The organism is Acidaminococcus intestini DSM 21505, assembly GCF_000425045.1.
Classification (GTDB): Bacteria; Bacillota; Negativicutes; order Acidaminococcales; family Acidaminococcaceae; genus Acidaminococcus; species Acidaminococcus intestini.
In genome coordinates this window covers 1-48819 of sequence record NZ_AULA01000016.1, presented here as the reverse complement: position 1 = coordinate 48819, position 48819 = coordinate 1, and the positions used below count along the sequence as shown (strand labels likewise).

The 48819-nt window shown below is 50.3% G+C and carries 39 protein-coding genes and 1 tRNA gene; 33 read left to right on the top strand and 7 right to left on the bottom strand.

The window, feature by feature from the left end:
- Window positions 1–240 precede the first annotated feature (240 nt).
- The 3 genes from H503_RS0106475 to H503_RS0106465 form a co-directional block, all read right to left on the bottom strand.
- Entirely contained in the window at window positions 241–1023 is a 783-nt protein-coding gene (locus tag H503_RS0106475; protein ID WP_009016021.1) for a ZIP family metal transporter, read from the bottom strand.
- Between the two features lie 3 nt (window positions 1024–1026).
- Window positions 1027–1287: a heavy-metal-associated domain-containing protein gene (locus H503_RS0106470; protein ID WP_009016022.1), complete on the bottom strand. Its 261-nt coding sequence runs from the start codon at window positions 1285–1287 to the stop codon at window positions 1027–1029.
- A 147-nt stretch (window positions 1288–1434) separates the two neighbouring features.
- Window positions 1435–1511, bottom strand: a tRNA-Arg gene (locus tag H503_RS0106465).
- A gap of 271 nt (window positions 1512–1782) precedes the next feature.
- Between H503_RS0106465 and obgE the strand changes: the two genes are divergently transcribed.
- The 11 genes from obgE (at window position 1783) to H503_RS0106405 (ending at window position 14104) form a co-directional block, all read left to right on the top strand.
- Complete coding sequence (gene obgE / locus H503_RS0106460; RefSeq protein WP_026385583.1) at window positions 1783–3063, top strand: GTPase ObgE; 1281 nt, start codon at window positions 1783–1785, stop codon at window positions 3061–3063.
- A 50-nt stretch (window positions 3064–3113) separates the two neighbouring features.
- The gene (gene proB / locus H503_RS0106455) at window positions 3114–4238 is read left to right on the top strand and encodes a glutamate 5-kinase (protein ID WP_009016024.1); all 1125 of its coding nucleotides are present in this window, start codon (window positions 3114–3116) and stop codon (window positions 4236–4238) included.
- 12 nt (window positions 4239–4250) lie between these two features.
- A complete protein-coding gene (locus H503_RS0106450) occupies window positions 4251–5507 on the top strand; it encodes a glutamate-5-semialdehyde dehydrogenase (RefSeq protein ID WP_009016025.1) in 1257 nt (418 codons plus the stop codon).
- Between the two features lie 150 nt (window positions 5508–5657).
- Window positions 5658–6722 (top strand): efflux RND transporter periplasmic adaptor subunit, encoded by a 1065-nt coding sequence (locus H503_RS0106445; protein ID WP_248604843.1) that lies wholly within the window; start codon window positions 5658–5660, stop codon window positions 6720–6722.
- A 21-nt stretch (window positions 6723–6743) separates the two neighbouring features.
- Window positions 6744–7427, top strand: coding sequence for an ABC transporter ATP-binding protein (locus H503_RS0106440; RefSeq protein ID WP_009016027.1), 684 nt, complete (start codon window positions 6744–6746; stop codon window positions 7425–7427).
- A gap of 1 nt (window position 7428) precedes the next feature.
- A complete protein-coding gene (locus H503_RS0106435) occupies window positions 7429–8643 on the top strand; it encodes an ABC transporter permease (RefSeq protein WP_014128076.1) in 1215 nt (404 codons plus the stop codon).
- Between the two features lie 460 nt (window positions 8644–9103).
- Window positions 9104–9871, top strand: a complete 768-nt coding sequence (locus H503_RS0106425) for a LamB/YcsF family protein (RefSeq protein WP_009016029.1) — start codon at window positions 9104–9106, stop codon at window positions 9869–9871.
- Between the two features lie 69 nt (window positions 9872–9940).
- Window positions 9941–11128 (top strand): NRAMP family divalent metal transporter, encoded by a 1188-nt coding sequence (locus H503_RS0106420; RefSeq protein ID WP_009016030.1) that lies wholly within the window; start codon window positions 9941–9943, stop codon window positions 11126–11128.
- 12 nt (window positions 11129–11140) lie between these two features.
- Window positions 11141–11914 (top strand): 5-oxoprolinase subunit PxpB, encoded by a 774-nt coding sequence (gene pxpB / locus H503_RS0106415; RefSeq protein ID WP_014128078.1) that lies wholly within the window; start codon window positions 11141–11143, stop codon window positions 11912–11914.
- Window positions 11911–12918, top strand: a complete 1008-nt coding sequence (locus H503_RS0106410; protein WP_009016031.1) for a 5-oxoprolinase subunit C family protein — start codon at window positions 11911–11913, stop codon at window positions 12916–12918. Before pxpB ends, H503_RS0106410 begins: the two co-directional genes overlap by 4 nt.
- Before the next feature lie 76 nt (window positions 12919–12994).
- Entirely contained in the window at window positions 12995–14104 is a 1110-nt protein-coding gene (locus H503_RS0106405; RefSeq protein ID WP_009016032.1) for a M20 family metallopeptidase, read from the top strand.
- 447 nt (window positions 14105–14551) lie between these two features.
- Here H503_RS0106405 and H503_RS0106400 read toward each other — a convergent pair whose 3' ends face one another.
- Window positions 14552–16102 (bottom strand): AbgT family transporter, encoded by a 1551-nt coding sequence (locus H503_RS0106400; protein WP_009016033.1) that lies wholly within the window; start codon window positions 16100–16102, stop codon window positions 14552–14554.
- 373 nt (window positions 16103–16475) lie between these two features.
- On the opposite strand from H503_RS0106400, the gene H503_RS0106395 reads away from it, so the two are divergent.
- The 4 genes from H503_RS0106395 to H503_RS0106380 all read left to right on the top strand — a co-directional run bounded on the left by H503_RS0106395 (window position 16476) and on the right by H503_RS0106380 (window position 21720).
- Complete coding sequence (locus tag H503_RS0106395; RefSeq protein ID WP_016459971.1) at window positions 16476–16961, top strand: 8-oxo-dGTP diphosphatase; 486 nt, start codon at window positions 16476–16478, stop codon at window positions 16959–16961.
- Window positions 16945–18003 carry an A/G-specific adenine glycosylase gene (mutY, locus tag H503_RS0106390; protein ID WP_014128080.1) on the top strand — a complete coding sequence of 353 codons (1059 nt, stop codon included), beginning with the start codon at window positions 16945–16947 and terminating at the stop codon, window positions 18001–18003. Before H503_RS0106395 ends, mutY begins: the two co-directional genes overlap by 17 nt.
- Window positions 18004–18102: 99 nt before the next feature.
- Window positions 18103–19980 (top strand): ATP-dependent zinc metalloprotease FtsH, encoded by a 1878-nt coding sequence (gene ftsH / locus H503_RS0106385; RefSeq protein WP_009016036.1) that lies wholly within the window; start codon window positions 18103–18105, stop codon window positions 19978–19980.
- A gap of 144 nt (window positions 19981–20124) precedes the next feature.
- On the top strand, window positions 20125–21720 hold the full coding sequence (locus H503_RS0106380; protein WP_026385580.1) for a hypothetical protein: 1596 nt from the start codon (window positions 20125–20127) through the stop codon (window positions 21718–21720).
- Window positions 21721–21761: 41 nt separating this feature from the next.
- Here H503_RS0106380 and H503_RS0106375 read toward each other — a convergent pair whose 3' ends face one another.
- Window positions 21762–22391, bottom strand: a complete 630-nt coding sequence (locus H503_RS0106375; RefSeq protein WP_009016038.1) for a formate/nitrite transporter family protein — start codon at window positions 22389–22391, stop codon at window positions 21762–21764.
- A gap of 10 nt (window positions 22392–22401) precedes the next feature.
- Window positions 22402–22971: a HutD family protein gene (locus tag H503_RS0106370; protein ID WP_016459973.1), complete on the bottom strand. Its 570-nt coding sequence runs from the start codon at window positions 22969–22971 to the stop codon at window positions 22402–22404.
- 231 nt (window positions 22972–23202) lie between these two features.
- Here H503_RS0106370 and ftcD point away from each other — a divergent pair, with 231 nt between their 5' ends.
- The 18 genes from ftcD to gcdB all read left to right on the top strand — a co-directional run bounded on the left by ftcD (window position 23203) and on the right by gcdB (window position 48445).
- Window positions 23203–24108 carry a glutamate formimidoyltransferase gene (gene ftcD, locus H503_RS0106365; protein ID WP_009016040.1) on the top strand — a complete coding sequence of 302 codons (906 nt, stop codon included), beginning with the start codon at window positions 23203–23205 and terminating at the stop codon, window positions 24106–24108.
- A gap of 30 nt (window positions 24109–24138) precedes the next feature.
- On the top strand, window positions 24139–25809 hold the full coding sequence (locus tag H503_RS0106360; RefSeq protein ID WP_009016041.1) for a formate--tetrahydrofolate ligase: 1671 nt from the start codon (window positions 24139–24141) through the stop codon (window positions 25807–25809).
- Window positions 25810–25838: 29 nt separating this feature from the next.
- A complete protein-coding gene (locus tag H503_RS0106355) occupies window positions 25839–26459 on the top strand; it encodes a cyclodeaminase/cyclohydrolase family protein (RefSeq protein WP_009016042.1) in 621 nt (206 codons plus the stop codon).
- A 132-nt stretch (window positions 26460–26591) separates the two neighbouring features.
- A complete protein-coding gene (locus H503_RS0106350; RefSeq protein ID WP_016459974.1) occupies window positions 26592–28277 on the top strand; it encodes a sigma-54 interaction domain-containing protein in 1686 nt (561 codons plus the stop codon).
- A 297-nt stretch (window positions 28278–28574) separates the two neighbouring features.
- A complete protein-coding gene (locus tag H503_RS0106345) occupies window positions 28575–30164 on the top strand; it encodes a BCCT family transporter (RefSeq protein WP_009016140.1) in 1590 nt (529 codons plus the stop codon).
- Between the two features lie 4 nt (window positions 30165–30168).
- Window positions 30169–31695 carry an HAL/PAL/TAL family ammonia-lyase gene (locus H503_RS0106340; protein ID WP_009016139.1) on the top strand — a complete coding sequence of 509 codons (1527 nt, stop codon included), beginning with the start codon at window positions 30169–30171 and terminating at the stop codon, window positions 31693–31695.
- A 658-nt stretch (window positions 31696–32353) separates the two neighbouring features.
- Complete coding sequence (locus H503_RS0106330) at window positions 32354–33664, top strand: Na+/H+ antiporter family protein (protein WP_016459975.1); 1311 nt, start codon at window positions 32354–32356, stop codon at window positions 33662–33664.
- A 130-nt stretch (window positions 33665–33794) separates the two neighbouring features.
- Window positions 33795–35357 carry a histidine ammonia-lyase gene (gene hutH / locus H503_RS0106325; RefSeq protein WP_014128085.1) on the top strand — a complete coding sequence of 521 codons (1563 nt, stop codon included), beginning with the start codon at window positions 33795–33797 and terminating at the stop codon, window positions 35355–35357.
- A gap of 279 nt (window positions 35358–35636) precedes the next feature.
- Complete coding sequence (locus H503_RS0106320) at window positions 35637–37685, top strand: urocanate hydratase (protein WP_009016136.1); 2049 nt, start codon at window positions 35637–35639, stop codon at window positions 37683–37685.
- Between the two features lie 121 nt (window positions 37686–37806).
- Entirely contained in the window at window positions 37807–39057 is a 1251-nt protein-coding gene (gene hutI / locus H503_RS0106315) for an imidazolonepropionase (RefSeq protein ID WP_009016135.1), read from the top strand.
- Between the two features lie 260 nt (window positions 39058–39317).
- Window positions 39318–42368 (top strand): tetratricopeptide repeat protein, encoded by a 3051-nt coding sequence (locus H503_RS0106310; RefSeq protein ID WP_051201299.1) that lies wholly within the window; start codon window positions 39318–39320, stop codon window positions 42366–42368.
- Between the two features lie 35 nt (window positions 42369–42403).
- The gene (locus tag H503_RS0106305) at window positions 42404–42772 is read left to right on the top strand and encodes a DRTGG domain-containing protein (RefSeq protein WP_014128087.1); all 369 of its coding nucleotides are present in this window, start codon (window positions 42404–42406) and stop codon (window positions 42770–42772) included.
- Window positions 42756–43187, top strand: coding sequence for an ATP-binding protein (locus tag H503_RS0106300; RefSeq protein WP_009016132.1), 432 nt, complete (start codon window positions 42756–42758; stop codon window positions 43185–43187). The genes H503_RS0106305 and H503_RS0106300 overlap by 17 nt, the downstream gene beginning before the upstream one ends.
- A gap of 21 nt (window positions 43188–43208) precedes the next feature.
- Window positions 43209–44498, top strand: coding sequence for a [Fe-Fe] hydrogenase large subunit C-terminal domain-containing protein (locus H503_RS0106295; protein ID WP_009016131.1), 1290 nt, complete (start codon window positions 43209–43211; stop codon window positions 44496–44498).
- A gap of 389 nt (window positions 44499–44887) precedes the next feature.
- The gene (mmdA, locus tag H503_RS0106285) at window positions 44888–46387 is read left to right on the top strand and encodes a methylmalonyl-CoA decarboxylase subunit alpha (protein WP_035196092.1); all 1500 of its coding nucleotides are present in this window, start codon (window positions 44888–44890) and stop codon (window positions 46385–46387) included.
- Window positions 46388–46434: 47 nt separating this feature from the next.
- Window positions 46435–46761, top strand: a complete 327-nt coding sequence (gcdD, locus tag H503_RS0106280) for a sodium ion-translocating glutaconyl-CoA decarboxylase subunit delta (RefSeq protein ID WP_009016129.1) — start codon at window positions 46435–46437, stop codon at window positions 46759–46761.
- A 78-nt stretch (window positions 46762–46839) separates the two neighbouring features.
- Complete coding sequence (gene gcdC / locus H503_RS12840) at window positions 46840–47277, top strand: sodium ion-translocating glutaconyl-CoA decarboxylase subunit gamma (protein WP_009016128.1); 438 nt, start codon at window positions 46840–46842, stop codon at window positions 47275–47277.
- Between the two features lie 37 nt (window positions 47278–47314).
- Entirely contained in the window at window positions 47315–48445 is a 1131-nt protein-coding gene (gcdB, locus tag H503_RS0106270) for a sodium ion-translocating glutaconyl-CoA decarboxylase subunit beta (RefSeq protein WP_009016127.1), read from the top strand.
- A gap of 117 nt (window positions 48446–48562) precedes the next feature.
- Here gcdB and H503_RS0106265 read toward each other — a convergent pair.
- On the bottom strand, window positions 48563–48819 hold a 257-nt coding region (locus H503_RS0106265), incomplete at its 5' end, for a transposase (protein WP_162141335.1).

Here is a 48819-nt window from a genome sequence, read left to right as displayed (position 1 = left end):
ATTTCAACAAGGAAAGGATTCAGAAAAAAACAAAATGGATGCCTCCCGAAATATATCGGGAAACATCCACTAATGCCATTTAACTAATTTATATGCGTCCAGTTTTTGGGGTACACATCAATGAACGGTGCACTTTTTACAGCCTCTTTTTTTACGGCATTGTTTCCATTCTTAAGCAGTGGGGGCACGTAATGGCAGCGAATCGGATTGATTTTTGCTCCGAGTAAGAAAAGAGGATTATCAGGACAAGGCGACGTCAAGGACCATCATGACGGAAAATCCTAAGGAAAAGCATAGGACACCAATGTCAGAGTGGTGGCCTTGGCTCATTTCCGGAATGAGCTCTTCGACGACGACATAGAGCATGGCACCGGCGGCAAAGCTCAAGAAATAAGGCATGAGAGGAATGATCTGCGTGGCAAAGTAAATGGTTAGAACCGCGCCGATGGGTTCAACAATGCCCGAGAGGATACCGTAGAAAGCCGCTTTTTTAAGGCTCCAGCCTCGTTCGTAAAGGGGCATGGAAATGATGGCCCCTTCCGGTACGTTCTGGATGGCAATCCCGAGGGAAAGGGCGAGGGCCGCGGACAGGGAAATGAGGGAATTGCCGCTTGCATAACCGGCGTAGACGACACCAACCGCCATTCCTTCCGGAATGTTGTGAATCGTGACGGCAAGGAGCATGAGGAGAGTCTTATCGAGTTTTGTCACAGGGCCTTCCGGTTCCGTACTCATCTGGTGCAGATGGGGGATGGCATGATCTAGGATAAGAAGAAAGAAGACCCCAATCCAAAAGCCAATGAAGCTTGGCAGAAAGGCCCAGCGGCCGAGGGCTTGTGAAAATTCCAGAGCCGGTGCGAGAAGGCTCCAGAAAGAAGCCGCCGTCATGACCCCGGCCGCAAATCCCGTGAGCGCCCGGTTTACTTTTTCGCTGAGTCCTTTTTTCAGGAAAAAAACGAAGCAGGCGCCGAGGCTTGTTCCCATAAAGGGGATGATGACGCCCCAGAAAACAGAACCATTCATGGCTTAGCCAAAAAGGCGGGAGAAGAAGCCTTTCTTTTCATAAGGCTCGGTCTTCATGCCTTTATAGGTGTAGCCTGTCTCATCAATGGCCTTTTTGATCACGGCTTCCTCGACAGGGGTTTCTGTCACAAAAGTGGCTTCTTTCTTGGAACGGGAAGCTGATACGTGGGCGGCATGGGGGAAAGCGTGCCGAATCGTATCGGCAATATGGGCTTCGCACATCCCACAGGACATGCCTTCAATATGGATGATGTTTTTTACCATAAGGGTCACTCCTTCTTTAGATTGCAAGAAAAGTTAGTTATACCTAACAAGAGTATAGTATAGCCAGCCTGCCCCTTTTGTCAATTGGGAACCTTCGAAAAGGACAATAAAAAACCGTGGAACGTCTGTTCCACGGCTGAATTCAATTGGTGGCCCCGGAGTGATTCGAACACTCGACCTTTTGGTTCGTAGCCAAACGCTCTATCCAGCTGAGCTACGGAGTCATAACCGAACAGTCATTATTGTACTCGATGGTCTTATTTTTGTCAACGCTTTTTTTAAAATATTTTCCTGGGTCAGTATTCCCTTGCAAAGGGTTCCCTGTTTTTTATCGGCAAGCCGTTTTCTTGGCCTTTTGTTTCTTTTGTTACTTGCTATGCGCCTAGGCCCGTATTTCATAGGGAAAAGGGGCTCCTCGTGGTAATTTTACTGGCTTTATTGTATAATAAAACCCTACATTTCCATTATTTTTATGTTTTTAGGAAGGATACAATCATGTTATTTACGGATAAAGCTAGGATCTATGTAGAAGCAGGAAGCGGCGGCGACGGAGCTTCCAGTTTTCGGCGTGAGAAATTTGTCGCTCACGGCGGTCCTGACGGCGGTAACGGCGGACGCGGTGGGAGTGTTTATCTGGTAGCCTATAAGGATCTCAATACCCTTGTTGATTTTCGCTATAAACGAAAATTTGTTGCTTCCCGCGGCGGCAATGGTTCGGCCAAAAACTGCACAGGTCCCAAGGCTCCCGATGTGGAAGTCAAGGTACCGATGGGCACTGTTGTCATTGATGATGCAACGGGGGTCGTCTTGGCGGACCTTTCCCACGAAGGGGACCGTTTCCTTGCTGCTAAGGGCGGACGCGGCGGTAAAGGCAATGCCTGCTATGTGACAAGTACCAAACAGGGCGTGACCTTCGCGGAAAAAGGTGAGCCGGGGACTAAAGGTTGGCTGCGCCTAGAGCTGAAACTATTGGCCGATGTCGGTATGGTGGGCTATCCCAGTGTGGGCAAATCAAGCATTGTTGCCCGTGTTTCAGCGGCACGACCAGAGGTTGCGGCCTATCATTTTACGACGCTGACTCCTGTCCTTGGCGTGGTGCGCCTTGATGAGGAAAACTCATTTGTCCTTGCCGATCTGCCTGGACTTATTGATGGGGCCAGCAAAGGGGTCGGTCTGGGGCATGACTTCCTGCGTCATATAGAACGGACGCGGGTCATCCTTCATATTGTCGATACAAGCGGCAGTGAAGGACGTGACCCTGTGGAAGATTTCAAGAAAATTAATGAGGAATTGGCCCTTTACAGTGACAAACTGGTCAAACGGCCCCAACTTGTCGTTGCCAATAAGATGGATTTGCCTGGAGCAGAAGAAAATTATCCTGCCTTGGAAAAATATGTTACGGAAAAGGGCTATCCCATCATGAAAGCATTAGCTGCAACGGGTGATGGATTGCGTACCGTCATGTATAAGGCTTTTGAAATGCTTCAAAAGGCCCCGCGGGACGAGGAGATGCTGGAAGTGGGGCACCTCAAGGAAGTGGATCCCGATTCATTTGAGATCCTTACGGATGCAGAGGACGCTGATTTTGAAGTCAAGGGCAAGAACATTGAGCGCCTTGTGGCCATGACCAATTTTGATAACGAAGAAGCGGTGTACCGGTTCCAGCTCATCTGGCGCCGTCTCGGCATTGAAAAGGCCCTGAAGGAAAAGGGCATTGAAGAAGGACAGTCAGTCAAGATCGGTGACATGATCTTTGAGTTTGAGGATCGTTACTGAGGGTCCCCAACGCAGGTATCCCAAACGAGTAGGAATAGGAAGGTGAGCAGATGGAAAGGGAAAAACTGGCAAAGGCAAAACGGATTGTCATCAAGGTAGGTTCGAGTACCATTACCTACCCCAATGGCAAGGTCAATTACGAAAAGATTGAAAAGCTGGCAAGGATTATGGCGGATCTGCAGAACAGCGGCCATGAAATGATCCTTGTTTCCAGCGGTGCCGGTGCTGTTGGCGTTGGCCGCCTAAAATTTGAGGGAAAGCCCAAGGACATGCCAGGTAAACAGGCCTGCGCCGCCGTGGGACAGGGTATTTTGATGCATATTTATGAGCGGCTTTTTGCCGAGTATGGCCAGACCGTGGCCCAGGTCCTCCTGACCCGTGCGGACACGCTTGACCGCCATCATTATGCCAATTCCCGCAATACCTTCCAAAAACTGCTTGAATGGGGCGTCATTCCGGTTGTCAATGAAAACGACGTTGTCGCTATTGATGAGTTCAAGATTGGTGACAATGACAATCTTTCCGCCTTGGTAGCCGGAATCGTCGACGCTGATGTCGATATCCTTCTTTCTGATGTGGACGGTCTTTATACTGCCAATCCTCAGAGCCATCCTGATGCCCGCCTCATTTCGGAGGTGCCCGAAATCACTCCGGAACTGGAAGCCATGGCCGGCGGTGCTGGTTCCAAGAATGGGACTGGCGGGATGATTACGAAAATTCAAGCGGCAAAGGTCGCTAATTCTTCGGGGATTGCCCTTGTCATTGCTTCCGGGGAAGACCCGGAGGTGCTGCGCCAGATCCTTCGGGGAGATGCCGTGGGGACCCTTTTTGTTCCCCATATTTCTCATCTCCAGGCCCGGAAACAGTGGCTGGCTTTTGGCGCTAAGGTGGAGGGTGCGCTCATTGTCGATGCTGGCCTTGAAAAGGCCCTCAAGCAAAAAGGCAGCTGCAGCATTCTTCCGGTCGGCATCAAGGCTGTCAGAGGGGACTTTGAAAGCGGCGTGACTGTTAGCGTGGCTGATGAAAAGGGACATGAACTGGCTCGGGGACTTGTAAACTACGATGCCCAGGAGATCCGTAAGATCCTTGGGAAAAAGACGGGCGATGTGGAATCAGTTCTGGGCTATATCCATACGGATGAAGTCATCCACCGAGATAATCTCGTCATCATGTAAGGAGGCGTGACCGTGTACGAACAGGGAATGGTCCGGATGCAGGCTGAAGGAGCAAAAGAGGCTTCTGTTACTCTTGGCCTTTTGTGTGCGGATGTAAAAAATAAGATCCTTCTTGCCATGGCTGAAGGACTCATGGCAGAAGAAAGGGCAATCCTTGCTGCCAATGCCACTGATATGGAAAATGGACGTCAAGGCGGGCTTAAGGATTCCTTCCTGGATCGGCTGCTGCTCACGCATGAGCGGCTGGCCCAGATGGCCGAAGGCATTCGGCAGGTTGCAGACCTTGAGGACCCCGTGGGAAAAGTCCTGAGCGGACGGACGCTTTCCAATGGCCTTACAATCACAAAGGTTACCGTCCCTCTGGGACTGATTGGCATCATTTATGAAGCTCGCCCCAATGTGACGGCCGATGCCATCGCACTCTGCGTGAAAAGCGGTAATGCCGTGATCTTGAAGGGGGGCCGGGAAGCCCTCCATTCCAATAAGGCTGTAAGCGATGCCCTCATTGCAGCAGGCCGCAAGGCCGGTCTTCCCGAAGGCGCCGTCCAGTTTATCAATATTCCAGAGCGGGAAGCGGTCACGGAACTGATCCATCTCGACGGTCTTGTCGATGTGGTCATTCCCCGCGGCGGTGCAGGACTTATCCGCACGGTTGTAAGCGGCGCCTCGGTGCCTGTTATCGAAACCGGATCCGGTGTCTGCCATACTTATGTGGATAAAAAGGCCGATGTGGCTATGGCCGTTTCCATTGCCCTCAATGCCAAGGTCAATCGGCCCAGTACATGCAATTCCATGGAAACGCTTCTTGTCCATAAGGAAATTGCGGATGCCTTTATGCCGGCTATGGTGAAAGCTTATCAAAAGGCTCATGTGACGATGATTGGTGATGATCGGGCCTTGGCTTATGAAAAAGGCATGATTCCTGCTACCGATGAAGATTGGGCCACGGAATACAATGACCTTCGCCTGAGCATCCGTATCGTTGATTCCATGGAAGAAGCGGTTGCCCATATTCGCCGCTATGGAACGGGGCACTCTGAAGCCATTGTGACAGACGATTACGAAACAGCCCGCCGCTTCCAGCAAGTGGTTGATGCGGCCTGCGTCTACGTGAATGCATCGACACGGTTTACGGACGGGTTCCAATTCGGGTTTGGCGCGGAAATCGGCATCAGTACGCAGAAACTCCATGCCCGCGGCCCTATGGCCCTGCCGGAGCTGACGACAACCAAATACCTGATTTGTGGAAATGGACAGATCCGTTCGTAACGGAATCTTTTACAATCCTTCATGATTTCTTCATGAAGGATTGTTATCATAAACCCAGTATGTGGAGTGGGGAGCAGGACCTTTTTCCTGCCGGGAGGAGCCTTGGTCCAAGGGTTCCTTCCGCTTACAGTAAATGAGGTGGGGAATAACGTGGATTTTTTGAAGAAACATCGTATCCTTGTCGGCTGTTTGGCCGTTCTTTTGGCAGCCGCGGCAGCTGGCGGCCTCTGGTACAAGGACAAGAAAGCCAAAGAGGCTTTGGCACAGATCCGTACGGACACGGTGAGCCGGGAAACAGTACGCCAGACTGTTTCGGCTACAGGCGCACTGAGTGCCCAAGACAATGTTGAAATCAACTCGAAGATTACGGGTCGTATCGTTGCGGTCTATGTCAAGGAAAATCAGCATGTTACGGCAGGACAGCCGCTCTTGAAACTTGATGATACGTCCCTGATGAAGACCCAGGTGATGAAAGAAGCTACTCTGTCAGACCGGGAAGCCACTTATCGGCGGGATGCGCAGCTTCTCGAGGAAGGCGCCATTTCCCAGAGCGTCTTTGATACGGCCAAGGCCAATTATGATTATGCCAAGGCAGACTATGAACAGGCTGTTTCAAATACCAACGATACGATCATTACGTCCCCGATTGACGGGTATGTCATTGGCAAACCGACTCCTGTAGGACAGACGGTATCGCCCGGTGTTTCGACGCCGCAGGTCATCATGAATGTAGCGACCTTGGATAAGATGCAGATTGAGCTCATGGTCGATGAATCCGATATTGGCCAGATCAAGGACGGCCAGACAGTTGAGTTTACCGTTGATGCCTATCCTGATGAAACGTTTAAGGGAATCATTTCCCTCATCAGCCGAAGTGCGACGACAACTAACAATGTCAATTACTATACTTGCTATGTCGATGTTGACAATGTGGACAACAAGCTCCTTCCGACCATGACGGCACGGGCCAATGTCATCATCGGGGAAGTGGATGATGCCCTTTCCATTTCTTCCAAATGCCTCTTTACCAGCGGGGACAGAAAGTATGTGAAGGTCCTTGATCGGGCGTCGGGCACAGCACGGGAAGTGGACGTCAAGGTCCTTATGCAGGGTGAAGACCGGATTGCGGTGAGCGGTGACCTTGAGGAGGGCGATGAACTTGAAGTCAAGACTGTGATCGTTAAGACGCAGCAGCGCGGAGGTCCTCCCATTTGATGAAGGGAGGAAAGCGAATCCATGAACGTCATTGAACTAAAGGATATTGTAAAAAGTTATGCGATGGGGGATACGACGGTTTATGCCCTGAACCATCTTACTGTCAGTTTCGAAAAGGGTAAATTTACTTCCATCGTAGGGCCTTCAGGAAGCGGGAAGTCGACGTTGATGAATGTCTTGGGCTGTCTTGACCGCCCGACATCGGGGGAGTATATCCTCGAAGGTAAGAATATTGCCCGTTATACAGATGATGAACTGGCCCATACGCGCAATGCCCGCATTGGCTTTGTGTTCCAGAGCTTCAATCTCCTGTCCCGCCTGTCGGCTGTAGACAATGTGGCTCTTCCCCTGATCTACGCTGGGGTCGATCTCAAGGAGAGGACCGAGCGGGCCGAGAAGGCCCTTACTGAAGTGGGGCTCGGCGCGCGGCTTTACCATAAACCCAATGAGATGAGCGGTGGGCAGCGTCAGCGTGTCGCCATTGCGCGGGCGCTCATCAATGACCCGGCTATCATCATGGCCGATGAACCGACAGGAAACCTTGATACCAAATCAACCTTGGAAATCATAGATATCTTTGAAAAATTGAACCATATGGGCAAGACCGTCATCATGGTTACTCATGAACCGGAACTGGCTGATATGACGCAGCGCATCCTGACCATCCGGGATGGGAAGCTCATCAAGGATGAACGGAGGGAATGATATGCTGAAGGAATGCATCAAGATGGCCTTCGAAGGCATGCTTTCCAATAAGCTCCGGACTTTTCTTACCATGCTGGGCATCATCATCGGTGTCGGTGCTGTCATTGCCATGGTTTCCTTGGGCCTTGGGATGCAGGAAAAAGTCAAGGAAAACATCTCCAGTATGGGAAGTAACCTGCTCATTGTCATGAGCGGCGGACGTACCGCCAATGGACAGCGGATTGCCAGCGGCAGCGGGGCACATTTGACGTATGATGATGCTAAGGCCATTGAAAAGAATGTCGATGGCATCAAATACGTGGCGCCTGGCGTACAAAGCAGCTACCAGCTTGTTGCGGGAAACCAAAACTGGAATACGCAGGTCCAGGGCATGACGCCTAATATCATTGACATCCGGAACTATACCATCAAGACAGGCCGTATGTATACGGAAAAAGAACTGACGAGCCGTGACAGGGTTTGTGTTATAGGACAGACGGTTGCAGACAATCTATTCCCCGAAGGAGATCCTGTAGGGAAAACTGTCCGTATCAATAAAGCCCCTTTTAGGGTTGTTGGTGTCCTAAACAGCAAAGGACAATCCTCTATGGGGCAGGATCAGGATGATGTGGTCTTTGTTCCCCTTACTACGGCTATGCAGCGGCTGATGGGCATTACTTATATCCGAAATATCACGATCCAGTGCGAGAATGAAAATACGATTGAACAGGTCCAATCCGATGTAGTCACGCTGCTGCGGCAACGCCACAAGATCCGTACGGGCGAAGACGATGACTTTAGTGTTCGGAATCTGGCAGAAATCATCAAGACCGCTCAGGAAACGACGGGGTCCATCACCTTGCTTTTGGCTATCATTGCGGCCATCAGTCTTCTTGTCGGCGGCATCGGTATTATGAACATCATGCTTGTTTCCGTAACGGAACGGACGCGGGAAATCGGTATCCGCAAGGCCCTTGGGGCGACCTACCATGATATCTTGCTGCAGTTCCTCGTTGAATCCATGGTCATTGGTGTCACGGGCGGAACGACGGGCATGATCCTAGGCACAATTGTTTCTGTCATTGCCGCGCGGATCATTGGCTGGCCGATTGTCATTTCGGTCCTTGCAACCATTATTTCAGTCGTCTTTTCTGTTGGAATTGGTCTTTTCTTTGGGCTTTATCCTGCCAAGAAAGCGGCTCTTCTTGATCCGATTGACGCGCTTCGTTATGAATAAGAGAGAATCAATCCTTATGGAAAAAGCCCGCGGTTTCTGGGCTTTTCTCCACACACCAAAGACCCGTTTTGATTTAAAGGATCGCGGCAAAGCTTTTTGTTATTTTGTGATCCTTGCAGTCATTTATTATTTTATTGTCCGTTTATTGGGATACTGAATCCGCTCTTGCAAGCGCGGGTAGATAAAACCCTTTTCGCGTTGCCTGTGGGAAAGGTGAAAAAACCCCCGATGAATTGTATAAAAATTGACAGTTTTATGAATCCATTCCTTTCGGGGAATGGATTTTTTTGAATTAGTAGGCAAAAGAATCGGCGATACCGTATAATAAAGAAGTCGATTTAGAACAGTTCCGTATTAGTGTGGTAAAACAAATGGTGCGAAAAAAATTTCGCAGGGAGAGGACCACTTTTAAAGGGACTGTCCGAGCGGTTAGGTTGTTATTTTTGGGAGGTGCAGTTACATGAAGGTTGATTTGAACTCTGATCTTGGTGAAAGTTTTGGCGCGTATACGATTGGTATGGATAAAGAGGTCATCCCCCTGGTCACAAGTGCCAATATTGCTTGTGGTTTTCATGCCGGCGATCCGGCGGTCATGCAGAAAACCATTGCCCTTGCCCACGAAAACCGGATTGGATTAGGGGCTCATCCCGGTTATCCCGACCTTGTCGGCTTCGGCCGTAGGACCATGGCCGTCAGTCCTAAGGACGTTTATGCCATGGTGGTCTATCAAGTGGGTGCCCTGGCTGCTTTTGCCAAGGCGGCTGGTGGACGGCTGCAGCATGTCAAACCCCATGGAGCCATGTACAATATGGCGGCCAAGGATGCTGCCCTAGCAGAAGCCATTGCCCAGGCTGTCTATGATGTCGATAAGGACCTGATCCTTTTTGCCCAGCCAGGAACGGAAAGTATCAAGGCGGCAGAAAAGATTGGCCTTCTTACGGCTGCGGAAGTCTTTGCTGACCGAAGCTACCAGGAAGACGGCACACTGACGCCTCGGTCCAAACCCGGTGCAATGATTACCGATGAAGACGCGTCCATCGCCCAGGTGCTTTCCATGGTCCTTGACCACAAGGTGACCTGCCTGTCCGGTAAGGTCATTCCCATCAAGGCTGACTCTATCTGCGTACATGGTGATGGCCCGAAGGCTCTTCTCTTTGTGCAGAAGATTCGTAAGGCCCTTGCGGAAAAAGGTGTGGAGATTGCCCCCGCTGGTTCGTTTTTGCGGTAAGGTTGGGGCCATGGGTCCTTCCTGATTCGATCCTTGCTTTTGAATATTAGCTGAAAAGGAGCAACCAATATGAAAGAATCCAACCTCAGCGTCCTTTTGGGCGCCGCCTTTCTCATGGCAACCAGTGCTATTGGACCGGGGTTTCTCACGCAGACAACGGTCTTTACAAGCCAGCTCAAAGGGAGCTTTGGCTTTGTCATCCTCGTCACTATCATCATCCATGCGATTACCCAGCTCAATGTGTGGCGCATCATCGCCGTTTCCAAAAAACCAGGTCAGGATATTGCCAACGCAGTCCTGCCGGGTCTTGGCTACTTCGTTTCGGCCCTTGTCGTTGCCGGCGGACTTGCCTTCAACATCGGCAATATTGGCGGTGCCGGTCTCGGTATGAATGTTCTTTTTGGGATTTCCCCTGTTGCTGGTGCTCTCATCAGTACGGTTATTGCCGTTTTTATTTTCCTTAACAAGGAAGCGGGGCGCCTTATGGACCGCTTTGCCCAGATTGTCGGAGGCTTGATGGTGCTCCTTACGATCTATGTGGCGTTTACGAGCCACCCGCCCATTGGGCTTGCCCTTTCCAATACCTTCATGCCGGAAAAAATTGACGTCATGAGTATTATAACCCTTGTTGGCGGCAGTGTTGGCGGCTATATCACCTTTGCCGGCGGTCACCGTCTTCTTGACGCGGGGATTTCCGGTGAAGAAAACTTGGACCAGGTCAACCGCAGCTCCCTCATGGGCATTGGAATCACGAGCCTTATGCGTATCCTGCTCTTTTTAGCTGCTTTGGGCGTCATTGCCCAAGGACTGACTCTTGATCCAAAGAACCCACCTGCTTCTGTATTCCAGCTGGCAGTGGGAGATGTGGGCTACAAGATCTTTGGGATTGTCATGTGGTCAGCGGCCATTACGTCCGTTGTAGGCTGCGCCTATACGTCTGTGTCCTTTATTCGGACCTTCAGCCCTGTCCTTGAAAAATACCATCGTTATCTCATCATTGCTTTTATCATTTTTTCGTCCTTCATCTTCTCGTTTATTGGTCGCCCGGTCACGGTCCTTGTTGTGGTTGGCGCACTCAATGGACTGATCCTTCCAATTGTGCTGGGCGCCCTGCTCCTTGCGGCCCGAAAAAAATCCATTGTGGGAAGCTACCAGCATTCTTCATTCCTGTTCTATGCTGGTTGGGGCGTTTTCCTGGTCATGCTCTACATGGCAGGACAGACCGTCATGAAGATGCTGCCAAAATTGTTGGGCTAAGGAGGAAACTTCATGGAATACGATGCGAAAGAACTTGTTTGTCATCCCCGTTTCCAACCTATTGGGGAGGCCGCGTTCATGGTCAGTTTTGGCGATGCCATCCATCCTGAGATCCTGCGCTGCGCCAGTGCCCTTGTAGAGGCCTTAAAGGATCATCCCTTTCCGGGACTTCGGGAAGTGGAAGCATCCTATACGGGAGTCACGGTCTTTTATGATCCCTTGATTCTATCGCGCACAAGTCATCTTGCCGAAGACAGCCGCCTTTCCAAGGGTTACCGCGAAGCCAAGGCTTGTGTGGAGGCGCTTTTGAAGGATCTGCGCTTTGGCGAAGCATCGGTGCGGGAAAAGGTCCGCGTTCCTGTCTGCTACGGTGGTGAATATGGGCCTGACCTGGAATATGTAGCCGAGTACCATAAGATGACGCCGGAAGAAGTGGTTTCCATCCACACCAGTGGGGATTACCTCGTCTATATGATTGGCTTTGCTCCGGGCTTTCCTTATGTAGGCGGCTTGCCCCCAGAAATTGCAACACCACGGCGGGATACACCGCGTCTTGTCATCCCTGCTGGCTCCGTAGGGATTGCGGGCTCCCAGACGGGGGCGTATCCCTTTGAAACGCCGGGCGGTTGGCAGCTCATTGGTCGTACCCCGTTGGATCTCTTCCGTCCCTACGACTTGGCTCATCCGAGCATGCTTGAAGCGGGGGACCGCATTGAGTTTTATTCCATTACGCCGGAAGAATATAAGGAACTTAAGGAGAAAGAGGAAGGAGGCCGGCCACAATGAGAATCCTCGTTAAAAAAGGCGGACCCCTGACGACCCTCCAGGACCTGGGACGCTACGGCTATCAAAAATTTGGTGTTCTTGTCAGTGGGGCCATGGATGATGTATCCTTGCGCCTTTCCAATCTGCTCGTCCAGAACGATCCTGGTGAAGGGGCTTTGGAAATGACCATGAGCGGGCCTGTTCTGGTACTGCCGGCAGGGCTGGTTTTTGCCCTGACCGGTGCCGATATGAAAGCGACCTTGGGCGGTAAGCCTGTGCCCCGTTATCGTCCTATCTATGTCCGTAAGGAGGCCATCCTGACCTTTGGCTTTGCCCAGACCGGCAGCCGGGCCTACCTCTCCGTTGCAGGCGGGTTTGACGTGCCTCAGGTCATGGAAAGCAAGAGTACCTATCTGCGGGCTAAAATCGGCGGAGTCAAGGGCCGTCCCATCGATAAAGGGGATGAACTTCCTATCGGAACCATTGGTCCTCATCAAGCAGCGTTTGTGGGAAGAATGGAACGCAGCGCCAAGGAAGGAGATTCCTTTGTCACGGTTCCCTGGTCCATTGATGGCAGCTTTGTCTTTGCTAAAGGCCCCATCCGCATCATGGAAGGGCTCCAATACGATTGGTTCACAGAGGAAAGCCAGCGCACCTTTGTGACGGAACCCTATACCATTACGATGCAGGCAGACCGCATGGGATATCGCCTCGAAGGTGTGAAGCTCACCTTTAGGGAAAAACGGGACCTTATTTCTGAACCGGTCACCTTTGGTGCCATTCAGGTTCCGGCTGACGGCAATCCCATCATCCTTATGGCGGATCGGCAGACGACAGGCGGCTATGCCAAGATTGGTCAGGTGGCCTTGGTGGATTTGCCGCGTCTTGCTCAGATGAGGCCGGGTGATAAGATCTGCTTTGCATGGACCACCCTGACCGAGGCAGAAAAAAGCTATGCCAAGCAGGAAACTTATCTGGCGGCACTTAAGGACTCCCTTGCGGCAACCTTGCAGAAAAAAAATTAACTTGAAGGGGAACCCCGCTGCGGCTGGGCTCCCTTTTCAAGTCTTTGTCTTTTTAATTTCCACAGGAGGGTAGCTCATGAATGAAACTATCTTTTTAGAAGAACTCAAGGAACTTGTAGCCTTGGAATCGTTCAGTCGGGATGCGGTTGGTACGGGTAAGGTAGCGGCGTGGATCAAAAAACGTCTGGATGCGGCAGCTTGGCGGACCAAACTGATTTCTGTCGGTAAGGAAGTGGGGCCTATCTTGCGTGCGGAATGGGGCAAAGGCAAGACCTATGATGTGCTCTTATTAGGTCATATGGACACGGTCTTTCCGGCGGGCACTGCCGTGGAGCGGCCTTTTTCCACGGAGGGGGATGATTTTAAAGGACCTGGTGCTTCGGACATGAAATGCGGCGACCTCTTCATGGTCCATTTGGCAGAAGACCTGGCCCGAGAGAAAAGCTCCGGCCATGTCCTCCTTCTTTTCACGCCGGATGAAGAAATCAGCTCTGTTTATTCCCGTCCTGTCATTGAAGGGGAAGCCAGAAAGGCGAAGGCCGTTCTCATCATGGAGTCAGCGCGCCCCAATGGGGATCTTGTCAAGGAACGGAAGGGCATCAGCAAGTACCGACTTATCTTTGAGGGGATTGCAGCCCATGCCGGCGTCAATCCCGATCAAGGGGCCAGCGCTGTTCATGAATGTATGCGCTGGGGCCAGCAGATTGTTGGCCTTGCCAATCCCCAAAAAGGAACAACCGTCAATATTGGCACCATTATGGGAGGAACCGCTGCTAACGTGGTCGCGGACCACTGCGAATGCGTCATTGACGCACGCGTCAAGGATGAGGCAGAAGGGCATCGCATCGATGAAGCGCTTCGTGCCTGGGCCAAGACGCCTTTTGATGACCGCGTCAAAGTTATGGTCGAGGGGGGAATGAAACGACCGCCCATGAACCCTTCGGAAAAAACAGAGGCCCTCTGCCGGAAAGCGGAAGAAGCCGCAAAAAAGGTAGGCCTCTCTTTTGGTTGGACCAAATCCGGCGGAGGCAGTGACGGCAACCTTACCGCTGCCCTTGGAATTTCCACGATCGACGGATTGGGACCCATTGGCGGCAAGGCGCATTCCGTGGATGAATATGGAAAGATCAGCAGCATCATGCCGCGTTATGCTTTTGTTAAAGCGCTCATTGACAGCCTTCTTTGAGAAAAGACGGTCGTAATCTGTATGGGTCTGAGAAAAGGCCCTTGTTTTCGCCTTTTGTTCTCATAGGTCCTAGATGAAGGGGCCCTGTCCGGCCCCTTGTTCTTGATTTCCTGTTGATTATGCCTTGAAAATGGAATGTGATGGCCTTCGGTCTGCCCCTTTGCCCATTAAATGGGGACGGTGGATCAACTGGCGACAAGGAATATACAGCGCCGATAAAACAAAGTGAGGGTAAAGGCTGGGGGAATATCCATGCATCTGTTTTTCTTTGGCTGTTTAGAAGACGCGCTGATTGTCTTTTGGAAAAATACGAAAAACCGCTGCAGCATAAGCCACAGCGGTTTTTTGCGTTTCTTTCGTCCCTTTTCTCCCAGCAGAGGCAGGGACCCTATCGGGTATTCGATGGTTTTGAAACAAGATGAGACAGGATCAGGGAATAAACCGTGCTTAGAGGAACAGACCGGCCCCCGGCCCAACTGGCAGGCCTGCCATCATCCAAAGAGCCATCATGATGGTCCAGAAGCAGAGAAAGCTCATGGAATAAGGCAGCATCATGGAAGTGAGGGTCCCAAGTCCGGCATCTTCTTCATATTTATTCATGAAGACGACAATCATGGCAAAATAGGACATGAGGGGAGTAATGATATTGGTGGAAGAGTCCCCAATGCGGTAGGCAACCTGTGTCAGGGCAGGGGAAAGACCGAGCCGATACATCATGGGAACGAAGATGGGGGCCATGATGGCCCATTTTGCCGATGCAGACCCCATAAAGAGGTTAAGGAAGGCGGACAGGAAAATGAAGAGAATAATGAGTGGGAGCCCTGTAAGGCCTGCTGCTTCAAGCGCATCGGCACCTTTGAAGGAAACAATGAGGCCCAGGTTGGTTTTCCCGAAGTAGGCAATGAACTGGGAGGCGAAGAAAGCAAGAACCATGTATCCGCCCATGGATTTCATGGCTTCCGTCATAGCGGCAACAAGGTCATGTGAGGTGCGGAGTTTGCCCGTCGTCCAGCCGTAGGCAGCGCCCGGGATGAGGAAGAGAAGCAGGATGGCTGGAATGAGTCCGTCATGAAGGAAGGCTTTGAGGGTCAGGACCCCATCTGGTTCAGGACTGCGGAAAAGGGCATTGGCTGGGAACATCAGGAGTCCCATAATCAGGACGTAAATGATAAGAGCGATGGTGGCATTGCGGAGAGCTTTGTTTTCAAGGTCTGTGACAGGGGCGTTGTCCGGTCTGTATTTACCGGTGTAGGTGCCCAGGTTCGGTTCGACAATCTTATCCGTCACGATGGTTCCTATAAGGGTCAGGACGAAAGTCGAAGCAGCCAGAAAGTACCAGTTGCAGGTTGGGTCAAGGGTCATATCAATTCCCGCTGCCTTGAGGGCTTGGTTGGTAATGCCGGTCAGGAGGGGATCCGTCGTGCCGATGAGAAGGTTTGCAGAAAAGCCGCCCGATACGCCGGCAAAAGCGGCTGCCATCCCTGCCAGCGGATGCCGTCCGGCCATGGCAAAGATCAAGGCGCCAATGGGAATAACGATGATATAACCTGCATCAGAGGCAATGTTGGACATGATCCCGGCAAAAAGCACAATGGGGGTGAGGAACTTCGGGTTAGCGTTCATGAGAAGCTTTTTCAGGGATGTATTGAAGAGTCCCGTCCATTCAGCAACACCGACACCGAGCATGGCTACAAGGACTGTTCCCAAAGGGGCAAATCCGGTAAAGTTCTTGGTTGCAGAGTTGAACATGTAGCGCAGGCCATCCGGGGTGAGCAGGGACACGGCTTTTTTGGTGACTTCGGCCTTGGCACGGGCGTCAAAATAGGTGACGGAGACGCCTTGGGCAGCAACAAAATGGGATATGATGACGACGATGACCGCTAAAAGCAGAAAGAGCATGGCAGGATGGGGCAATTTATTGCCGATGATTTCAACTCCTTTTAAAAAGCCGCTGATCTCTTTCTTGTTCTGTGTGTTCATTTTTTCTTTTTCAGACATTTTTTCTCTCCTTGGGTACATGTGGAACAAGGGTCCATAAGAGGATTTCCTTGTTCTGAAATGTGAATCTGGATGATGATATGAGCATGATAGGCACGTTGTTCCAAGTGATGAGACAATTCCCCTCTGTCTCAAGAACCTCCTTTCCGTAAGTTTTGTATCAGTTCCAACCTTATTTTACCAAAAACTTAATAATATGAATAGTACAAAAATAAAAAACCTAAAAATAATAAGGTAATGAGGTTTTATACTGGGAAAAATTTTACGTAAAATGAAGGCGGAACCGGCAAAGGCACCTAAACTGTGGTATGATAGAAGAAAGCGAAAAATCATTCCATTCGATAATTATTCAAAGGTGAAGGGGGCAGCAAATATGCGTGATACTTCCTTGGTTTTCCCCCTGGATGGACAGGGCAGGATCCTCTTGGGCCGCAAGAAACGGGGTATGGGCTATGGTAAATGGAACGGCTTTGGCGGCAAGATGGAAATCGGCGAATCCATGCGGGAATGTGCCCTGCGGGAACTATTTGAGGAATGCGGTCTTTTTGCCGAGGAAAAGGACCTGATCCTCGTGGCAGACCTATATTTTGATCAGCCGTCTGATGGGAATTGGTCCCATGGGGGCATGGTCTATGTACTCAAGAAATTTACCGGTACTATTGAAGCCAGCGACGAAATGGAACCTCGCTGGTTTTCCTTGGAAGACCTGCCTTATGAGGACATGTGGGAAGCGGATAAAACGTGGATTCCCTTGATTCTTCAGAATAAACAGGTTCGGGGCACCATTGCTTTTGCTGAAGATGGCAGCACGGTCCTTGATGCCGTTTTCCGGGAGGTTCATCTTGACAGTCGAAAATGAGTGGGTTCCCGCCCTTTTGCATTGGTTCGATGAGACCAAACGAGACCTTCCTTGGCGAGCCAATCATCCTCGTGATCCCTACCATGTGTGGGTCTCGGAAATCATGCTCCAACAGACGCGGACGGAAACCGTAAAGGATTATTATGTTCGCTGGATGGCCGCTTTTCCTACCGTAAGCGCTTTGGCGCAGGCGTCTGAAGAGGAGGTCCTCAAATTATGGCAGGGCCTGGGCTATTATTCTAGGGCTAGAAACCTCCATAAAGCGGCAAGGGAAATCGTCCTCCAATATCATGGAATTTTTCCCGATACGCTGGAGGCGGTGCGTGCCCTGCCCGGCATCGGTGACTATACGGCAGGTGCCATTTTATCCATGGCCTTTGGACACGCTGTCCCCGCCGTGGATGGCAACCTGTTGCGGGTAATGGCCCGTCTTTTTGGGATCTCGGATGATATCCTTTCCCTTAAGGGCAAACGAATCATAGGACGAATCGCTCAAACCGTCATTCCTCAAGACCGGCCGGGAGACTTCAATGAAGCATTGATGGACCTTGGTGCCACGATTTGTATTCCCCACGTCCCGCGCTGCGGATCTTGTCCTCTTAAAGATTTCTGTACCGCATTCCTGGAAAATCGGACCAGCGAGCTGCCAGTCCGCAAAAAGAAAAAGGCACCGACCATTTATGAAGTGACAAGTCTTTTCATCCGTAAGCAAGGAGCCCTGCTTCTTCATAAAAGACCGGAAACAGGTCTCCTTGCTTCCTTATGGGAGCTTCCGACCTTCCTCGGCAAGACGGAAAAGGAAAGCCGAAAGGAAGCGGAACGGATGCTTGGAACAGTTGAAGGAAAGATCATCTGGACCCATCGTCATGTCTTTACCCATCAAATTTGGCAGATGACGGTCTACTTAGGAACGATTCCCTGCAGCTTGCCCGATCCCTCTTATGTGTGGGTCGATGAAGGGACCCTCGGGACCTTGCCCCTTTGTGGACCCGCAGAAAAATGTCTTGCTGCTTGCCTTCCAGGAGTCATACTTACGCGGTGAACTGCAAAGTACCCTTATGGGGTATACAAGTGCGGATTCATATGATATAATACGTCTTAATCCATGATATTATTTTTTTAGAATAAGAAGGTGATCACTATGAATGATTCTCCTCATCAAGATCATTCCAAACGTGTCTTTTATTATTACCTTGCGGCCATCCTCATCATTCTCGTCATCAATACGATCATTACGCCCATGTTCTTTAAACCTCGCGTCCAGGAAGTTACTTATACCAACTTCCTGAAGATGGTTGATGAAGGCAAGGCTTCCAAAGTAGAAATCAATCAGAACCGCATCGCCCTTCTGTGCAACAAGGATGGTAAAGATGAAATCTTTGTCACGGGCCGCGTTGAGGATCCAGAACTTGTCAATCGTTTGGTCAAGGCTAATGTGGAGTTTTCCCAGGTTATCCCTCGGGAGGATTCGCCGTTGACCAAATTTTTCAACAACTGGATTTTCCCCTTCCTGCTCTTTATGGTCATTGGTCAGCTGATCATGCGGTTTTTGGGCCCTAAACTGGGCGGCGGCAATATGATGAGCTTTGGTAAGAGCAATGCCAAGGTCTATATTGAAGCCCAGACGGGAAAGACGTTCAAGGATGTAGCGGGTCAAGACGAGGCGAAGGAAGCCCTTCAGGAAATCGTGTCCTTCCTGCATGACCCATCCCGCTACCAGGCCATTGGGGCAACCATGCCGAAGGGCGTGCTTCTTGTAGGCCCTCCCGGTACGGGTAAGACTCTTCTTGCCAAGGCTGTTGCCGGCGAGGCCAAGGTTCCCTTCTTCTCTATTTCCGGTTCAGAATTCATTGAGATGTTCGTTGGTATGGGGGCAGCTCGTGTCCGCGACCTCTTTAAACAAGCTCAGGAAAAGGCTCCGTGCATTGTCTTTATCGATGAAATCGATGCCATTGGCAAAAAGCGTGATAATGGCGCCTTTGGCAGCAACGACGAACGGGAACAGACCCTGAACCAGCTCCTTTCTGAAATGGACGGTTTTGACGGCAGCAAGGGCGTCATTATCCTTGCCGCGACCAACCGTCCGGAAGTCCTTGATAAGGCCCTCCTGCGGCCGGGCCGTTTTGACCGCCGTGTGCCCGTGGAACTGCCGGACCTTAAGGGAAGGGAAGCCATTTTGAAGGTTCATTCCCATGATGTGCGGATTTCCCCTAATGTGGATTATCATACGGTTGCCCTTGCTACAAGCGGTGCTTCCGGTGCGGAACTTGCCAATATCGTCAACGAAGCTGCCCTTCGCGCCGTTCGTATGGGCCGTACGGAAGTCATCCAAGAGGATCTTGAAGAATCTGTGGAAGTGGTCATTGCCGGGGCCCAGAGAAAGGGTGCCGTGATTTCAGAGAAGGAAAAGCAGCTCATTGCCTATCATGAAATTGGCCATGCCCTTGTGGCTGCAAGTCAGACCGCATCGGCACCGGTCCATAAGATCACCATTATTCCCCGGACGAGCGGTGCCTTGGGGTATACTATGCAGGTTGACACAGAGGAAAAGGTCCTTATGACGAAAGAGGAACTCTTCAACAAGATTGTTACCTTGACAGGGGGACGATCTGCTGAAGAAGTTGTCTTCAACAAGGTCACGAGCGGTGCGTCCAATGATATTGAACAGGCAACAAAACTTGCTCGGGCCATGATTACCCGGTTTGGCATGACCAGCGACTTTGATATGGTCGCCCTTGAAACCGTGAATAATGCCTACCTGAGTGGTGATACCTCCCTTGCCTGCGCGCCGGAAACGGCCGCCCGCATTGATGAAGCTGTCTTTTCAGTTGTCAAGGAGGCCCACCAGAAGGCCCGGACTATCCTTGAGACCCATAGACAGAAGCTGGATGAACTTGCCCAGTATCTTTTGAAGAAGGAAACCATTACGGGCGATGAATTCATGGCCATCCTGAAAGGAACGGACCCAGCCTCTGCTGCAGCCGAACAAGTTCCCAACAGCCCCCAAGAAGGGGCGTGAAAAAATAAGCTGGCCCTGCCCTGCAAGGGACGGGGCTTTTTTTCTGAAACGACGCCTTCTGACAAACGGGGACAAGTGTGATATAATAAGCGAACTACCCTACGGAAAGCCGAGGGAATCCTCCGATTAAAAGAAGGGAACACTATGGAATTTTGGAAGGAAGAGAGCAGTCTCTACCAAATCATAAAAGATCACCTTGATCAGGAAGGGTATTTTGATCCCGACCTCATTGAAGATCAAAATTTTGTCGACACGTATGCGGTCCTGTTTCGGGAACCGGGAACAAGCGACTCTTACATGGCCAGCATGCCCGACCGACCTCAGGAAGAGGTGGGCTCTGTTATCGCCGGAGCCCTTGCGGCGTATGCGAAAAATCCCGACTCCAAGGCTGAAAAGGAGCTCTATGCTTCCATCTCGAGCGTTCCATTTATTATCTATAATGATTACCTTGTCGACCTGTTGTCCACGCAGGAAATCCCTGACGCCCTTTGGAACCTTTGCCATCGCTGGCTCTATCATGCCTTTGCCCCGGAGGTCCTGAAACTTGCCATTACCGTGACCGGTCTTCATCTCTTGAACGAGGAGAACCTGAACGAAGTGGAACGCCTCCACAAGGATCTCATGCTTCTTGCCCGCTGTGAGGAACTGACAAGCTTTGTGGTCTATGCCCTGGAACTGGGGCATCTCCTTGAAAATGAGGACCTGTGGGAGATCTTGACCCATACGCGGGGCTGGGGTCGGGTCTGTGCTATGTCGACCTATGATTTTATTACGCCGGAAGAAAAACATTGGCTTCTCCTCCATGGCTGTGATCTCACGGTTGATTATCCTGCAGTGGCTCTTCTTGTCATCGAGAAAAGCAATTTTCTCGAAATGCTTGAAAAAGAACGGATGGATGATGAAACCTTTGATGCCGTGCTTCACACCATGGTTGATTATCTCGATTTTTTAGTCAATTTTGAAGCACAGCCAGTGGAAGGCGGGGTGGATAAGGTCCTCGAACTGCCGCCTCTTTCCTATAGCCACGTTCTGGAACGGCTTCTTGAACACGCTAGGCAGCATCAGACGACCCTCGAACAAGTGGCAGGTCTCATGAGCCTTCGGGAAGAACTGCAGGAAATGATCGATCATGAAAATTGGGATTATCTCAGCATGAATCAGTGCCATCTTTATGTGGGGACCTTGGACGGTGTTGTTATGGGACGGGACTGGAAGAAGATCCTTCCCAAGGAAATCCTCTCAAAAGATGGATCCGTCAATATCCTGCCTCTGCAGCTGGCAGATATCCTGGGCATAGACATCCATACCCAGGTATGGAACCTGCTTAAGAAAGATCCCATGCGAACCCTCCTTTATCCCTATTTGCTCCAGTCGGGCAGCAAGGCACGTCTTGAAAAGGTCACGGTTTTTGCTATGCTTCATCTGGATGCATATCTTCAGGATGAACGGCTTGTCATTCCTCTTCTGCGAGGGCTTATGAGTGTTCCCCCTTGGGGCGGGGACATTATTGCCGAGTGCTTGAGCTCCCTCCACGAAGGAGCCCGCAGCGTGGCTGTGGAGGTCCTTGAGGCTTGGCCCGATAAGAAGTGGAACGGGAAATTGCAAATGGCGCTTGTCAGGGCGCGGGAACTGACAACGCAGCCCATTCTTCGGATGCGGATTGACGAGCTGCTCAACCACAAGACCCTGGAATTTGAGGATTTTGTCAATTATATGAAAGACCAGAAAGGGCTGGAATGAAAAAACGGTGCCGTAAGCACCGTTTTTTTATTCCAGGATTTTTATTTTTGTGCTCTGCGGGCAAATTGGACGGCTTCATGGGAAATGAGACCGCCGCAGGTATTGCCCAGGGCAATGACAAGGATTCGTCCCAAAGCGGCTAGGTCCATAGCGCCTGCTGTAAAGTAGTAGAACATGTCGGCAATGCTGTGTTCATAGCCGCTTAGGATGAAGACGGCAATCCCCAAAAAGATGGCGGCGTATTTTCCAATGGCGTGTGGAAAGGAACGATAGCCTTCAACTGCAAGGAAAACAAAGATGTTGCACAAGAACCCCAGAATGAAAAGGGAACCAAGACTGTCCGCATTCTTGACGGCAATCAGGACGGCTGCGGCTTTTTGTGTAAAACTGAAAAGCCGCGTACCTGACAGCAGGAGGGCCATCAGGCCGGCACCAATAAAATTGCCCCCTAAGATGACTGGGTACTCCCAATAGCTGCGCCAAGACCGTTCCCGGGCATAGCAGACCTTGCCTGTAAAAAGATGGAACCGGCATTCACAGACCGCAAATAGACCAATCGTAAAGAGCAGGGCGCCCAAGGCCTTACTGGTCTGCTGTAAGTATACCGCCCCGCCAAGGCCGATGGCAAAGCCTGCGCAGACCGCGGAACGGAAAAGTGTGAAGGGACTCATTGACGCTCCTTTAGGCTTTGCGAACCGAAACATAAATGAGAGAAACCGGCTTTTTGAGGGCGAGGACGAAGGCATCTGACCTGTCATCGCTGACATAGAGCGTGTCCCGCGTCAAGGAGTGTTCATTCAGGGTACTTCCCGTGAGGTCCTTTGCGTCTATAAAGGGAACGTAAAGAAAGCGGAAATCGGCAAGACCAAATTTTTTTGACGCATTGATGACGCTATAGGCGGCATGCATGCCTTTTTTATACATGACATTGAAATCAATGGCTTTTCCGATGGAATGGGTATGGTAGGCTCCATCAAAAAAGTCTTCTTCCAGGGGGGCAAGGGTCACCTTTTCCCCTGTTTCTTTGTAGGTGAGGGTAAAGCCTCCTTCAAGGGGCGTAATGATGCGTTGGTAATCCGGCAGAAGGGTGAAATCGGATGCTTCAAGGTCTACCGTCGCGGAACTGATGCGAAGGTCAAAGCGACGTTCCTTGTAGGAGCCATCACGGGGAAATAGGTAGAATTCAGTTGTCGTTCCGCCCGACCAGGTCGTCGAAACGGCGTCTTTTCTGGAAATTACTGATACTGTCATCGGGACACCTCGTTTCTTTATGGTAACCATTGAAAAGCAGGAACAGCCCTGCTGTGCTGTCGCTTCCATGCTATTGTGGAACCGTCAAATTTTAGTCAAAAGAAGTTTTTTTCGCTTTTTTTATTTTTCAGACGTTTCTTTGTCGGTCCCATCATAGAATGAAGTCGTTCAGAAAAAAGCCGTCCCTTTGGGGAACGGACATAACAGGTAAAATCTTATGGAGGTGCTCAAATGGCTAAAAAGTTGGTTGAATTTGTTCCGAATTTCAGTGAAGGCCGTGACAAAGCAAAGGTAGAAAAGATTGTTGATGAAGCCCGCAAGATTTCCGGGCTGAAGATCCTGGATTATTCCAGCGACCCTGACCACAATCGTTCCGTTGTTACCATCATCGGGTCTCCTGAAGCGGTAACGGAAGCTGCCATCAATATGGCAAAGGTAGCCATTGGTTTGATTGATATGCGTGAACATCATGGGGCTCATCCTCGTTTTGGTGCCGTTGATGTTGTTCCCTTTACACCGGTTATGGGCGTAACCATGGATGAATGTGTCGAAATCGCCAACAAGGTCGGTAAGGCTTATGGTGAAATGGGCATTCCTGTCTATCTTTATGAAGATGCCGCTACGAGTGAAGGTCGGCGCAACTTGGCTACGATCCGCAAAGGCCAGTACGAAGGCTTCTTTGATAAGATCAAGGAACCGGAATGGAAACCGGATTATGGCCCCAGCGAAATGAACGCTGTAAGCGGTTGCTCCGCCGTTGGCGCCCGCGTTCCCCTCATTGCTTTCAACGTCAACCTGCATACGCCGGATGTTGAAATCGCTCAAGCCATTGCTAAGAAAGTCCGCAATATCGGCGGCGGTCTTCACTATGTCAAGGCCATTGGCCTGAAGCTGGAAGACCGCAACATGACCCAGGTTTCCATGAACCTTGTCAACTATGAAAAGACCGCTGTTTACCGCGCCTTTGAAATGGTCAAGATGGAAGCCCGCCGTTATGGCGTTGCCGTAGCTGGTTCTGAAGTCATTGGGACGGTTCCTATGAAGAGCCTGCTTATGGCAGCTGAGTACTATCTCCAAATCGAAAACTTCGATATGGACGAAATCCTTGAAAAACGTCTGCTTGATGCAGAAGAATAAGCGGCCCGTATCTAGGAAGGGGGAACTATCGTGTTTAGCGATATCGAGATTGCACAAAAAAATGTTATGGAGCCAATCAGTAAGATTGCTGAAAAACTGGACATCCATCCCGAAGAACTGGAACAATATGGTCACTATAAAGCAAAGATTTCCCTTGATGTACTGAAACGCTTGGAAAAGAAACCCAATGGGAAATTGGTCCTGGTAACGGCCATCACGCCCACCCCTGCTGGGGAAGGTAAATCCACAACGAGCATTGGCCTTGTCCAAGCCCTTAACAAGATTGGCAAAAAAGCCATCGTAGCACTCCGCGAGCCTTCCTTAGGCCCTGTGTTTGGAATTAAGGGCGGTGCTGCTGGCGGCGGCTATGCGCAGGTTGTTCCTATGGACGATATCAATCTGCATTTTACGGGGGATATGCACGCTATTACGGCTGCCAATAATTTGTTGTCTGCCATGATTGACAACCATATCCATCAAGGCAACGAACTGCGGATCGATGCCCGTCAGATTTCTTGGCGCCGCGTCATGGATATGAACGACCGAGCCCTCCGTCACGTTGTTGTCGGTCTAGGCGGCAAACCCTGCGGTTTTGTGCGCGAAGACGGGTTCATGATCACTGTTGCTTCCGAAATCATGGCTATCCTTTGCCTGGCCTATGATATTGAAGACCTGAAGGAACGCTTTGGCCGTATTGTCATTGGCCCGGACCTTGATGGGAACCCGGTCTACGTTCATCAATTGGGCTGCGAAGGGGCTATGGCCATGCTCATGAAGGACGCCATCAAACCGAACCTCGTCCAGACGCTGGAACATACGCCGGCTATCATCCATGGCGGTCCATTTGCGAACATTGCCCACGGATGCAACTCTCTTCTTGCTACCAAGATGGCTCTTAAACTGGGTGATATTACCGTTACGGAAGCTGGTTTCGGTGCTGATCTTGGCGCTGAAAAATTCCTTGACATCAAATGCCATTATGGCAATATGTATCCTGACGCGGTTGTCGTTGTTGCTACAATCCGTGCCCTCAAGATGCATGGCGGCGTCAAGAAAACGGAACTGTCCCAGGAAAACGTCCAGGCTGTCAGCGATGGGTTTACGAACCTTGCCAAACAGGTCGAGAATATGCGCGGCTTTGGACTGCCGGTCCTGGTTGCCATCAATAAATTCGCTACGGATACACCGGCCGAAATCGATATGCTCCTTAAGAAATGCGAAAGCTACGGTGTGGATGTCAGCCTCAACGAGTGCTGGGAAAAAGGTGGCGAAGGCGGTATCGACATGGCAAACAAGCTGGTTGATCTGCTCGAACATGATACGTCCAAACCGGTTGAACTCTACGATGTAAACGATACGATTCCGCATAAACTTGAAGCGATTGTGACAAAGGTCTATGGCGGTGATGGGGTTGATTTTACGCCTAACGCCAAGAAACAGATCAAACTGCTCGAAGATTGGGGCCTTGATAAACTGCCTATCTGCGTGGCCAAGACCCAGTACTCCCTCAGTGACAACCCGGCCCTTCTGGGGGCACCCAAGGGGTTCCGGATCACTGTCCAGGATGTCCGTGTTTCCAATGGGGCTGGCTTCATTGTCTGCCAGACAAGCAATATCATGGTCATGCCAGGCCTGCCGAAGAAGCCGGCTGCTCTCAATATGGACATCGATGCATCAGGCAAGATTTCGGGTCTCTTCTAACATAACAGTAGGAAACGAGGAATCAAGATATGGAATTAAAGAAAATGACGGTGGAGGGATTCGTCCAGGAAACGAGTTCTTCTTCTCCCGCACCGGGCGGCGGCAGCATTGCTGCCCTGAATGCGGCTTCTGCTGCAGCCCTCATCGAAATGGTCGCTCATCTGACCCTTGGCAAGGAAAAATATGCAGCTGTGGAAAAGGAAATGAAGGAAGTGGCTGAAAAAGCAGCTTCCCTCAAGAATCAATTCCTGGCCCTCATTGACGAAGACAGCAATGCCTTCAATAAGATCATGGCAGCCTTCAGGATGCCTAAAGGGTCGGACGAGGAAAAGGCTGTTCGCAGCAAAGCCATCCAAGAAGCCACTAAGGGCGCTGCTCTGGTTCCTTTTAAAGTTGGTGAAACGGCGAATGAACTCTTTGCCCTGGCTGATGTGGTCATTACGCGCGGTAACACCAATGCTGTCACGGACGGTGCCGTGGCTGCGATGAACACTCGGGCCGCTGTCCGCGGTGCCTTCCTTAATGTCAAGATTAATTTGGGAAGCATTAAGGACCAGACTTTTGTAGATGACCTTAATGGTAAAATGGCCGCCATCGAGAAAGAAGTCGATGGGAAGGAACAGGCCCTTCTTGGCAAAGTCAATCTCTAAAAATAAAAGAACTGCCGCAGTGGTTGCGGCAGTTCTTTTTGTATGGAAAAACGGGTTCTCCGCCTTTCTTTTATTGTGCTTAATTGGAGATCCCGTTACAATGAAAAAAACAATGCAAAAAGAGGTGAGCCTATGACATCAATCTTTGACCTGGCCATTTTTCTTGGCGGTGACGGTGTTATTTTTCAGGTATTTTTTGGCATGGCCTGGACTGGACAGCGGGACGCGGCCTTTTATGTAGGTCAGAAAGTGGGGAGCCTGCCAGGCTTTATTTGGAATGCAAAGGATATGACCCTTTCCTATGAAGGAGAAACGTATGGCTATACTTCCTTTGGTATCCCCCAGGGAACTTGTTTCCTTATAAAGAAGGAAGACATTCAAAAAAAGCTCATGGCTGCTGCTCTCGATGCCTCACCGGATATTATCCAGCTCTACACCAAAAGCGGCGGCATCTCCTTTTTCAATCAAACGAGCCGCCGCTTCCTGGGAATTCCCCTTGAAGACAGTGTGGAAGGACAGGCTCTCCTTGATGTTTTTTCCTTGGATCCGGATTACAGTTCTGTCTTTACAGCTCTTAAAAGCGAAAATCCCGTCCATCACCGCTACGACTCCTACAAGTCAACGACTGGAAAGGAGCTCATGACCGTTGTAGAAGCAGAACCTGTCTTTGACGAAAAGGGCAGTCTGATTGGGGCCTTTTCCGTGGAGCGGGACATGAAGTCTGTCAAGACTCAGCTACAGGTTCTTCATGAAGTGGAAGCCATCCTGATGCGGCATCTGACAGAAGATTTTACCGTCAAAAGTGATGCCCACTACACCTTTGACGATTTTATCGGGTCTTCAAGCGTTCTTCGGGAAACCCTTCGCCTTGCCCAGAAAATGGCGCTTCGGGACATGAACATCCTCATTGAAGGGGAAACGGGGACGGGAAAGGAAATCCTTGCCCAGAGCATCCATCAATATAGCTCCCGGAAGAAGGAAAAATTTATCGCCGTGAACTGTGCGGCTTTTCCGGAAACCCTCATTGACAGTATGCTCTTTGGTACGGTCAAGGGTGCTTTTACAGGCGCCACGGATAAGATTGGTCTCATCGAAGCGGCAAATCACGGAACCTTGTTTCTCGACGAAGTGAACTCCATGAGTCCTCTCATGCAGGCAAAATTGCTCCGCGTCCTGCAGGAAAAGACGCTGCAGCGGATAGGAAGTACCCGTTCTATTCCCATTGATGTCCGGATCCTTTCCTCATCCAATGAGGATGTGTATCGCTTAAGTCAAGAGGGGAAGATGCGTCAGGATCTTTTTTATCGTTTATCTTCCCTTATCCTTGAAATTCCGCCTCTCCGCAGACGGATGGAAGATCTGCCGGAGCTCGTCCAATATTTTATCGACCACCATCCACATCTGACGGCTCAGCCCATCCATGAACTAACGTCCAAGTTTTGGCGCCGTCTTTTGGAACATGATTGGCCAGGCAACGTGCGGGAACTCTTTCATATCTTGAGCTATGCCATCAGTGTATCCCAAAATGGCATACTCGATGAACGTGATTTTCCCTCTTATTTTCTGCGTCATTCCGCTCCTTTGGAACGAAAGGAAACCGGACGGGAAGAGATGGATCCGGTTCCTGCAGCAGTGGGAAGGACCTTTGCCGAGCAAATGGACGATTTTGAACGGAACCTTTTGTGGAATACCTATCTATCCTGCGGGAAAAACGTAACAAAAGCAGCGGAGGCCCTAGGTCTTACGCGGCAAAATTTCCAGTATCATATGAAGAAGTTCCAGGAAACGGAAAGCGGGGATAGGCTATTAGATAAATAGAAATATTGGCGCCAGAAAATCTTGCTGCAAAAAATTCTTCTAAGAAAAAAGTAGGAAGCGCTTGGAATGATGGGAAAATGAATTCATGCCAAGCGCTTTTTGTACAAGATCTGCAAGATAAGTAACAGAACCTATTGGCTTGGCAGACCCCTGAACTCTTTTTTTAGTTGGCATGGCTTTTGCAATATACTTTAGTAAAGAAATGGCTGACTTAGCCAAAAGAAGAGGGAGGGTCATGGGGCATCCCGTCCGCTTTCTTGGTAAAACCTTGTATGTGCCCTTGGAGGTTGAAAGATCATGGATGGAAAGAAGGAAAGAGCTGTACGCTGGGATGTGTTCATTCCCTGCTTCCTTGTGATTGGCGGCGCCGCCATCTTAGGTGTTGTCAATAATGCATGGCTGACAAAAGTTACGTCCGCTATTTTTGGCTGGTCATTGGAAACGTTTGGATGGCTCTATCAATGGGTCGCTTTAGGGACGTTGCTCCTCATTACAATCTTGGCATTTTCTCCCCTGGGCAAGATTCGCTTCGGCGGGCCCCATGCCAAGGCAAAATTTTCCTTTGGCGCTTGGTTTGCCATGACGCTTACCGGTGGAATTGCAACTGGCCTCATTACCTATGGTGTCAATGAACCTATCATTTATTTGGGAAATATCTATGGTGAACTGGAAGGCTCGGGGATTGAGCCCTATTCCCAAGAAGCTGTCTTTTTTTCCATGGCCCGCTGCTTCTATAACTGGACCTTCATTCCCTATGCCATGTATGCCTTGAGCGGTGTGATCATTGCCTACATGTATTACAATCGGCATGAAGAACTTTCGGTCTCTGCTTCCCTAACACCTTTATTCGGGGAAAAGGTGACAAAAGGCGTCTTTAAGTCCGTTGTCGATACTCTTTCCGTCCTAGCCATTGGTCTTGGTCTTGCGGCTTCCTTAGGCGCGGGCCTTGCCCTTGTTGGATCTGGCCTTACCGCCGCTTATGGTATCAGTCAGGGTCCTTCTGTCTGGATCATCCTGACGGCTATTATTACGGCGACGTTCACAATTGCTTCGGTTCTTGGCATTGATCGGGGAATCAAGTGGCTGGCCAACCTGACGACAAAGATTTTTTATTTGCTGCTTTTCCTGCTTATTATCATTGGCCCGACGGTTTATATCTTGAACCTAGCCAATGTAGGTGTGGGCTACTGGCTTGACCGTTTTTGGACATGGGGGCTTGATCCCTATATTGCAGGCGGCAAGGCGCTTGTGACCTGGTGGACCATGTATGACTGGGCCATTTGGATTGCCTATGCACCGCTCATGGGGATTTTCTTTGCCATGATCGCCTATGGCCGCACCGTTAAGCAATTTTTGCTCATCAACTGGATCTTGCCGGCCGTCTTTGGCCTTGTTTGGTTTGCCGTTTGGGGCGGCACCGCTCTTGATTGGCAGCTTTCCGGCCGTGTTGACATCGTAGGGGCCATTAAGACCGGCGGCGCCGTGGCTGGGATCTGGACCTTCCTTCAGGCAATTCCTTTGGGATCGCTCCTGGTTCCTGTTATCATTGTCACACTCATCGCTGCCTTCTCTACGACGGCCGATACGATGTCCACGACGATTGCCGCACTTTGCACGGCTGGTGCCCGTCACGATGAGGAACCGGCTCTTTGGCAGAAGGTGGTCTGGGGCGTTTCCATCGGCGCCATTGCCTGCATCATGGTTGCTTTTGGCGGCGGTGCCCAAGGAGTTGACGGGGTCAAGTTCCTTGCAGCCTGTGGGGGATTTGTGGTTCTAGCCATCTTTATTCTTCAGGTACTGGCTGCTGTCAAGGTCTTCTTCTTCGACAATCAGACGAAAAAGGATATTGTAGACAGTGTTGACCAAGTAGAAAGGGAAGGAAAGTGATCGTATGGGAGCGATTTGTCTGGGCAAACACCTCTGCCTCAATCAATTTATAGACATTGTTCGCCGTCACGCCAAGGTGGAATTTTCGGCAACTTATCGAAACCGGGTCAATGCGTCCCGGGCTTTGGTGGAAAAATGGGTGGATGAAGAAAAAGTCATGTACGGGGTGACAACCGGTTTTGGTGCCCTTTGCACCAAAGCCATCGATAAGAAGGAAACGGCCCAGCTCCAGACCAATATCATCCTTTCCCATTCGACATCTGTGGGGGCGCCCCTTTCAGAAGAAGTGGTACGGGGCACGCTGCTTATGATGCTCCAGAACTTGGGACAGGGCTATAGCGGTGTGCGCCTGTGCGTATTGGAGCAGATCCGGCAGTGCCTCAATCTCGGAGTGATCCCCTGGGCCCCGGGGGAGGGAAGTGTCGGCTATTTAAGCCCTGAGGCCCATATGGCCCTTGTCCTTACGGGGCGAGGGAAGGCGTGGTCAGGCGGGGAGCTTTTATCTGGTGCGGAGGCGCTTAAGAAAGTCGGCCTTTCTCCTCTTGAACTATCAAGTAAGGAGGGGCTTGCGCTCGTTTCGGGAACGACATCACCGACTGCAATGGCAGCCATCGCTCTTTATGATTTCCTTAAGGCGGCCAGAACGGCTGATGTTATTGGCGCCATGAGTGTAGAAGCCCTCGAGGGCGTCATGAATGCTTTTGATGAGCGGGTCATGTCTGTGCGCCCTCATCTAGATCAAGGAAAAACAGCGGAAAACGTCAGAAATTTTCTTGCTGATTCTGCTGTCATCAAAAAGGCGGCAGGAAGCCGGGTTCAGGATGCCCTTTCGCTGCGCTGTATTCCCCAGCTTCATGGAGCAGCAAAAAAGACATTGAACGACGCGCTCGTAAGCATCGAAACGGAGATCAATTCCTGCTGCGACAATCCAATTATCTGGCCAGGGAAGAAGGACGCTGACGTTATTTCAGCCTGCAATCCGGATTCTTCCTACGTCGGGCTTGCCATGGATTCATCTGTTATCGCAGCCACCATGCTGGCAAAGATGTCGGAGCGGCGAAACAATCGTCTGATTGATGGCAGTCTTTCAGGTCATCCATGGTTCCTGATCAAAAATCCGGGCCTTAATTCCGGTCTTATGATTCCTCAATATACCCAGGCTGGTCTTCTCAACGAAATGCGCATCCTGTCAACCCCGGCAAGCATTGACAATACACCGACTTGCGGCAATCAAGAAGATTACGTGGCCATGGGGTATAATGCAACCAAAAAAGCGCTCATTGCAGCAGAAAAACTTGAATATATCCTTGCCATTGAACTCCTGTCTGTTTATGAGGCCCAGCCATTTGTTCAACCTGGTATCAAGCGGGGAAAAGCGTCTGCTGGGATTTTAGCGGAAATTGGCAAGAAAGTACCCGTCATGGAAAATGATATGTTCCTTTATCCCCATATCGAGTGGCTGCGGGATATGATCCATGAAGGCAGGATCATCGACTGGGCAGAAAAAGGGATGGGAAAGAAACTGAACTGAAACAGAGGACGACTGTTGATACGGGACCACAAAGAAATGATGCGTTCATTTCTTTGCGGTCCTATTTTTGTGTGATATGCTGGGAGCGGTATAAAAAGCAGGGAGAAGGAGAAAGTTTACGTTCTTTTTACTCATTGATTGATGAAACATTCCTTCTATATGGAAAAAGGGGCACCATTACTTATGACGTGTATGGGCATCCAGAACGAAAAAATGCTAAATAAGGGAGTAAAAATGGACTTTATAAAATTTAAAGAAAATCAAGAGGGAAAATAGAAAATAAAATAAACTCTTTATTATTCGATATGATATAAATAAAAATATAAGTAATACCTATTATATTCGTAATTTTACGTTTGAGAAAAAGCAAATCATCTAAAACGATAAACTGTATACAGAATGCAGTTATAAAGAAATAATGGCTCTGTGAGCCTTTTGTGACGGTAAAAGTGCTTTAGCGTGGTATATCATTGTCTTTCGTCAAAAAAAATCGGCTTTTTGCAGAAAAGAAAAATAACTGACAACAAAAATCTTTTTGACGTTTTTTTGTCAGACACTGACTAAAATGAAAACGTAAATTAACAGGAAGTTGAGCAGGCAGCTTCCCGATGATTTGATTGGTACGGAAAAACCAAAATGAAAAGGAGTTGAGGATTACATGGATATTTTGACCAACCCAATTGTCATATCTGTTGTTGTCATGTCTGCCCTCTGCTTGATGAAAATGAACGTACTGCTGGCCATCCTGATTTCCGGTGTCATTGCTGGATTGACGGGCGGCATGGATCTTCCCAAGACATTCAGCACCCTTATTGCTGGGATGGGGGGAAACTCGGAAACGGCTTTGAGCTACATTCTGCTGGGAATCTTGGCCGTTGCCATTGGCCGCTCCGGGTTGGCTGATATTGCAGCCCGCAAGATTGCAAAGGCTGTCGGCACAAAGAAGATCCTTTTCTGCTTCACCATTGCTTTCTTTGCCTGCTTCTCCCAGAACTTGATTCCTGTTCATATTGCTTTCATTCCTATCTTGATCCCGCCCCTGCTGCACGTTATGAACAAAATGAAGCTGGACCGCCGTGCCGTTGCCTGTGCACTGACCTTCGGCCTGAAAGCTCCGTATGTTTCCCTGCCTGTTGGGTTTGGTCTGCTTTTCATGACCATCATCAAAGATCAGATGGTTGCCAATAAAGTGGATGTAGGAATTGGAGATATTTCTTCCGTTATGTGGATCGGCGGTGCTTCCATGCTTGTGGGTCTTGTCTTGGCCGTTATGCTCTATGGCACGAGAGACCGTGAATATGAAGATCTGCCCATTGCTGGTGCCAATGAAATTTCCGAAGAAGATGTCAAGATGTCGGCTGATTGCTGGAAGGCCCTTGCTGCTGCCATCGTTGCCTTTGTTGCCCAGCTTCATTTCGAATCCCTGCCGATTGGTGCTTCCTGTGGACTTCTTGTCATGATCCTTACGGGTGCCATCAAATGGAAAGAAATCGACAAATACGTTGATGGCGGCGTTGCCATGATGGGCTTCATCGCTTTCGTTATGCTCGTAGCTGCTGGCTATGCTCAGGTCCTTCGTGAAACCCACTCTGTGGAATCCCTTGTCAATGCGACGACGGCTGTCATCAACACCAAGCTGAGCGGTGCTATCGTCATGCTCCTTGTTGGGCTGCTCATCACTATGGGGATTGGGACTTCCTTCGGGACCATCCCGGTTGTCGCCTCCATTTACATTCCTATGGGCTACAAACTTGGTTTCTCGACTGGCTCCATCATCCTGCTCATCGGTATTGCTGCCGCTTTGGGTGATGCTGGCTCCCCGGCTTCTGACTCTACCTTGGGCCCGACGTCCGGTCTGAATGCAGATGGTCAGCACAACCATATTTGGGACACCTGTGTACCTACCTTTATCTTCTACGATATTACCCTGCTGATTGGCGGCGTCATTGGCGCCATGATTCTCGGGTAAGGCTTTACCTGGCCGGCTGCCCCTTCCCTGCAAAGAGGCAGCCGATTCCTTTGGAAATTCTCTCTTTTGTAATGCTGGATCCATACATTCCATAAACCATGTGCTTATCTTGTAAGGAGGATGACGAACAATGCTGTTGAAAGATGTAAAGAACATTAAAGAAGTAGTCCTGACCGGAAATGACCTTTCCCTCGAAGAATTGGTGGCTGTCAGCCGCTACGACGCCAAGATCAAGGTCGATCCTGACGCTATTGACCGCATCAAGGCTTCCCGTGCCCTTATCGATGATATCGTAGATAATGAAAGAGTTGTTTACGGGGTGACAACCGGGTTCGGTTCCCTTTGCCGTGTTTCCATTTCCAAGGAAGACTGCAGCCAGCTCCAGGAAAACCTCATCCGCACTCATTCCTGCGGTTATGGCAATCCCCTGTCCCGTGAAGTGACCCGCGCTGCCATGCTGATCCGCGCCAATGCTTTGGTCAAAGGGTACTCCGGTATCCGTTTGGAAACTTTGAATGTTCTCGTCGATATGATCAATAAGGGTGTTCATCCCTATATTCCCGAAAAAGGGTCCCTCGGGGCTTCCGGTGACCTTGCTCCGTTAGCTCATATGGTCCTTCCGATGCTTGGATTGGGTGATGCTGAATATCAGGGCAAACTGATGAGCGGCAAGGAAGCCATGGATCGCGCTGGGATCCCGACCATCCGCCTTGTTGCCAAGGAAGGTCTGGCCCTCATCAATGGGACTCCGATCCTGACGGCTATGGGTACCTTCGCCCTTTGGGATGGCATGCTCCTTCTCAAGCAGAGTGATATCGCTGCTGCCCTTACGATGGAAGCTAACCGCGGCATCATTGATGCTTTTGACGAACGGCTCCATACGATCCGTCCTCATCGCGGCCAGCTTGATACGGCCTACAACATCCGCAGCCTCCTGAAAAACTCTACCTACGTTACCCATCAGGGGGAACTGAAGGTTCAGGATCCGTACTCCCTCCGCTGCGTACCGCAGATCCACGGCGCCAGCAAGGATGCCCTGGGCTTTGTCAAAGAAAAGGTTGATATCGAAATCAACTCCGCTACGGATAACCCCATTGTCCTGCCTGATGGCGCAGTCATCTCCGGAGGCAACTTCCATGGTGAACCGATGGCCCTTCCTTTTGACTTCCTTGGTATTGGTCTTTCGGAAATTGCCAACGTTTCGGAACGTCGTTTGGAACGGACCATCAACAACTCCCTCAGTGGGTTCCCGTCCTTCCTCGTTGCTCATCCGGGCCTGAACTCCGGCTTCATGATCACCCAATATGCAGCCGCTGCCCTTGTCAGTGAAAACAAGGTTCTTGCCCATCCGGCATCGGTCGACTCCATCCCAAGCTGCGAAAATCAGGAAGATCTTGTTTCCATGGGCGCTGCGGCAGCCCGCAAAGCGGGAGAAATCTGCTTCAACGTCCGCCGCGTGATTGCAACGGAAATCCTCGCCGCCTGCCAAGCTATCGACCTGCGTGCTGGTGAAGGCTTCAAACTGGGTGATGGTACACAGGCTGCTTACGACACGGTTCGTAAGACCAATGCCTTCATCGCTTATGATAAGGATATTGAAATGTTCAAGGAACTCGAAAAGATTACGGACGTCGTCAAGCGTGGTGACATCCTTGAAGCCGTTGAAGATAAGGCAGACCTCAAGTTCTTCTGATCCATACTTTGAACCGGAGTTATCGGTTACACAAGAGCAGCGGCCTTGGGCGGCTGCTCTTGTTCATAAGGCGGAAAAGTACTTCCTTTTTGGACGGTTTTTCTGACGGTGAAGCGTTTTTCCGTCAAAAAACAGTCGGAAATATTTTTAAAATGATTTTCTTTGACTGTTCAAATTCGACGTTTTTTAGATGATGAATCGATAGAATAAGGTCGTAAACGAGATGGGGGAAAAGCCCCGTTCATCAGGATATCGTGTGAAAGAAGGAGTGGTTACGACATGAAAAATGCTGATATCGCAAAGGCAATGACAATCAAACTGGAATTCCCCAATGGACTTCCTCCGAAGAAACCTTTCCAGGAAGGCATCCGCAGAGCCCCTGACCGCGGCTTCCGCCTCAGCCCTGCCCAGACTGAACTGGCACTGAAAAATGCCCTGCGCTACATTCCTGAAGAATATCATGATGAACTTATCCCAGAGTTCCTCGAAGAATTGACGACTCGCGGCCGTATCTATGGCTATCGTTTCCGCCCGGAAGGCCGCATCTATGGCAAACCAATTGATGAATATAAAGGAAAATGCACGGAAGGCAAAGCTTTCCAGGTCATGATTGACAACAACTTGGACTTTGAAGTTGCCCTCTATCCGTATGAACTGGTCACCTATGGTGAAACAGGATCCGTCTGCCATGACTGGATGCAGTACCTTCTGATCAAACGCTACTTGGAAGAAATGACACAGGATCAGACCCTTGTCATGGAATCCGGTCATCCCCTGGGCCTCTTCCGTTCTAAACCGGAAGCTCCGCGTGTCATTATTTCCAACGGTATCATGGTTGGCGAATATGATAACCTCCATGATTGGGAAATCGCCGAAGAAATGGGCGTTGCCAACTATGGTCAGATGACTGCTGGCGGCTGGATGTATATTGGCCCTCAAGGGATTGTCCATGGGACCTTCAATACGATCCTCAACGCCGGACGTATGAAACTGGGGATTCCAGAAGATGGGGACCTGGGCGGCAAACTCTTTGTCACGAGCGGCTTGGGCGGTATGAGTGGCGCTCAGGGCAAGGCGGCTATCATTGCTAACTGCGCAGCCATCATTGCTGAAGTCGATGCATCCCGCATCAAGACCCGTCTTGATCAGGGCTGGATTACGGGAGTCTCTGATTCCATTCCGGAGGTCATCAAATTGGCTCAGGATGCAATGGCTAAAAAGGAAGGCAAAGCCTACGCTTATCATGGGAACATTGTCGACCTTCTTGAATATATCGCTGACCATGATGTCCATGTTGACCTTGTGTCCGACCAGACCAGCTGCCACAACGTATATGACGGCGGATACTGCCCGCAGGGCCTGACTTTTGAAGAACGTACGAAGATGCTTGCCGAAGATCCCAAGCATTTCCGTGAACTCGTTGATAAGACCCTCCATGCCCATTACAATGCACTGAAACGCATTACCAGCAAAGGAATCTATTTCTTTGACTATGGCAACTCTTTCATGAAAGCTGTCTTTGATTCCGGTGTAACGGAAATCTCCAAGAACGGCGTTGATGATAAGGACGGCTTCATTTGGCCGAGCTATGTCGAAGATATCATGGGACCGCAGCTCTTTGATTACGGCTATGGCCCGTTCCGTTGGGTCTGCCTGAGCGGCAAGCCGGAAGATCTGCATAAGACCGATATGGCTGCCATGAGCTGCATCGATCCGAACCGTCGCTATCAAGATCGCGATAACTACATCTGGATCCGCGACGCTGAAAAGAACAAGATGGTCGTTGGTACCCAGGCCCGTATCCTCTATCAGGATGAAATCGGCCGTGTCAATATTGCCCTCAAGTTCAATGAACTGGTCCGCAAAGGTGAAATCGGTCCTGTCATGATGGGACGTGACCATCACGACGTATCCGGTACGGACTCCCCGTTCCGTGAAACGAGCAACATCAAAGATGGCTCCAACGTTATGGCTGATATGGCCGTTCAAACTTATGCGGGTAACGCGGCCCGCGGCATGAGCCTTGTTGCCCTCCACAATGGCGGCGGCGTCGGGATTGGTAAAGCCATCAATGGCGGCTTCGGCCTTGTTCTTGACGGCAGCCACAGAGTTGATGAAATCATTCGCAGCGCACTGAGCTGGGATGTTATGAGCGGGGTTGCCCGCCGCAGTTGGGCCCGCAACGAACATGCTATGGAAACGGCTGTTGAATTCAATGGTACCCGCGCTGGGATTGGGCACCTGACGATTCCTTACTTGGCTGATGATAAGAAGGTCAAGGAGGCTGTTGCCAAGGTATATCCGACGGCTCATGTCATCAAAGATTGAGTTTCCCTTCAATTCCTCTTCAACTTCATCATTTTGGTCGGGAGATTGCTGCCTTAAGGCGGCAATCTCTTTGACGATATGATGGGGGAGTCTTCTCCCCCCTCTGAAAAAGGAGCCCACTATGACGAAAAAAGTATTGATTCGCAATGCATCCCAAATTGTGACGCCCCAAGGCCATTCGGCCTGCTTTGGCAAGGCAATGGGTGATGTCAAGGTCTATGAAAATACTTCCATCTTTATCGAGGATGGAATCATCAAAGGAATTGGTGACCCAGCCCAATGGGAAAAGGAAGTTCCCCGGGAAAACCAGATCGATGCTGCTCACAAAGCGGTCCTCCCCGGATTTGTTGATTCCCATACCCACCTTGTTTTTGGCGGATATCGTCCAGATGAATTTCTCTGGCGTATGGGCGGGATGAGCTATATGGACATCATGAACCGCGGCGGCGGAATCATTAACACCATGAAAGCAACTCGGGAAGCGTCGGAAGCGGAACTTGCCGATCATGCCATGGACCATCTCAAGAAGATGCTCGCCATGGGTGTGACTACGGTCGAAGCCAAAAGCGGTTATGGGCAGGACTACGACACAGAAATCAAGCAGCTTCATGTGACGCGGAAGCTGAATGCTTCCCAGCCGATTGAATTGGTTTCTACCTTCCTTGGGGCCCATGCGGTCCCGCCTGAATATAAAGGGCGCAGCAAAGCGTTTCTGGATTTCCTCCTAAAGGAAGTCATGCCTGTTGTCAAAAAGGAAAACCTTGCCGAATTTTGTGATATTTTCTGTGAAGAAGGGGTTTTCTCCGTTGACGAAAGCCGTCAGTACCTTAAGAAAGCCCGGGAGATGGGGTTCAAGCTCAAGATCCACGCAGATGAGATCGTATCCCTTGGCGGTTCGGAACTTGCTGGTGAACTTAAAGCCACAAGTGCAGATCATCTCCTTCACGCGTCCGATGCAGGCATCAAGGCCATGGCTGAAAATGGTGTCGTTTCGACCCTTTTGCCGACGACCGCGTTCTGCTTGCGTGAACCTTTTGCCCGGGCTCGGGAGATGATTGACGCGGGTTGTGCCGTGGCGCTTGCAACGGATTTCAACCCGGGAAGCGGCTTTACCTTCTCCGTACCGCTCATGCTTGGCCTGGCTGTGATCTATATGCATATGACGGCCGAGGAAGCCATTACGGCCCTTACTTTGAATGGGGCTGCTGCCGTAGGGAGAGCTGACCGGATTGGGTCCATTGAAGTCGGTAAACAGGCAGATCTGACGATTCTTCAATATCCTTCCTATAAGTTCCTCCCCTATCATACAGGCGTCAACATTGTAGAAAAAGTCATCAAGAAAGGTGAGCTCGTTCATACGGCTTCCGTTTAATCAAAGGAGGCTCCTGCTTTCGGGTGGGAGCTTCCTTTTTTGCCTTTTTGCGCGGCGCAAGGCTTTTGTATGCTGCTTCTCTAAAGACGTAAGGAAAAGCTTCGATCATCCAAACTGCAAATTGCGGAAACGGTAGGAAATAAGCCAACGTTACGACCGGATTCCTTTGTCATATCGGCGTTTTTATATTATAATGGAGGAGACTTTGAGTAATGACATCTGATGCGGATGCGTGCCGGATGATTGGAGGGAAAGGGATCATGGCGCATACTCTTGAGGCGCGTTTTTTAGGCGCACCAGTAATCAAAAAAGATGGGCAGGAAGTCTTTTTTCCGTACAATAAAGTGAATGCCCTCGTATATTATATTCTCGTCAAAGGAACGGTCATGCGTGATGAGCTGAGTGGAATCCTTTGGGGAGATAAATCCGATGCCATTGCTAGGAAAAATCTCCGCAATGCCATTTATGAAACGAAAAAGCTCTTGGGACCCAATGTCTTTGTCTCCCCACGGAAGGCGATTATCAAGGTCAATCCGGACATTGACTTTAAGGTGGACGTTACGGAATTTGAAAGGGACCCGGGCAACCAGCTGGACCTTTACCAAGGAAGTTTCCTCCAAGGTTTTTATGTGAAGGATTCCCCGGAATATGAATCCTGGTATCTTACGGAACGTGACCGTCTTGAAGGCCTTTATCTGGACGTTCTTTTTCAAAAGCTCAAGGAAGCTGTTGCCATTGGCAACATGGCCAAAGTCACGCGCTACGGCCGGCAGCTCATTACCCATAACCCCTATGATGAAAGCATCTATATCCTCTTGCTGCGTACTTATTGTGAGCAGGGCAATATGCGGCAGGCGTTGGAGCTTTACGATGAGATGAAAAAACTCTTCCGTGAAGAACTCCAGAGCAGCGTACCGCCAGAAATTGAAACCATGATGAAGGAGGCTTCGGCAAAAGAAGCCAAGGGACATTCCACCTTGAGCAGCCTGGGACCGAATGTTTTGGGGCGGGAAAAAGAAACCCAGCTGCTTCGGAACCAACTGGATCGCTTTGTGAGGGCGGGGGAAAACACAGCCATATTCCTTTATGGCAATGCGGGCAGCGGCAAGACCCTTGTGAAAGATGCGGCTTTGGATCAGCTGCCTCCGGAATTTGCTATCGTCCAGACCAATTGCTTTCAGCCGGAACGCAATATTCTCCTACGTCCGTGGACAAGCATCCTTGATGCGCTGCGCAGCCTGATCCAAAAGGAACATATTCGGGTCTCCACCATCGATCCCAACCGGATCTACAAACTTTTTCCACAGTTTGACGTGACGGATGGACATGAATCAGGTCTTGGCGAAATCAAGGAAATGCTGAAATTTGATGCCATTTTCCATACCTTTTATTCCCTTTTGGAAGAAGTGGCGGCTGCAAGACCGTTCGTGATTGTTTTTGAAGACCTGCAGTGGATGGATCCCTTCAGTCTGTCGCTTCTGACAAGCCTGATCCTTCATCAAAAATCCCATCGCTTCCTCTTTTTTCTCACGGCTCGCAGCAGTGAGGACAAGGACTTTCAGCAATTTGTCTCAACCGTTTCCATGTATGAAAAAGTGCACCGTGTGGAGCTTTTGCCCTTGACGAAGGACACGGTCAAGGCTGTCAGTGAAGCCTCCCAACCGGGCGTTCCCCTTACAGACGACATCATTAGTCAACTCCTTGCGGATTCGGAGGGCAATCTTTTTCTTCTCAAGGAATACCTTATGGCCTTGAAAACGACGGGGAGCCTCGACAACTTGACGGAAAATGTTCGAACCATTTTCCGCAATGGCTGTGCTGCTCTGTCCGATGAAGAGCGCAAGATTCTTGACTTCATCGCTCTTTTCTACGACGGCGCGCCGCTGGCCATGATTTCGGAATATATGCACCTCAATAACCTTCAGGTCCTGGAAAGCCTGGAAGTTCTGGAAAAAACAGGCTTTATCAAGGCCATTCCCCAACAGCCGGAAGTGCTCTATGAAATCATTCAGCAGAAACTGGCAAGTTATGTCAAACAGCAGATTTCACCGGAAAAATGGCGGATCCTTCATAGCTACGTGGCCGGACTTTGGGAAAAACGACTCACTCATTTCACTCAGGATATCCGGATCTATCGCCATCTGGAATATCACTATAAGGAGTCGGGGGAACTGGTGAACATGGGGCGCTATAAGCTCAAGACCCTCATGTATTACCTCAATTTCAGCAATGAACTGTTTCCTGTCCTTGACGTGACCGGCGGTGTGGAAGAAAGCCGGCTTGAAAGCTCTTCTTTGGAACTGCACCTGGATGAACTGGTGAGTGAAGTCGATGAGATGATGCACACCATCCATCGGACCTATGGGGAAACCAGTGAGGTCAAGGACCTTGATATGACTTACCTGCACCTTATGGGCCGCCATTATATCCGGACCGGTGAATATGAAAAAGGGGTCCGGAACATCTTGAGCCTTGTGGAGATTGCTTCCGAGGTGCGAAATCTCGATTATCTCCTTATGGGCTACAAGCAGATGATTTACTACGACATCCAGATTGGCAATACGGAAGAGATGCGGAACTATCTGGAACTTGCCCTCAATGTAGCCGATGAGTGCAACTATCATAAGGAAATGGGTATTCTCCTTCGTCTCAAAGGGCTTAACATGATCATGCAGGGGAATTTCTCTGAAGCGGAACGGCTCCTCAAGGAATCAATTTCCACTTTCATGGTGACCCAGAGCGTCCAGCGGCGGTATGCCCTGAATATTGCTGGTGCCTATAATTATTTGGGTGAAATCCGGCGCGGCATGGGCCGTTACCAAGAAGCCCTTGACTACTATGACAAGGCCATGGAATACGCACGGGACCAGGATGCCTACAGCTCTTGGGTTGTCTTTTCCTGTAATGCCGGTGTCGTTTGTTATGCCATGGGTCGTTATGAGCAGGCTGAGAAATATTTTCGCCAGGCCTATGAACTCTTCCCCCGTTATAATTTCTGCTGGCGCCATCCAATCGTGGAAGCCTATTTGGCGCTGCTTTCCATGCGCAAGGAGCAGGAAAAGGAGGCTGAGTGCTTCCTAGATGATGCTGTGCAGAAACTCAGTAAGATGAATAATCCCCGGGAAGCGGGCTATGTCTATATGGCGATTGCCCTGATCAAGCATCAGTATCCCCAACGTTCCATCAGTATCCATTACCCGGGAAGTATGTCCAGCTATGCGACCAAAGCGCTGCAGGCCCTTGACTCCCATCGGGATGCTTGGGAACGGCAGCAGCTGGAAAGTCTGTTTTGTATTACACGACGTTCCTAACGCGATTTGATTGATCACCAAGAGGAGGAAAAAACATGATTACTTTGAAACAAGCAGTGGAAGTCCTGGATGCCCAAGTGGCCAGTGGGGAAAATCTCCTGAACCGGGAAGTAAAAATGGCCTGCGGCAGTGATATGATGAGTGATGTCCTGGCCTATGCCAAGAACAAGGCAGTGCTTTTGACGGGACTTCTCAATATCCAAGTTGTCCGTACGGCTGATGTCAGCGATATTGCTGCCATTATTTTTGTTCGTGACAAGCATCCTGAAAGCGATGTTCTCATGGCCGCCAAGAGAAAGGATATCCCCGTTCTTTACACGAAGTGCACCATGTTCGAAGCTTGTGGCCGTCTCTACAGTCTGGGACTGCGAGGCTGCACCGCGAAGGATGCGGAGAGTCGCTGACGTGGAAAAGGAATATCCTGTTGTAAAAGACGATTTCGAACGGGCCGGTGCGGCGTCAATTTCCATCAAGGAAATGCTCCAGCAGCTGGGGCTCTCGCCGGAACTTGTGCGCCGCGTTGCCATTGGAACCTACGAAGGGGAAATCAATTGTCTGATCCATGGCGGCGGGGGCAAGGTCCTTGCGGATTTTTCGCCGAAAGCCATTACTGTAAGGGTCATCGACCATGGTCCGGGGATCCCGGATGTACAGAAGGCCATGCAGGAAGGCTGGTCCACGGCTTCGGAAGAAATCCGTGCCAAGGGATTTGGGGCCGGCATGGGTCTTCCCAATATGAAGAAAGTATCCGATGCGTTTGAAATCCAGACAAAGGTAGGGGAAGGAACTACGGTCATCATGACCTTCCTTTGTCAGTAACGAGAAAGAAGGTGACCCTCTGTGGATCGTTCCTATTTGAATTCCGTTCGTGTCGAAGAGGACCGTTGCACCGGGTGTCTCCTCTGTGTCAAGAAATGCCTTGTCCAGGCCATCCGGGTCCGGGATGGCAAAGCGGTCATTATTTCCGACCGCTGCATTGACTGTGGGGAATGTATCCGCTGCTGTCCGACCCGAGCCATTGCCGCTTTGGTGGAACCTTTGGAGGAATTGAAAAGCTACAAGGTCAACATTGCTTTGGCAACACCGTCTTTCTATGCCCAGTTTGATGGAAACATTTCTGCATCCATCCTTTGGCAGGGACTCAAGGAAATTGGGTTTGACAGTGTTTTTGATGTGCCCCTTGCCGGGGACTATATCAGTGAGGAAATCGAAGCCTATCTTGATTCCTATGAAGGGTCCTATCCTGTGATTTCCTCTGCCTGTCCTGCTGTGCTCCGCCTGATTCAAACAAAATATCCGGAACTCATCTGTCACGTTGTTCCAGCCCTTGCACCGGCTGAAGCGGCCGCTATCTATGTACGGCGTGAAACCATGAAGCGCTTGAATCTGGTGCCGGAGGATGTAGGCATATGGTTCCTTTCTCCCTGTCCCGCGAAGGGCACGAATATCCATCAGTCGGTGGATGTAGCCCATACGGCCGTAACCGGCTCTTTTACACTGGCATCCCTTTATGGACCTCTTTCCGTTGTCATCAGTGAGATCCGGAAAGAAAAAAATGAACTGCCCCAAGCTCTCGTGGGAACCAGCTATGAACTGCTTTGGGGCACCGAGCGAGGAGAACTGCTTTCTACGGGATGCCGTCATGGACTCAGCGTGAGCGGACCGGAAGACGTGGATGAGGTCCTAAAGCAGATTACGTTGGGGAGTCTCACCGACGTTGAATACGTCAGCTGCTATATCTGTGACGGTGGCTGTGTCGGTGGGCCCAGTGTGGCCGTCAATAAATTTGTCGGGACAAAGAACCTTGAAAGACGGGCCATGCTGCGGCATGAACGGGAGCGGGAGGACCGCAGGGAAGCGATGCAGGCCGCCCGCATCTGTGAAAATTTCCCAAGGTCCAAGGACTTTATCAAGTCCCTCCAGGCAAAACCGGCTCCGCCCCTTGACCCTGATTTTGGGACGGCCATGGAAAAGATGGAGCGGCTGACGGCCCTTGCGGAACGGCTCCCCGGCCTTGACTGCGGAGCCTGCGGGGCGCCAACCTGCCGCATCTTTGCAGAGGATGTCATTCGGGGCTTTGCCAAGGAGGAAGACTGCATCATCCGGTCGCGCCAATCTCGAAAGAAATGACGGCTGGGGTGTCAACTCATATTGAAGGCAAAACTGAGAAAACTTATGGGCTGAAGGGAAAGAGAATGAGAACCCATGCGGGCTTGAAAAACGTGTGGGAAAAATGCGCTTCCCCTTTGCTTGCAAGTTGTCAGAAATCTTGCTATCATCTACAATGCAGTGCCTTGAACGAAAACCGTTACATTGCCTTTCTTGGATATATAAGAAAAATCCCATGGGGGGGCAAGCTTTTTCCTATAGGCTATTTGGTGAAAACAACTAGTCAGTTTTTGCAATTTATGTTACAATGACTCTGTTTTAAATATTTAGTAAATTAATGAATTTTTAGATTTTCGATACAGATCCATAAGGGGGTATCGCATTTGACTACTAGAGAAAAAATCGATGATATGCTGCAGCGCTACGAAACAATAGAAGCTGGCGGCGGTGCCAAAAGAGTTGCCAAACAGCACGATTCCGGAAAGATGACGGCTCGTGAACGCATCAATTCTTTTTTGGACCAAGGCAGTTTTGTAGAGCTTGATAAATTTGTGGAACATCGTTGCTCCAATTTCGGCCAGGAAAAGAAATACTTGCCTGGTGATGGGGTTGTAACTGGCTATGGTACGGTCAATGGTCGTACAGTCTTTGTCTTTGCACAGGACTTTACCGTCGAAGGCGGTAGCCTGGGTGAGATGCATGCCAATAAGATTGCCAAGGTTCAGGCCATGGCCTTAAAAACGGGTGCACCCATCATTGGCATGGCGGATTCCGGTGGGGCCCGGATTCAAGAAGCTACGGATGCCCTTGCTGGCTTTGGGAAGATGTTCAAGCAGAACACCCTTTCTTCCGGTGTGATTCCGCAGATTTCGGCCATCATGGGCCCTTGTGCCGGCGGTGCTGTTTACAGCCCGGCCCTGACAGACTTCATTTACATGGTGAAAAAGAGCTCCAAGATGTTCATTACCGGTCCGGAAGTCGTCAAATCCGTAACCGGCGAGGATGTTGGTCAGGAGGACCTGGGTGGAACCTTCACGCACAGCACCCGCTCCGGCGTGGCTGATTTTGCGGCGGAAAACGATGCGGACTGCTTGGAACAGATCCGGTATCTTTTAAGCTTCCTGCCTTCGAACAACCGGGAAAAGCCGCCGGTCTATGATACAGGTGACAGCGCGTTCCGCATGGATGAATCACTCAATACCATCATTCCTGATGGGTCCCATATGCCGTACGACATGTATAAGATCATTCGCAGTATCGTCGATAACGGTGAATATGTGGAACCGCATCGTATGTATGCCCGCAATATCATTACCTGTTTGGCCCGCTTGGACGGAAGTACGGTCGGCATCATTGCCAATCAGCCGCGTATCATGGCTGGCTGTCTTGATATCAATGCTTCCGATAAGGCGGCCCGCTTCATTCGCTTCTGCGATTCCTTCGGGATTCCCCTCATCAACATTGTTGATGTACCGGGCTTCCTGCCGGGAACAGATCAAGAATACGGCGGCATCATCCGTCACGGGGCCAAGATGCTGTATGCTTACTGTGAAGCCACGGTTCCCAAGATTACTCTTGTGACCCGCAAAGCTTATGGTGGGGCCTACCTTGCCATGTGCGCCCAAGATCTTGGCGCCGACCACGTCATTGCTTGGCCGACAGCCGAGATTGCCGTTATGGGTCCTCAGGGAGCTGCTAAGATTATTTTCCGTCATGAGGAAGATGTCGAAGCAAAGACGGAGGAATACATCGAGAACTTTGCAACACCTTACTATGCGGCTAAACACGGGATGGTCGAAATGGTCATTGAACCGAAGACGACCCGTCCGACCTTGATCAAAGCGCTGCGTATGTTAAAATCCAAGCAGGAAGACCGGCCAAAGAAAAAACACGGTAATATTCCTCTGTGATTTTGATATAAACCATTACCTACGAAAAGGAAAGAGAGGTGACATTCATGACAGAGAATCCTTGGCTCATTGCGGTCATCAACATGACCATCGTATTTGGTGTGTTGATCATCCTTGGAATCCTGATGAAAGTGATTTACTGGATCGATCCGACAAAAAAAAAGAAAGCGCAGCCTAAGAAAGCTGCCGTCCCAGTAAAACCGGCTTCCAATGCCGCTCAAAAGCGCCAAGAGGAAGAAAAAGTAGCTGCCATCGCAGCTGTCCTGGCTATGATCCAGGATGAGGATGACGCAGTTGCTGCAGCACTCATGGCCGCCATTGCCGAACACAAACGGAAGATGGAACCGATGGCGCTGCCTCATCACTACTTTTGATGAATAGAAGAGGGACTATTCACCAATCATTCGCCATTAGGCAAACAGTTCAGTTACATTTTTAAGGAGGGTTTTCTCATGAAAAAATTCAATGTCAACGTTAACGGTACGGTTTATTCTGTAGAAGTTGAAGAAGTCGGCGGCACCGTCGCTGCTGCTCCTGTTGCTCCTGCTGCTCCTGCTGCTGCTCCGGCCGCTGCTCCTGTTGCTGCCGCTGCTCCTGCTGCTGCTCCGGCTCCTGCTGCCGCTCCGGCCGCTGCTCCTGCTCCGGCTCCTAAGAAAGAAGCTGCCGCTGCTCCTGCCGGTTCCATTACGGTTGAAGCTCCGATGCCTGGCAAGGTTCTGTCCGTCAACGTCAAAGCTGGCGACAAAGTTGAAGCTGGCGATGTCCTCTTGATCCTTGAAGCTATGAAGATGCAGAACGAAATCATGGCTCCGGAAGATGGTACTGTATCTGATGTCCGCGTCAGCGCTGGCGATACGGTTGCCACTGGCGACGTGATGGTTGTTCTCTAATCTCACGCCACCTATATCAAAGGAGGACGTTTAGATTATGGATGCTTTTCTGGTAGCTCTGAAATCTGTCCTGACGGACAGTGGTTTCATGGCTTTTACAGCGGGCAATGCCATTATGATCCTGGTTGGGTGCATCCTGCTTTACCTGGCCATCGTCAAGGGCTTTGAACCGTTGCTGCTTACCCCGATTGCTTTCGGGTGCCTTTTGGCGAATATCCCCAGAACCGGGTTTGAAACCGATCCTGGTGTTATGAAGCTGATCCTGGCTGGTATCAAGTATGAAGTCTTTCCACCGCTCATTTTTATGGGTGTTGGGGCAATGACGGACTTTGGTCCGCTGATTGCTAACCCGAAGACCTTGCTTCTTGGTGCTGCTGCTCAGGCTGGCGTATTCGTGGCTCTTCTTGGCGCTATGCTTCTTGGCTTTAACGTAAGGGAAGCCGCTGCAATCGGCATCATTGGCGGTGCTGATGGTCCGACTTCCATTTATCTTGCTTCCAAGATGGCTCCGCATCTGCTAGGTGCCATTGCTGTAGCTGCGTATTCTTATATGTCCCTTGTACCGCTTATTCAACCGCCAATCATGAAGCTGTTTACGAGCAAGGAAGACCGCAAGATCAAAATGGCTCAGCTCCGTACGGTTTCCCACTTCGAAAAAGTGGTATTCCCCATTGTCTGCACCATTTTCATCTCCTTACTGCTTCCTTCCGTATGCTCCCTGATTGGGATGCTCATGCTGGGTAACCTCTTTACCGAGGCAGGCTGTTTGGGCCGTCTGTCCGACACGGCTCAAAATGCCCTCATGAACATCGTGACCATCATGCTGGCAACGGGGACCGGCCTTACGATGAAGGCCGAAAGCTTCCTGACGACGCAAACAATCCTGATTATTTTCCTGGGGCTCGTCGCTTTTGCCGGTGGTACCGCTGCTGGCGTCATCTTCGGCAAATTCATGTGCATCCTGGATCATGGCAAGACCAATCCGCTAATCGGCAGTGCCGGTGTTTCCGCCGTTCCGATGGCAGCTCGTGTCTCCCAGGTTGTCGGCCAGAAAGCCAATCCGTCCAACTTCCTGCTCATGCATGCCATGGGCCCGAACGTAGCCGGTGTTATTGGTACGGCTGTTGCGGCTGGTACCATGCTGGCCATGATTGGCGCGGCCAAATAACTTTGTGCATGACGCACAATTCTCTGTCATCAATAAAAGGACTGCTGCAGGTTTCTGCAGCGGTCCTTTTTTCGGTTCTTTGTCAAATGTTGGGGTGCCCCACAACTAAATCGCCTTTTAGGAACTCGGCAAGGCATTTGCCGAGTTCCTTTTTTGCCAATTCACATAGAGAATCCGGTTCCTAAATCTGTTGAAATCACGCATTCCAAATGCAACTCTCTTAACCGTCTTAATCAGGTTGTTACAGCCTTCTGTGAATCCATTGGAGTATGGCTGGATAATTGCTTGAATAATTGCAGCCTCCCAATCTTTAAAAGATCTTAAAATCCCTTTAAAAGCATCTAAGTTGTAGCCCATTACCATAGCTAACCATT

Bases quoted from the DNA above. Each gene is read 5' to 3' on its own strand.
- H503_RS0106470 (WP_009016022.1), bottom strand. From the start codon at position 1,287: ATGGTAAAAAACATCATCCATATTGAAGGCATGTCCTGTGGGATGTGC.
- H503_RS0106420 (WP_009016030.1), top strand. From the start codon at position 9,941: ATGAAAGAATCCAACCTCAGCGTCCTTTTGGGCGCCGCCTTTCTCATG.
- hutH (WP_014128085.1), top strand. From the start codon at position 33,795: ATGCTGTTGAAAGATGTAAAGAACATTAAAGAAGTAGTCCTGACCGGA.
- proB (WP_009016024.1), top strand. From the start codon at position 3,114: ATGGAAAGGGAAAAACTGGCAAAGGCAAAACGGATTGTCATCAAGGTA.
- H503_RS0106350 (WP_016459974.1), top strand. From the start codon at position 26,592: ATGACATCAATCTTTGACCTGGCCATTTTTCTTGGCGGTGACGGTGTT.
- H503_RS0106435 (WP_014128076.1), top strand. From the start codon at position 7,429: ATGCTGAAGGAATGCATCAAGATGGCCTTCGAAGGCATGCTTTCCAAT.
- H503_RS0106300 (WP_009016132.1), top strand. From the start codon at position 42,756: ATGCGGAGAGTCGCTGACGTGGAAAAGGAATATCCTGTTGTAAAAGAC.
- H503_RS0106310 (WP_051201299.1), top strand. From the start codon at position 39,318: ATGGCGCATACTCTTGAGGCGCGTTTTTTAGGCGCACCAGTAATCAAA.
- ftcD (WP_009016040.1), top strand. From the start codon at position 23,203: ATGGCTAAAAAGTTGGTTGAATTTGTTCCGAATTTCAGTGAAGGCCGT.
- ftsH (WP_009016036.1), top strand. From the start codon at position 18,103: ATGAATGATTCTCCTCATCAAGATCATTCCAAACGTGTCTTTTATTAT.
- H503_RS0106425 (WP_009016029.1), top strand. From the start codon at position 9,104: ATGAAGGTTGATTTGAACTCTGATCTTGGTGAAAGTTTTGGCGCGTAT.
- H503_RS0106330 (WP_016459975.1), top strand. From the start codon at position 32,354: ATGGATATTTTGACCAACCCAATTGTCATATCTGTTGTTGTCATGTCT.
- H503_RS0106440 (WP_009016027.1), top strand. From the start codon at position 6,744: ATGAACGTCATTGAACTAAAGGATATTGTAAAAAGTTATGCGATGGGG.
- H503_RS0106380 (WP_026385580.1), top strand. From the start codon at position 20,125: ATGGAATTTTGGAAGGAAGAGAGCAGTCTCTACCAAATCATAAAAGAT.
- gcdB (WP_009016127.1), top strand. From the start codon at position 47,315: ATGGATGCTTTTCTGGTAGCTCTGAAATCTGTCCTGACGGACAGTGGT.
- gcdD (WP_009016129.1), top strand. From the start codon at position 46,435: ATGACAGAGAATCCTTGGCTCATTGCGGTCATCAACATGACCATCGTA.
- H503_RS0106305 (WP_014128087.1), top strand. From the start codon at position 42,404: ATGATTACTTTGAAACAAGCAGTGGAAGTCCTGGATGCCCAAGTGGCC.
- H503_RS0106475 (WP_009016021.1), bottom strand. From the start codon at position 1,023: ATGAATGGTTCTGTTTTCTGGGGCGTCATCATCCCCTTTATGGGAACA.
- H503_RS0106410 (WP_009016031.1), top strand. From the start codon at position 11,911: ATGAGAATCCTCGTTAAAAAAGGCGGACCCCTGACGACCCTCCAGGAC.
- H503_RS0106375 (WP_009016038.1), bottom strand. From the start codon at position 22,391: ATGAGTCCCTTCACACTTTTCCGTTCCGCGGTCTGCGCAGGCTTTGCC.
- H503_RS0106400 (WP_009016033.1), bottom strand. From the start codon at position 16,102: ATGTCTGAAAAAGAAAAAATGAACACACAGAACAAGAAAGAGATCAGC.
- H503_RS0106345 (WP_009016140.1), top strand. From the start codon at position 28,575: ATGGATGGAAAGAAGGAAAGAGCTGTACGCTGGGATGTGTTCATTCCC.
- H503_RS0106395 (WP_016459971.1), top strand. From the start codon at position 16,476: ATGCGTGATACTTCCTTGGTTTTCCCCCTGGATGGACAGGGCAGGATC.
- hutI (WP_009016135.1), top strand. From the start codon at position 37,807: ATGACGAAAAAAGTATTGATTCGCAATGCATCCCAAATTGTGACGCCC.
- gcdC (WP_009016128.1), top strand. From the start codon at position 46,840: ATGAAAAAATTCAATGTCAACGTTAACGGTACGGTTTATTCTGTAGAA.
- mmdA (WP_035196092.1), top strand. From the start codon at position 44,888: ATGCTGCAGCGCTACGAAACAATAGAAGCTGGCGGCGGTGCCAAAAGA.
- obgE (WP_026385583.1), top strand. From the start codon at position 1,783: ATGTTATTTACGGATAAAGCTAGGATCTATGTAGAAGCAGGAAGCGGC.
- H503_RS0106355 (WP_009016042.1), top strand. From the start codon at position 25,839: ATGGAATTAAAGAAAATGACGGTGGAGGGATTCGTCCAGGAAACGAGT.
- H503_RS0106370 (WP_016459973.1), bottom strand. From the start codon at position 22,971: ATGACAGTATCAGTAATTTCCAGAAAAGACGCCGTTTCGACGACCTGG.
- H503_RS0106405 (WP_009016032.1), top strand. From the start codon at position 12,995: ATGAATGAAACTATCTTTTTAGAAGAACTCAAGGAACTTGTAGCCTTG.
- H503_RS0106320 (WP_009016136.1), top strand. From the start codon at position 35,637: ATGAAAAATGCTGATATCGCAAAGGCAATGACAATCAAACTGGAATTC.
- H503_RS0106340 (WP_009016139.1), top strand. From the start codon at position 30,169: ATGGGAGCGATTTGTCTGGGCAAACACCTCTGCCTCAATCAATTTATA.
- pxpB (WP_014128078.1), top strand. From the start codon at position 11,141: ATGGAATACGATGCGAAAGAACTTGTTTGTCATCCCCGTTTCCAACCT.